Source organism: Bradyrhizobium sp. Mp27 (genome assembly GCF_029953005.1).
Taxonomy (GTDB): Bacteria; Pseudomonadota; Alphaproteobacteria; order Rhizobiales; family Xanthobacteraceae; genus Bradyrhizobium; species Bradyrhizobium barranii.
Window position 1 is genome coordinate 56,246 of record NZ_JASAUS010000011.1, and the last position, 54,018, is coordinate 110,263.

Annotated in this window: 51 protein-coding genes and 1 pseudogene (1 of these 52 running past the window's edge); 21 read left to right on the forward strand and 31 right to left on the reverse strand. The window is 62.9% G+C overall.

Annotation, left to right across the window (positions count from 1 at the left end):
* Window positions 1–760: the 3' portion of an ABC transporter substrate-binding protein gene (locus tag QJT78_RS09785; RefSeq protein ID WP_038942479.1), read on the forward strand. Its footprint begins 446 nt before the window's first position; the window shows 760 of its 1,206 coding nt (coding positions 447–1,206); the start codon falls outside the window, past its left edge; its stop codon occupies window positions 758–760.
* A 45-nt stretch (window positions 761–805) separates the two neighbouring features.
* Here QJT78_RS09785 and QJT78_RS09790 read toward each other — a convergent pair whose 3' ends face one another.
* Window positions 806–1,750, reverse strand: a complete 945-nt coding sequence (locus QJT78_RS09790) for a helix-turn-helix domain-containing protein (RefSeq protein ID WP_028148873.1) — start codon at window positions 1,748–1,750, stop codon at window positions 806–808.
* Between the two features lie 279 nt (window positions 1,751–2,029).
* Here QJT78_RS09790 and QJT78_RS09795 point away from each other — a divergent pair, with 279 nt between their 5' ends.
* The 6 genes from QJT78_RS09795 (at window position 2,030) to QJT78_RS09820 (ending at window position 10,771) form a co-directional block, all read left to right on the forward strand.
* The gene (locus QJT78_RS09795; protein WP_240537516.1) at window positions 2,030–3,913 is read left to right on the forward strand and encodes an AMP-binding protein; all 1,884 of its coding nucleotides are present in this window, start codon (window positions 2,030–2,032) and stop codon (window positions 3,911–3,913) included.
* Between the two features lie 40 nt (window positions 3,914–3,953).
* Window positions 3,954–4,925, forward strand: a complete 972-nt coding sequence (locus tag QJT78_RS09800; protein WP_038942483.1) for an ABC transporter permease — start codon at window positions 3,954–3,956, stop codon at window positions 4,923–4,925.
* A gap of 41 nt (window positions 4,926–4,966) precedes the next feature.
* The gene (locus QJT78_RS09805; RefSeq protein WP_028148874.1) at window positions 4,967–5,983 is read left to right on the forward strand and encodes a sugar ABC transporter substrate-binding protein; all 1,017 of its coding nucleotides are present in this window, start codon (window positions 4,967–4,969) and stop codon (window positions 5,981–5,983) included.
* Window positions 5,984–6,066: 83 nt separating this feature from the next.
* The gene (locus tag QJT78_RS09810; protein WP_038975616.1) at window positions 6,067–8,184 is read left to right on the forward strand and encodes an SMP-30/gluconolactonase/LRE family protein; all 2,118 of its coding nucleotides are present in this window, start codon (window positions 6,067–6,069) and stop codon (window positions 8,182–8,184) included.
* The gene (locus tag QJT78_RS09815; RefSeq protein ID WP_038942485.1) at window positions 8,181–9,278 is read left to right on the forward strand and encodes a hypothetical protein; all 1,098 of its coding nucleotides are present in this window, start codon (window positions 8,181–8,183) and stop codon (window positions 9,276–9,278) included. The genes QJT78_RS09810 and QJT78_RS09815 overlap by 4 nt, the downstream gene beginning before the upstream one ends.
* On the forward strand, window positions 9,275–10,771 hold the full coding sequence (locus tag QJT78_RS09820; RefSeq protein ID WP_038975617.1) for a sugar ABC transporter ATP-binding protein: 1,497 nt from the start codon (window positions 9,275–9,277) through the stop codon (window positions 10,769–10,771). The genes QJT78_RS09815 and QJT78_RS09820 overlap by 4 nt, the downstream gene beginning before the upstream one ends.
* 10 nt (window positions 10,772–10,781) lie before the next feature.
* Here QJT78_RS09820 and QJT78_RS09825 read toward each other — a convergent pair whose 3' ends face one another.
* The 3 genes from QJT78_RS09825 to QJT78_RS09835 all read right to left on the reverse strand — a co-directional run bounded on the left by QJT78_RS09825 (window position 10,782) and on the right by QJT78_RS09835 (window position 15,936).
* Window positions 10,782–11,270 (reverse strand): DUF2059 domain-containing protein, encoded by a 489-nt coding sequence (locus QJT78_RS09825; RefSeq protein WP_028148877.1) that lies wholly within the window; start codon window positions 11,268–11,270, stop codon window positions 10,782–10,784.
* 41 nt (window positions 11,271–11,311) lie between these two features.
* Entirely contained in the window at window positions 11,312–12,532 is a 1,221-nt protein-coding gene (locus QJT78_RS09830) for an OpgC domain-containing protein (protein WP_028148878.1), read from the reverse strand.
* 347 nt (window positions 12,533–12,879) lie between these two features.
* Window positions 12,880–15,936 (reverse strand): AAA family ATPase, encoded by a 3,057-nt coding sequence (locus QJT78_RS09835; RefSeq protein WP_212490796.1) that lies wholly within the window; start codon window positions 15,934–15,936, stop codon window positions 12,880–12,882.
* Window positions 15,937–16,178: 242 nt separating this feature from the next.
* Between QJT78_RS09835 and QJT78_RS09840 the strand changes: the two genes are divergently transcribed.
* The 5 genes from QJT78_RS09840 (at window position 16,179) to QJT78_RS09860 (ending at window position 21,209) form a co-directional block, all read left to right on the forward strand.
* A complete protein-coding gene (locus QJT78_RS09840) occupies window positions 16,179–16,715 on the forward strand; it encodes a hypothetical protein (RefSeq protein WP_085965173.1) in 537 nt (178 codons plus the stop codon).
* Between the two features lie 240 nt (window positions 16,716–16,955).
* Entirely contained in the window at window positions 16,956–17,993 is a 1,038-nt protein-coding gene (locus QJT78_RS09845) for a thermonuclease family protein (protein ID WP_038942488.1), read from the forward strand.
* A 352-nt stretch (window positions 17,994–18,345) separates the two neighbouring features.
* Window positions 18,346–19,878 (forward strand): tyrosinase family protein, encoded by a 1,533-nt coding sequence (locus QJT78_RS09850; RefSeq protein ID WP_028148880.1) that lies wholly within the window; start codon window positions 18,346–18,348, stop codon window positions 19,876–19,878.
* Between the two features lie 9 nt (window positions 19,879–19,887).
* On the forward strand, window positions 19,888–20,667 hold the full coding sequence (locus QJT78_RS09855; protein WP_049807491.1) for a DUF2182 domain-containing protein: 780 nt from the start codon (window positions 19,888–19,890) through the stop codon (window positions 20,665–20,667).
* Window positions 20,668–20,855: 188 nt separating this feature from the next.
* Entirely contained in the window at window positions 20,856–21,209 is a 354-nt protein-coding gene (locus QJT78_RS09860; protein ID WP_028148881.1) for a hypothetical protein, read from the forward strand.
* Window positions 21,210–21,219: 10 nt separating this feature from the next.
* Here QJT78_RS09860 and QJT78_RS09865 read toward each other — a convergent pair whose 3' ends face one another.
* The 14 genes from QJT78_RS09865 to QJT78_RS09930 form a co-directional block, all read right to left on the reverse strand.
* On the reverse strand, window positions 21,220–21,657 hold the full coding sequence (locus tag QJT78_RS09865) for a VirK family protein (protein ID WP_049807492.1): 438 nt from the start codon (window positions 21,655–21,657) through the stop codon (window positions 21,220–21,222).
* Between the two features lie 24 nt (window positions 21,658–21,681).
* Window positions 21,682–21,993 carry a chorismate mutase gene (locus tag QJT78_RS09870; protein ID WP_028148883.1) on the reverse strand — a complete coding sequence of 104 codons (312 nt, stop codon included), beginning with the start codon at window positions 21,991–21,993 and terminating at the stop codon, window positions 21,682–21,684.
* The gene (gene ureG / locus QJT78_RS09875; protein WP_038942490.1) at window positions 21,990–22,679 is read right to left on the reverse strand and encodes an urease accessory protein UreG; all 690 of its coding nucleotides are present in this window, start codon (window positions 22,677–22,679) and stop codon (window positions 21,990–21,992) included. Before ureG ends, QJT78_RS09870 begins: the two co-directional genes overlap by 4 nt.
* Window positions 22,676–23,260, reverse strand: a complete 585-nt coding sequence (locus tag QJT78_RS09880; protein WP_240537517.1) for an urease accessory UreF family protein — start codon at window positions 23,258–23,260, stop codon at window positions 22,676–22,678. The genes ureG and QJT78_RS09880 overlap by 4 nt, the downstream gene beginning before the upstream one ends.
* A 137-nt stretch (window positions 23,261–23,397) precedes the next feature.
* Entirely contained in the window at window positions 23,398–25,101 is a 1,704-nt protein-coding gene (gene ureC / locus QJT78_RS09885; protein ID WP_028148886.1) for an urease subunit alpha, read from the reverse strand.
* Between the two features lie 12 nt (window positions 25,102–25,113).
* Window positions 25,114–25,452 carry an urease subunit beta gene (locus tag QJT78_RS09890; RefSeq protein ID WP_028148887.1) on the reverse strand — a complete coding sequence of 113 codons (339 nt, stop codon included), beginning with the start codon at window positions 25,450–25,452 and terminating at the stop codon, window positions 25,114–25,116.
* Window positions 25,449–26,027 carry a HupE/UreJ family protein gene (locus tag QJT78_RS09895; protein ID WP_028148888.1) on the reverse strand — a complete coding sequence of 193 codons (579 nt, stop codon included), beginning with the start codon at window positions 26,025–26,027 and terminating at the stop codon, window positions 25,449–25,451. The genes QJT78_RS09890 and QJT78_RS09895 overlap by 4 nt, the downstream gene beginning before the upstream one ends.
* A gap of 6 nt (window positions 26,028–26,033) precedes the next feature.
* Complete coding sequence (locus QJT78_RS09900; RefSeq protein WP_028148889.1) at window positions 26,034–26,336, reverse strand: urease subunit gamma; 303 nt, start codon at window positions 26,334–26,336, stop codon at window positions 26,034–26,036.
* 26 nt (window positions 26,337–26,362) lie between these two features.
* Window positions 26,363–27,274: an urease accessory protein UreD gene (locus QJT78_RS09905; RefSeq protein WP_028148890.1), complete on the reverse strand. Its 912-nt coding sequence runs from the start codon at window positions 27,272–27,274 to the stop codon at window positions 26,363–26,365.
* A gap of 111 nt (window positions 27,275–27,385) precedes the next feature.
* The gene (locus tag QJT78_RS09910; protein WP_028148891.1) at window positions 27,386–28,660 is read right to left on the reverse strand and encodes a beta-propeller fold lactonase family protein; all 1,275 of its coding nucleotides are present in this window, start codon (window positions 28,658–28,660) and stop codon (window positions 27,386–27,388) included.
* Between the two features lie 62 nt (window positions 28,661–28,722).
* Window positions 28,723–29,304 carry a cytochrome P460 family protein gene (locus QJT78_RS09915; RefSeq protein ID WP_028148892.1) on the reverse strand — a complete coding sequence of 194 codons (582 nt, stop codon included), beginning with the start codon at window positions 29,302–29,304 and terminating at the stop codon, window positions 28,723–28,725.
* A gap of 24 nt (window positions 29,305–29,328) precedes the next feature.
* Window positions 29,329–29,937: a cytochrome P460 family protein gene (locus QJT78_RS09920; protein WP_028148893.1), complete on the reverse strand. Its 609-nt coding sequence runs from the start codon at window positions 29,935–29,937 to the stop codon at window positions 29,329–29,331.
* 247 nt (window positions 29,938–30,184) lie between these two features.
* The gene (locus QJT78_RS09925) at window positions 30,185–30,952 is read right to left on the reverse strand and encodes an amidase (protein ID WP_281460226.1); all 768 of its coding nucleotides are present in this window, start codon (window positions 30,950–30,952) and stop codon (window positions 30,185–30,187) included.
* Entirely contained in the window at window positions 30,949–31,842 is an 894-nt protein-coding gene (locus tag QJT78_RS09930; RefSeq protein ID WP_281460223.1) for an amidase, read from the reverse strand. Before QJT78_RS09930 ends, QJT78_RS09925 begins: the two co-directional genes overlap by 4 nt.
* Window positions 31,843–31,944: 102 nt before the next feature.
* Between QJT78_RS09930 and QJT78_RS09935 the strand changes: the two genes are divergently transcribed.
* From QJT78_RS09935 to QJT78_RS09950, 4 genes are read left to right on the forward strand one after another with little or no spacing between them, the layout of a single operon-like run.
* The gene (locus tag QJT78_RS09935) at window positions 31,945–32,562 is read left to right on the forward strand and encodes a sulfite oxidase-like oxidoreductase (protein ID WP_281460224.1); all 618 of its coding nucleotides are present in this window, start codon (window positions 31,945–31,947) and stop codon (window positions 32,560–32,562) included.
* Window positions 32,549–33,310: a ferredoxin reductase gene (locus tag QJT78_RS09940; RefSeq protein ID WP_028148896.1), complete on the forward strand. Its 762-nt coding sequence runs from the start codon at window positions 32,549–32,551 to the stop codon at window positions 33,308–33,310. The genes QJT78_RS09935 and QJT78_RS09940 overlap by 14 nt, the downstream gene beginning before the upstream one ends.
* Window positions 33,311–33,315: 5 nt before the next feature.
* Window positions 33,316–33,582 carry a DUF6510 family protein gene (locus QJT78_RS09945; RefSeq protein ID WP_224580600.1) on the forward strand — a complete coding sequence of 89 codons (267 nt, stop codon included), beginning with the start codon at window positions 33,316–33,318 and terminating at the stop codon, window positions 33,580–33,582.
* On the forward strand, window positions 33,548–33,841 hold the full coding sequence (locus tag QJT78_RS09950) for a hypothetical protein (protein ID WP_157790042.1): 294 nt from the start codon (window positions 33,548–33,550) through the stop codon (window positions 33,839–33,841). The genes QJT78_RS09945 and QJT78_RS09950 overlap by 35 nt, the downstream gene beginning before the upstream one ends.
* 29 nt (window positions 33,842–33,870) lie before the next feature.
* Here the strand turns inward: QJT78_RS09950 and QJT78_RS09955 are convergent, their stop codons facing one another.
* From QJT78_RS09955 to QJT78_RS09985, 7 genes are all read right to left on the reverse strand, one after another.
* The gene (locus tag QJT78_RS09955; RefSeq protein ID WP_028148899.1) at window positions 33,871–34,281 is read right to left on the reverse strand and encodes a DUF2000 family protein; all 411 of its coding nucleotides are present in this window, start codon (window positions 34,279–34,281) and stop codon (window positions 33,871–33,873) included.
* A 123-nt stretch (window positions 34,282–34,404) separates the two neighbouring features.
* The gene (locus tag QJT78_RS09960; RefSeq protein WP_028148900.1) at window positions 34,405–35,175 is read right to left on the reverse strand and encodes an SDR family oxidoreductase; all 771 of its coding nucleotides are present in this window, start codon (window positions 35,173–35,175) and stop codon (window positions 34,405–34,407) included.
* Window positions 35,176–35,207: 32 nt separating this feature from the next.
* Window positions 35,208–36,182, reverse strand: a complete 975-nt coding sequence (locus QJT78_RS09965) for a zinc-binding alcohol dehydrogenase family protein (protein WP_028148901.1) — start codon at window positions 36,180–36,182, stop codon at window positions 35,208–35,210.
* A 41-nt stretch (window positions 36,183–36,223) separates the two neighbouring features.
* On the reverse strand, window positions 36,224–37,093 hold the full coding sequence (locus tag QJT78_RS09970) for an alpha/beta hydrolase (protein WP_028148902.1): 870 nt from the start codon (window positions 37,091–37,093) through the stop codon (window positions 36,224–36,226).
* A gap of 185 nt (window positions 37,094–37,278) precedes the next feature.
* Window positions 37,279–38,211, reverse strand: coding sequence for an AraC family transcriptional regulator (locus QJT78_RS09975; protein WP_038942492.1), 933 nt, complete (start codon window positions 38,209–38,211; stop codon window positions 37,279–37,281).
* A gap of 340 nt (window positions 38,212–38,551) precedes the next feature.
* On the reverse strand, window positions 38,552–39,166 hold the full coding sequence (locus QJT78_RS09980; RefSeq protein ID WP_028148903.1) for a response regulator: 615 nt from the start codon (window positions 39,164–39,166) through the stop codon (window positions 38,552–38,554).
* Window positions 39,167–39,168: 2 nt separating this feature from the next.
* Entirely contained in the window at window positions 39,169–40,815 is a 1,647-nt protein-coding gene (locus tag QJT78_RS09985) for an ATP-binding protein (RefSeq protein ID WP_028148904.1), read from the reverse strand.
* A gap of 364 nt (window positions 40,816–41,179) precedes the next feature.
* Between QJT78_RS09985 and QJT78_RS53145 the strand changes: the two genes are divergently transcribed.
* Window positions 41,180–41,884, forward strand: a complete 705-nt coding sequence (locus QJT78_RS53145; RefSeq protein WP_080586506.1) for a TMEM175 family protein — start codon at window positions 41,180–41,182, stop codon at window positions 41,882–41,884.
* On the opposite strand, the pseudogene QJT78_RS09995 reads toward QJT78_RS53145, so the two are convergent.
* The 6 genes and pseudogenes from QJT78_RS09995 to QJT78_RS10020 form a co-directional block, all read right to left on the reverse strand.
* Window positions 41,811–42,248 (reverse strand): annotated as a pseudogene (locus QJT78_RS09995) (DUF417 family protein); the annotation flags it as partial. The gene QJT78_RS53145 and the pseudogene QJT78_RS09995 sit on opposite strands and share 74 nt — an antisense overlap.
* 19 nt (window positions 42,249–42,267) lie before the next feature.
* Window positions 42,268–42,954, reverse strand: coding sequence for a sensor histidine kinase (locus tag QJT78_RS10000; RefSeq protein WP_049807494.1), 687 nt, complete (start codon window positions 42,952–42,954; stop codon window positions 42,268–42,270).
* A gap of 37 nt (window positions 42,955–42,991) precedes the next feature.
* Window positions 42,992–43,246 (reverse strand): hypothetical protein, encoded by a 255-nt coding sequence (locus QJT78_RS10005; RefSeq protein ID WP_028148906.1) that lies wholly within the window; start codon window positions 43,244–43,246, stop codon window positions 42,992–42,994.
* Between the two features lie 133 nt (window positions 43,247–43,379).
* A complete protein-coding gene (egtD, locus tag QJT78_RS10010; protein ID WP_240537518.1) occupies window positions 43,380–44,327 on the reverse strand; it encodes an L-histidine N(alpha)-methyltransferase in 948 nt (315 codons plus the stop codon).
* Window positions 44,328–44,416: 89 nt separating this feature from the next.
* Window positions 44,417–44,860 carry a sigma-70 family RNA polymerase sigma factor gene (locus tag QJT78_RS10015; RefSeq protein ID WP_281460225.1) on the reverse strand — a complete coding sequence of 148 codons (444 nt, stop codon included), beginning with the start codon at window positions 44,858–44,860 and terminating at the stop codon, window positions 44,417–44,419.
* A 212-nt stretch (window positions 44,861–45,072) separates the two neighbouring features.
* Window positions 45,073–45,438, reverse strand: coding sequence for a response regulator (locus QJT78_RS10020; RefSeq protein WP_028148909.1), 366 nt, complete (start codon window positions 45,436–45,438; stop codon window positions 45,073–45,075).
* 476 nt (window positions 45,439–45,914) lie between these two features.
* On the opposite strand from QJT78_RS10020, the gene QJT78_RS10025 reads away from it, so the two are divergent.
* The 4 genes from QJT78_RS10025 to QJT78_RS10040 all read left to right on the forward strand — a co-directional run bounded on the left by QJT78_RS10025 (window position 45,915) and on the right by QJT78_RS10040 (window position 53,878).
* Window positions 45,915–46,442: a DUF417 family protein gene (locus QJT78_RS10025; RefSeq protein ID WP_028148910.1), complete on the forward strand. Its 528-nt coding sequence runs from the start codon at window positions 45,915–45,917 to the stop codon at window positions 46,440–46,442.
* 405 nt (window positions 46,443–46,847) lie between these two features.
* Window positions 46,848–52,367: an AAA family ATPase gene (locus QJT78_RS10030; RefSeq protein ID WP_038942495.1), complete on the forward strand. Its 5,520-nt coding sequence runs from the start codon at window positions 46,848–46,850 to the stop codon at window positions 52,365–52,367.
* A 161-nt stretch (window positions 52,368–52,528) separates the two neighbouring features.
* Window positions 52,529–53,449: a DUF427 domain-containing protein gene (locus QJT78_RS10035; RefSeq protein ID WP_028148912.1), complete on the forward strand. Its 921-nt coding sequence runs from the start codon at window positions 52,529–52,531 to the stop codon at window positions 53,447–53,449.
* Window positions 53,450–53,560: 111 nt separating this feature from the next.
* Window positions 53,561–53,878, forward strand: coding sequence for a hypothetical protein (locus QJT78_RS10040; RefSeq protein WP_240537519.1), 318 nt, complete (start codon window positions 53,561–53,563; stop codon window positions 53,876–53,878).
* Window positions 53,879–54,018 lie beyond the last annotated feature (140 nt).

A 54,018-nucleotide genomic window follows, 5' to 3' on the forward strand; every position in this document is an offset into this window, starting at 1 on the left:
TGCCAACGCGCACACGGTCGGCGGCGCTATCGTCAAGAACGGCGGCGACACCTGGTTCTTCCTCACCGCCGATTACGTGTTCGGCCATTCGGTCGAGCGCGACACCGGCGACGTCGTGAAGGCGGCCGGCGGCAAGGTGCTCGGCAGCGTCAAGCATCCGCTCAACACGGCCGATTTCTCGTCCTTCCTGCTGCAGGCCCAGGCCTCCAAGGCCAAGATCATCGGGCTCGCCAACGGCGGCGGCGACACCATCAACGCGATCAAGCAGGCCGGCGAGTTCGGCATCGTCGCCGGCGGCCAGAACCTGGCTGCGATCGTGATGTTCATCTCCGACGTGCACAGCCTGGGGCTCAAGCTCGCGCAGGGCTTGATCATCACCGAGGCCTATTACTGGGACCTCAATGACAAGACCCGCGCCTTCGGCAAGCGTTTCCAGGAGCGTATCAAGCGCATGCCGACGATGAACCAGGCCGCGACCTACAGCGCCACGCTGCACTACCTCAAGGCAGTGCAGGCCGCCGGCACCAAGGACACCAAGACCGTGATGGCCAAGATGCGCGAGTTGCCGGTGAAGGATGCCTTCACCGACAACGGCATCCTGCGCGAGGACGGCCGCATGGTGCACAGCATGTTCCTGTTCCAGGTGAAGAAGCCCGAGGAATCCAAGGGCCCGTGGGACTATTACAAGCTGCTCGCCGAAGTGCCGGCCGACCAGGCGTTCCGGCCGCTGAAGGACGGCGGCTGCCCGCTGGTGAAGTAACGCCGACAACGACGGACTTGCATCGCCAAGCGCGGTGCAGGTTCTCTAGCGCCGTCGCAAATCCGATGGGCTGTGGCCGAACTTCCTGCGGAACACCGTGCTGAAATAGGACGAGCTGCTGAAGCCCAGCTGATAGGCGACCTCGGTGATCGACAGCGACCGCAGTTCCGGCCGCGTCAGCACGTCGTAGCAGCGCTGCAGCCGGCGATCCAAAATCCATTCGGACACCGAGACATCGGTCAGCCGAAAGAGATAATGCAGATGCCTGAGCGAGACGCCATTGCTCTTCGCAATCTTCTCCAGCGACAGATCCGCATCGGTGAGGTGCGCCTCGATCCAGGCCTTGACCGAGCGCAGGCGGGCCTGCGCAGCGCTCGCATCCTCGGAGAATTCGTCGCGCTCGCCCATGTCGAGCGCGAGCGCCAGCACGTCCATCAGCTCACCGCCCAGTCGCGTTCTCGCGGTCTCGTCCAGCGGCGCGCCCTCCGCGGCGAGCGTCGCACAGAACTCGGCGGCGATCCGGCCAAGTCCGCGGCTCGTCGCCATCGTCGTCACGACCGGCAGCCGTCCCTCGCTGAAGCGCGCCGAGAATTCCGCGCGCGGAATCTCAAGATAGAGCGATCGTACCTTGCCGACGCATTCGAGGTCATAGGCCTCGGAGGCCGAGAAGATCGCGCTCACGCCGGGATTCGACAGCAGGGTCTGGCCGGCCTGAAGCACGTTGACCCGGCCCTGCTGAACGAATTCGACGTAGTAGCAATCCTTGTCGAGCTTCGCGATATGCCGCTCGCGGCGCGAGATGCGCTGCTCCGACAGCAGGACGTCCGTCATCGTCACCGCGCCGAACCGCGCCTCGCGGATGAAGCCGTGATAGTCGGACCGCTCCTCGGCATTCACGTCGACATGGACGTAGACATCGCAGATCGCGCCTTGCCACGCGGCGTAGCGTTTGGACGGCTCCAGATCGTCTGTCGAAAACACCAGGTTCATCGTCCGCCCATCCGTTGCGCCGCCATGATGAACGTCGTTTGTGCATCGCACAAGCTGGCCACGCATCGAGATTCTAGAGGGCCGCCGCCTACACGCAAGACCGTTTGCGCGGAGAAGCAAAAGCTTTGCGCTCCGGAGCAAGCCGCGCTCCGGCATGTGGCCTATGAAGAACAAAAAGCAGTCCACAAAATAGGCGGGAAACGTTCGCTTGCGTCAGGTCCAGTCAACTGCTGCACAGCTTGCCGTGCCGCCCGAATGGCGATGCCCGTGAGCAGGGCCTTGTCATCGCAAATCACAACGCGGTTCACGCAGCCGGTCAAAACCATCGCCGATATCGAGGCGTTGGAGCAGCGGCCTTACGATTCGCTGGTCCCTTCCCGCAATCTGCTCGATCTCTTCGAGGCCACGGCGCACCTGCATCCCGATCGGCCCGCACTGACGGTGCTGACCAAAGGCTCGCGCGAGCCGGGCGACGCGACGCTGACGCACCGGCAATTGCTTGCGGAGATCATCCGCGCGGCCAATCTGTTCCGGTCGCACGGGATCGGCGAGAGCGGCGGGACCGCCGCGTTCCTCTGTCCGATCCTGCCGCCGCTGTTCCCCGCATTGCTCGGCGCCCAGGTCGCGGGCGTCGCCAGCTCGATCAACTATCTCCTGAACGAAGACGCAATCGCCGACTTGCTCGAGGCGCAGAATGCGACTGTGCTGGTGATCCCGGCCGAAGCGGCCGATCGCGCGATCTGGGCCAAGGCGGCCAACGTCGCGAAACGCGTCCCGTCGCTGAAGACCATTTTTGTGATAGGCGCGAACGGTCCGCTGCCTGGAGGATTTCTAAACTTCAATGAGACGGCCGCGAGCGCGCGCGGCACACTGGACTTCGCACCTTCGACCGATCGCAATGCGATCTGCGCCCTCTTCCACACCGGCGGGACCACCGGACGACCTAAGCTGGTTCGGCTGACACATGGCAACCAAATCCATGCGGCCTGGAGCTTTGCGCAGGTCCACGGACTGGATGAGCTGGATGCCGCCGTGAACGGTTTTCCGCTGTTTCACGTCGGCGGCACCATGACGCTCGGCCTGTCGATTCTCGCTGCCGGCGGTCATGTGATCATTCCCTCGCCGTACAGCCTCAGAAGTCCCGAAGCGATTCGCGACTATTGGCACACGGTGGAGCGGTTTCGCGCGACCATCGTGAGCGGAGTGCCGACTTCGATTGCCGCTCTTGCCGAGGTGCCGATCGGGTCCTCCGATGTCCGCACCGTTCGCATGGCGCTCACCGGCGGGGCCGTGGCTCCCAAGGCTGTCAGCGACAGGTTTCAGGCGCGGACCGGGATTACCTTGTTCGAGACCTACGGGATGACAGAAACCGCGGCCGCGATCGCTTTCAATCCCGGCCGTGGCACTCCCGTGCAAGGCAGCGTCGGCTTCAGGGCGCCGTTCGCAAAGACCAAAATCGTCGCTCTGACTGATGCCGAACTGAAGACAGAGTGTCCGCCTCTCACGAGCGGTCTTGTCCTCGTGAGGGGACCGCAGGTGTTTCCCGGATACGTCGATCCCCAGCACAACAAGGGCGTGCTCACCGACGACCACTGGATCGTCACCGGCGACGTCGGCTATCTCACCTCGGATCAACGCCTCGTGCTGACGGGGCGCGAGAAGGACCTCATCGTACGAAGCGGTCACAACATCGACCCTGCCGCAATCGAGGACGTCGCGAACGCCTTCCCCGGTGTCCAGATGAGCTCGGCCGTCGGCATGCCCGACGCCTACGCGGGAGAGGTTCCAGTTCTCTTCGTAGTGCCCTCCCCCGGACAGACAATCGATCTGGCGCAATTGCGCGAGCATCTCGAACACAACGTCAATGAGCCTCCTGCGAGGCCAAAGCGCGTCGTCCTGCTCGAAGCTCTTCCGGTTACCGCCGTCGGGAAGATCTTCAAGCCCACGCTTCGCGATCTCGCCGTCCGGGAAAAGGTCAGGACCGAGATCGATCGCATCTTCGGCCCCGACACCGCGGCGGATATCCTCGTCGAGAAAGACGAGAAGCTCAACACAGTCGTCAGCATCTCGGTCCATTCCGGTGATCTGGATCGAACAAAGATGCTCGTCGAAAGCCTTGCAACGCTTCCACAAACCTATCGCATTGAGAACCGATCGTCCTGACGGTCGCGCAACAGCCGGGTCGAAGAAAGGCAAGACGGGGATGAAGCGCTTTCGTTTCAATCAGCAAGAGATCGTCTTCGCAGTCTTCGCGCTGCTGTTCCTTGTGTTTTCGATCTTCCTGCGCGGCTTTCTGACGCCGGACAACATGCTGACGCTGCTTCAGAACGTGGCAGTGCTCGGCATCCTTGGCCTTGCCATGGCAATCGTCGTGATCGGACGCGGCATCGACATCTCGCTGATCGCAGCCCTTGCGGTGCCGCCGGGACTGGTGCTCCAGATGGTGCAGAACGGTCACTCGCTACCGGCCTCGCTGCTGACCGCCGTCCTGCTCACGATTGCCTTTGGCCTCGTCAACGGCTGGCTGATCGCCTATGCCGAAGTCGCGTCGCTGTTTGCGACGCTGGCAACGGGCCTGTTGCTGGCCGGGCTCGGGCAGACCGCACTGTTCCAGCTCGACGTCGTGCAATGGAGCCCCGGCATGGACGGCTTCGAGCGGCTCGGACAGGGCACCATTCTCGGCATTCCGACGTCGATCTGGATGTTCGCAATCGCCTGCATCGTGGTCGCGTTCCTGCTGCGCCAGACGCGCTGGGGCGCCTATATCTACGCAATCGGCGACAACCCCTACGCCGCGCGTGTCACCGGCATTCCCTCACGCCCGATCATCGTCCTGCAATATGTGATCACCGCCCTGATCGGCTGCTTTGCCGGCCTCGTGATGGCGGCATCCGTCAACTCGATGCCGACCCGCATCTTCAACTCGACGCTGATCTATGACGTCATCCTGGTCGTCGTGCTTGGCGGTATCGGGCTATCAGGCGGCCGGGGCGGCGTGCTCAACGTCGTCATCGGCACGCTCGTGATCGGAACGATGCTCAACGGCATGACCATCATGGACATCTCCTACGCCGGGCAGAATCTCATCAAGGGCGTGGTGCTGCTGCTCGCCGTCATCACGGATTCCTTCCTGAATCCGCGCAACGAGGAAACGGCACAACAGGGCGACATCTAAGCGATCCAACAATAACGACAACCACAACCAAGGAGGAAGCAATGAAGCATTTCGGCAGCCCGACAAAGGCACTTGTGGCCGCACTGGGTCTCGCGGCAATGACCGCGCCGGCCCTCGCCCAGCAGGGTCTGGACGAACCGTTCCAGAAGCCGTTCAAGGAGGCACTGGCCGGCAAGACCGTGGCCTATGTGCCGGTCGCCATGAATTTCGACCTCACCGAGGGCTGGTATGCCGGACTGAAGAAGGAGCTCGAGCCGTTCGGCGTCAAGTTCGTGATCCGCGACGCCAACTGGAACACCAATGCCGGCGCGCAGGCGGTCACCTCGCTGATCTCGGAGAAGCCGGCAGTGATCGTGGTTCATAATCCGGACGTGCAGACCTACGCCAAGCTGCTGCAGCGAGCCGAGAACGAAGGCATCTACGTCATCCAGATCAACATGGGCTCGGCCTATCGCAGCTCGGCCTTCGTCGGTGCCAATTGGGTCGAGATCGGCGAACGCCAGACCGAAGGCGTGGTCAAGGCCTGCGAGGGCAAGTCCAACAAGATCGCGATCATCCAGGGTGCGCTGTCGGCCGCCGCGAGCGCCTATACGCTGAAGGGCGTCGAGAACGTGCTCGCCAAGCATCCTGAAATCAAGGTGGTGTCGAGCCAGGCCGCCGATTGGGACGCCGCCAAGGCCAAGGCGATCACCCAAACGGTGCTGAAGCAGAACCCTGACCTCTGCGGCATCGTCGGCTTCTGGGATGGCATGGACATCGGCACGGCAGCGGCCGTCAAGGAGGCCGGCCTCACCGGCAAGGTGTTCGTGGCAACTTCCGGCGGCGGCGAGCGCAAGGGCGCGTGCGAACTGGTGAAGTCGGGCGCGTTCGATCTCAACATGAGCTACGACGTACCGACCCAGGCCGCGCAGATGGCCGGCACCATCAAGTGGCTGCTGTCGTCGGGTGTCAAGCCTGGCTCCGTCAAGGGCTCGGAATACACCACGCTGATTCCGATCACCAAGGAGAACGCCGACAGCCAGATGGCCTGCTGGAATCTCAGCGACCTCAAGAAATAATCGTCGCGACGCAAGACCCTGGCGTCCCGGACGATCTCACGTCCGGGACGTGGTCTCGAAACTTGCAAGGTCCCGGAATTCCGATGCGCGACACTCTGACAAGCCTGCGTTACCGCTACTGGCCCGATCATCTCCTCGGTGAAATCCTGTCCAAGCGATGGACCGAGACAGCTATCCCGGTCATCCTCCTCCTGATCGTCGGCCTCGCGCTCAGCCGGTCCATCGACAATTTCCTGTCGCCGGCCAGCCTTGCCGACACCGCGCGCCAGGCTGGAGAGATCGGCTTCATCGCGCTCGGGCTGGCGCTGGTCGTTATCGTCGGCGGCATCGATCTCTCAGTCGGTTCGATCTTCGCACTGACCGATTTCTGTGCCCTCTATCTGCTCGACGTGCTGGGCTGGCCGGTCCCGGCGGTGGTGGCCGCCACCCTGCTTTGCGGCGCACTGCTCGGCGCCGTCAACGGCATCCTGATCGGATATTTGCGACTGCGGGCCTTCATCACCACGCTGATCACCCTGATCATCTACCGCTCGGCCTACGATCTCCTGATCCAGCGCTACTCCAACGCGATCGCGTCGGCCTTCCCCGACATCCCGTCCTGGGATTTCATCGGCAGCGGCAGCGTCTTCGGCATTCCGACCGTGGCGCTCGTCTATATCGTCATCGCCATCTTCGGCCATATCTTCATGACCCGGCTGCGCCCGGGCTGGCACATCACCGCGATCGGCGGCTCGCGTCGTTCAGCTTACAATTCCGGCATTCCCGTCCGCCGCACCATCGCGCTTTGCTACGTCGCAAGCGGTGTCCTCACCAGTATCGGCGCGCTGTTCTTCGCGTCGCGGCTCGGCACCGTCGGTGGCGACATCGGCGTCGGCCTTGAGGTGATCGTGCTGACGGCGACAGTGCTCGGCGGCATCACGCTCGGCGGCGGCAAGGGCTCGGTCGCCAAATCGGCGGTCGGGGTGCTGATCGTGCTCCTGATCACCAATGGCCTGACCACCATGAACGCGCGCGGTGGCGTCAACCGGATGGCGCTTGCCGGCATCCTGCTGGTCGCCGCGATGGTCGATATCCGCTGGCAGAAGAATCGGACGCGCATCATCAGCAAGGTCTACGTGGCCCCCACCTATCACGCGCTGCCGCCACCGCCGCCGACCGAGATCGGGCAAGGCGGCCCGTTCGAGCAGAACGACAAGCTGCGCAACGTCGAGGCGATCGGTCTCGGCCGCATCGAGGCACCGGAGGACGTCATCCTCGATCGCCACGACAATCTCTATGCGGGTTCGCGCCATGGCGACATCATGCGCTTTCTCGCACCCGACTATCAGAAGATGGAGGTGTTCGCCCATATCGGCGGCCAACCGCTCGGCATGGCCTTCGACCGCGAGGACAATCTCTACGTCTGCATCGGCGGCATGGGGCTCTATCGCATCAAGCCTGACGGCACGGTGGAAAAGGCGACCGACGAGACCAATCGCAGCATGCGCTCGGTCAACGACGACAGCCGTCTGCGGCTCGCCGACGACCTCGACATCACCGACGACGGGTTGATCTTCTTCTCCGAGGCCACCGTGCGTTACGAGATGGACGAGTGGCCGATCGACGGCCTCGAGGCGCGCGGCAATGGCCGCATCATCTCCTACGACACCAAGACCGGCGTGACGCGCACCGAGCTGCGCGGCCTCAAATTCCCCAACGGCATCTGCGTCGCCAGCGACGGCCAGTCGATCCTGTTCGCCGAAACCTTCGGCTGCTCGATCAAGCGCTACTACTTCGCCGGGCCAAAGAAAGGCAAAGTCGAGGTGGTCATGGACAATCTGCCGGGCTACCCCGACAACATCAATCTCGCCTCCGACGGCAATTACTGGCTGGCGCTGGTCGGCATGCGCAGCCCCTCGCTCGACCTCGCCTGGAAGATGCCCGGCTTCCGCCGCCGCATGGGCAAGCGCGTGCCGGTGGACGAATGGCTGTTCCCCAACATCAACACCGGCTGCGTGGTCAAGTTCAACGAGCAGGGCAAGATCGTCGAATCGTTCTGGGACCTGCGCGGCGAAAACCATCCGATGATCACCTCGATGCGCGAGCATCGCGGCTATCTCTATCTCGGCGGCATCCTCAACAACCGGATCGGCCGCTACAAGCTCGAAAATGCCGATCCGAACTTCGTCCAGTACGACAAGCGATGGGGGAAGCAATCGTGATCGCGGCCGTCAGGGAGTTCGCCAACCGCTTTCTCGGGCGCGGCGACGCCACCATCACCGTACCGTCCTTCGACGGCGCATTGAAGCCCAACCAGAAGCTGGAATCCGCCGAAACCTTGCTGACCTGCGAGGCGCCCGAAGACCTCGCCACCGATGGAAGCAACCTCTTCATCGCGGACGGCCTACGCCTGATGTGCCTCGATGGCGCCTCGGCATCGGAGGTCCGCAGCTTCGAGCGACCGATCTCGGCACTGTGTGCCCTCCCCGGCGGCGGTCTTGCGGTTACGCTCGGGGGACGCGAGGTCCGGCTCTACGCAAGCCCCTCGGCCGGGCAGCCAAGCGTGACGTTTGCAGATAGCGCGTTCAATGCCGTCAACGCGCTGACGCTCGCGGACGACAACACGCTGATTGCGACGGACGGCTCGGCGACATGCGGCGTCGAAGACTGGGCACGCGACCTGATGGAGCTCAACCGGAGCGGCCGGGTGTTCAGGCTCGATCCCGCCAGCAAGACCGTGACACCGCTGGCTCAGGGGCTCGGCCATGCCTTCGGTGCCTGCGCGCATGGCAACGGCGTGCTGGTCAGCGAGAGCTGGCGCCACCGCCTCGTCCTTGTTGCGCCGGGAGCACCGCCGCGGACCTTGCTCGCTCACCTTCCCGTCTACCCCTCGCGGCTGTCAAAGGCGGCGGGCGGCGGCTACTGGCTCACCGCCTTCACGGCGCGCACCCAGCTGATCGAGTTCGTGTTGCGCGAACCTGCTTACCGCAAGCGAATGATGGCCGAGATCGATCCGGCTTACTGGGTTGCCCCGCGCCTGCGCTCGGGCTTCTCGTTCAAGGAGCCGATGCAGGGCGCGCACATCAAGACCATGGGCGTGATCAAGCCGTGGGCGCCGCCGCGCTCCTATGGCCTCGTCATCCGACTCGATGCAGATGGCCAGCCGCTCTATTCGCTGCACAGCCGGGTCGACGGCGCCAATCACGGTATCGTTGCGGCGATCGAGATGGGCGGCGATCTCGTCCTGATCGCCAAGGGACCGGGCCGCGTGTTGCGACTGCCGCTATCCGGTCTTGCCGAGGAGTTCCGCTCATGAGCGACATCACACTCTCGCTGCGCAAGGCTACAAAACTTTACGCCGGCGTGCCCGCCATCGACGGGGTCGACTTCGACCTCCGCCGCGGCGAGATCCACGCGCTGGTCGGCGAGAACGGCGCCGGCAAATCGACACTGACCAAGGTGATGGCCGGCGTGGTGACACTGACGTCAGGGACCATGACGATCGACGGCGCCGACGTCGCGCCACGGACACCGCTGGAGGCGCGCAATCTCGGCATCGCCATGGTGTTCCAGGAAAACAGCCTGGTGCCGACCATGACTGTCGCGCAGAATCTGTTTCTCGGGCAGGAGAAATTCTATAACCGCCTGCGCGGCATCTACATCGCTGCGCAGCAGTTCCTGCAATCGCTCAATTTCGACGTCACGCCGACCGCCACCGTCGGCGGTCTCGGCGCCGCCAAGAAGCAGATGGTGGAGATCGCGCGCGCGGTTTTGCACCGCGCCAAGGTCATCATCTTCGACGAGCCGACGGCGTCGCTGACGCCGGAAGAGAAGAAATACTTCTTTGACCTCGTCCGCGATCTCAAGAAGCGCGGGGTCTCGATCGTCTTCATCTCGCACGCCCTGGAAGAAGCTTTGCTGCTCGCCGATCGCATCACGGTTCTGCGCGACGGCAAGCACGTCGTCACCGACGATGCCACCAACTTCGACCGCGCGGCGATCGTGCAGGCTATGGTCGGGCGCGACCTCTCCAACACGCTCTACGGTGCGCGAAAGAGCAGCGTGCGGCCGCCCGGCGTGCGCGTGCTCACCGTGCAGAACCTGAAGATGGCGCCGATGGTGAAGAACAATTCGCTGTCGGTATTCGCGGGACAGATCACCGGCGTATTCGGCCTCGTCGGGGCCGGCCGCACCGAAACGTTCAAGATCGTCTCCGGCGTGCTGAAGCGCGACTTCTTCCATGGCGGCGAGATCCTGCTGCACGACAAGCCGGTGCGCTACCGGGTACCGGCACCGGCGGTGAAGGCCGGCATCGCCTATGTGACCGAAGACCGCAAGGTCGAAGGCTTCTTCGAGACGTCCTCGATCGCACGCAACATCTATCTCGGCCTTCTGTCGAAATTTCCCAAGGGCCGCATGATGCTGTCGCGGCGGGAGAACGAGGCGATCGGCAGGACCTGGATCGAACGGCTCAAGGTTCGCGCGATCGGCAACGACGGCAAGGTGGTCGAGCTTTCCGGCGGTAATCAGCAGAAGGTCGTGATCGCCAAATCGCTGGTTCAGGAGCCCGACCTGATCATCTTCGACGAACCCACGCGCGGCGTCGACGTCGGCGCCATCGTCGAGATCCACGAGTTGATCAACCAGCTCGCCGACGAGGGCAAGGCGGTCGTGGTCATCTCATCCTACCTGCCCGAGATCATGGCGCTCTCCGACCGCATCCTGGTCTCGCGCCAGGGCAAGGTCGTGGAGGAATTCTCCGCATTGGAGGCAACGGAGGAGAGGATCATGTACGCCGCGATTCACTGAGCATGACGGTCTACGGCTTGTGCGCTTTCTGGCGCAGCGCCTCGATGAGGCGCAGCTTTAGTTCATCTGCGGCCTTCTGGTTGACGTCCTGGCCGATCTGCGCGCTCGCCTGCGCCAGCGCATCGGACTTTTCCATAAACTTCCGGCCAGCAGGCTGGGCATAGAACGCCTCGATCTGGCGCAGCTCTTCGACGGTGAAGTTTTGGGCATAGAGCGCGGCGATCTGGTCGATCATCGAGGCAAAGAACGGCGCGTAGATGTCGGAGCCCGGCGCCGTCATTGCGTCATAATCGCGCTCGATCTCAGGCCGGTCCTGTGCGACCACGGGTCTCAGCTTGAGCAGGAGCTGCGGGAGGGCCGCGCGATACTGATCTGCGATCTTCAGCGTGGCGACGAGTTTTCGCGCAGCATCCATCGCCTCGGGCGACGGCCCTTGCGCCGACGCGTTGCAGACGAGGAGCAGGAGGGCGCCGGCAATCGTCAACAAAAATCTCGACATGCATCTCTCCCGAAAAATCGTCCCGGCGACGCGATGTGTTCTCAGCGGCGAGCCGGAGCCGCGCCGATGACCGTTACCGGCACGCCTTCGGCGGCGGCCTCCGTCTCGTCGTCGACATCCGTCACCTTGACGAAGAGGCTGGGCACCCGCTCGGCGCGGTCGAGCAGCCACGCCGCCCCGAACATGATGACGAAGCCGGCGAACGAGACGGCGAGTTGCTCCCAGACGCCCCTGGTGAATTGCATCAGGATCCAATGCGCCGAGAACGACAGGAACACGCTGAGGCAAAAGATCGGCAGCGAATGCTGGCCGCAGAGGATGACCGGGTGCAGCCATTTCGAATGCAACGCTTTCCAGTGGCGCGGGATGAAATAGGTCACCCAGATCGCCAGCGCCAGAAAGTGCGTGAAGCGCAGCATGTCGAGGTCGGTCTTGTCGATCGGGTAGATCGCCTTGATCATCCATTTCGGGATCAGGGCCTCGAGCGCGGGGATGTGCCAGGTCATCACGATCAGGAACGCGAAGGCGAGCCAGGCCGCCGCCAGTCCCATCACCGCCTTCGACCACACCCATGTTGCGATCTTGTCGATCTGGCCGACGCCACACCAGGCGGCGAACACGAACATCAGCTGCCAGCAGAACGGGTTGAAGTACCAGGTCGTGCCCGGCGGATAGGAGGCGATGTTCCAGTCGAACCGGCGCGCCAACACATACAGCACCACGGACGCAGCCAGCGTCAGGTTCGGCCGGCGCACCAGGCCCCACACGATGAAGGGCGCGGCGAGCACCAGCGTGATGTAGAGCGGCAGCACGTCGAGATTGACCGGCTTGTAGCGCAGCGAAAGCGCCTGACCTATCAGGATGTCCGGATGGTCGAGAAAATTGTGAACGTTGAACTCGTCCGCATACATCGGGTTGTCGAACCTCCTGACCGTGCGCGCGATCTGCGCAGTGAACAGCAGGAACAGCATGATGTGGGCAACGTACATCTCGCCCGCGCGCCGCCACAGCCGCTTCAGCGCGGCGAGAAACCAGCCGCCGGCGACGATCGGCCCGTAGATCCAGCCGACCAGATAGCCGGAGATGAAGACGAAGAACTCGGCGGCGTCGCTGAAGCCGTAGTTGCGCAAGGTCAGCCAGGCCACGACGTCGTGTGGGATGTGATCGAGGAAGATCATCCACAACCCGATGCCGCGGAAGAGATCAAGCCGCAAATCGCGCTCGACCGGCGCCAACAAAGCTGACTGGTCCCGTGTGATCATGGCCCCGCCTCGTCCGGTGGGCGTCGCGCCGTCGCGGCGCCGATAGATCGGATGCTAAAAAGTGCAAATCAAAAGTCACCTGGCCCTGCGGCTAGTGCCGACGGTAGCCGACCTTGGCGTCCGTGCAAGGGGCTTCGTCATCGGGGCGCGCAGACCGCGTCCGGCAAATCATGAGACCTTGAACGGCGCCGGCAGGAGGTGGTGGTCGTCCCTGCAAAATGTCGAAAACAACCCCATGCACAGTAGAGACGGTCTCTTAAGTCCTTGCTTTGCCTGCGAAACTCAAACGGCCCGTCGGGCAAAAAATCAGCCGGGCGGTACGATCGCACGCCAGGGAGGGAGCAGGGTCAGGTCAGCGCGCCGCCCCGGGCGAGCATCTCCGTCAGCATCGCCTCGGCCCTGTGCTGGAGCGGCAGCGCGCCGCTCTCGGAGGCGATCGCGATGGCCGCGCGCAGGGCGGCGATGATCGCGGCCTTGTTCGCCGCATCCGTCGGCGGCGTCACCACGGCCTCGCCGAACAGGGCCTCGGCCTCGAGGCCGGAGAACCCCTGCTGGCGGGCGGTGTTGCGCGCCTCGCGCAGCATGTTCTGCGCGGCCTGGACGTCGCCGAGGCGGAAGGTTGCGAGCGCAAGATAGATCGAGCTGCGCAGCACCGCCGAGGTGTAGCCGACCGCCTTCGCCTCCTCGCGCGCCTCGGCCAGCATGCCGCGCGCCCGGTCGAACAGCCCCTGCTCCAGATAGGCGATGCCGAGATGGCAGGCGAGCACCGGCACGAACAGCCGGATGCCGTGCTTCTGCGCCAGCACAAAACCGTCTTCGAGAATGGCAGCGGCCGCGGCAGGATCGTTGCGGCCGAGTTTCAGCCAGCCGCCGCTATAGGCGGCGGCGACGCGGTCATAGGGGCGGTTGGTCTCTTCCGCGATCGCCGAAGCTTGTTGCTGGAACTGCTCGGCGGCGTCGAGTTCGCCCATGACGGTGTGGGTGAAGCTCTTCATCATGCAGCAGAGGAGGAGTGTGTATTTTGGGGGAGTGGCAAACGGCGCGCTCGCTTCGGGTCCCATGAGATTAGCGCGGCCTTGCGCCAACGTCTGCTCCGCTTCGCGATATCGACCGGCAAGAAAATAGGCCTGTCCCAGATTGTATTGTGCAAGGTTGCGCCAACCCGGGTTGCCTGACTTCTCGGCGAGGCCAACGACCTCCTGGCCGAGCGCAACCGCTTCAGTTGGCGTTCCGTAGAAATTCTGTCCACCCGCCATGACGGTCATGGCGGCGACCTTTCTTCCAATGTCGTCAATTCCACTAGCCCGGCGTTCGGCCTCTTTTCCGAGATCGATCCACTCGGCAACCTGACCGGACCAGATGAATGCCATTCGCGCCTCCATCCGGAGGTCAATTGCATCTGCCTCCCGCGAGAGAGTCATCGGCATCTTGTCGAGCGAACTCATCGCGATCCCGAAATAGTCGACCGCATCGGCATACGCCGAGCGCACAAGACATTTCTGCGCGGCACCTCTCCCGTACCCGAACGCTTTCAGCCAATCCTTCGCGCGCATTGCGTGGTAGCAAAGCGTGTCAGGACCGTCGCTCCATGTCTCGTCGCTTTCGAAGGCCGCAAGTATTCGCCCATGTATATTTACGCGCACCTTTTCGACCATCGACTCGTAGGTCACTTGGCGGACCATCTCGTGCTGGAACTCGATCGAGTCCTCAAGTTCACTATCGATCCTGACGAGGATCTCGGCTCGGTCGAGCGCTCCGAGGCAATCCTGGAGAATGTCTTCGGGCAGCGCGGCGACGTTCCGCAGCATCATCACGCTCGAGCGCGGCCCCAGCGCCGCCGCTATTTGGAGAACCGAGCGCTCCTGCCTTGAGACACGATCGAGCCGCGCCGCAATCACCCCCTGAATGCTGGTAGGGATGCCGAGCTCGTCAATAGGTCGAACGAGCGCAAGGTCACCCCACTGACCGCGAAGCGTGCCACTATCTTTCAGTCCACGGCAGACTTCCTCGAGAAATAGAGGAACGTTGGCAGTATGAGAGATGATCCGGTTCTTCAAATCGGTGTTCATCGCCGACGGTCCGAGCATATCGGCCAACATGGCCAATCCCGAATCGTCATCCAGGGGGCGCATTGCAATCACTTCCGCATGGCAGCGTGCGATCCACTCGGGCATGCCGTTCGGCCTGCTCGTGAGAAAAACTATCAGGTTGGGACTCTGTAACGACGCGATTGCAGCAACAACCGCATCGCTGGCTCGGTCGATCCAGTGCAGGTCCTCGATGAGAAGAACCGTACGCTGATGAAAGGCCAGGCTTTGCACGATAGCGCAACTTGCATCGGAAATGGCACGCGCGCGCGCGTAAGGCTCCAGCTCACTCCAGCGATGATCCGCGACCGGAATATCCAATATGGAATCGATCGCGAACTGATGGATTGCCGGCAACTCCTTTCGGATGTCGACCAGACTATCCGAATCTCTGGCGGCAACTTCGAAGATCGAAAGTATGGCGCGCTTGAGCGCGCTGAACGGCACGCCCTGAAGGTTCGGACTACACTCGGCGTCAATCAGCCGCCAGCCATCGGCCTTGAGCTCCTGGGCGAACTCATGCGCGAGCCGCGATTTTCCGATGCCTGCATCGCCGATCAGCAGGACCGTCTGCCGGCTTGCACTGGACCTCTCCGCGGCACGTGCCAAAAGGGCCCGCTCAGTCGTGCGATCGACAAACCGCGAAACGCTCCGCGCTCGTCGCACCCGCCAGCTTGAAAGGTCGCTCGCTCCGACGACACGGTAGACCGGCAGCGGCTCGTTGAAACCGCGCAGCACCTTGCGACCCAAGGCTTCGAATCGGACATGTCCATCCGCGAGTTTCTGGCAGGCCTCGGACACGTAGATCTGATTGGCCTCGGCCGCGGCCTCCAGCCTCGCGGCAAGATGCTGAGCGGCTCCTCCGATCTCGTAGACCTTGGAAAACTCGCTGGCGACCATATAGGCGACGACGTGCCCCGAATGGAGGCCGACCCGAACCTGAAGTCCGGGATCGCCAAGACTGCCGACCCGCCGGACAAGCTCGATGGCCGCATGGCAGGCCAGCGGAGCATGGTTGTCGTCGGCGATCGGGGCACCAAAGACAGCGGCCAAGCCGTCCCCCAACTCCTTGCTGACGATGCCGCCAAACTGGCGTACCGCGCCCCTCATGGCCGCCAGCGCTGGCTCCAGGCGTGAGACGGCCTCCTCCGGCTCCAATTCGGCAACAAGCCCTGTGGAGTCGATGACGTCGGCTCGGAGAATTGTCACAAACCGCCGCTCGCTGTCGGGATCAGCACGCCGACGTACCGCCGCCCCACACTTGGAGCACCAGCTATCGTCCGAATCAATCGCCGACTGGCACGCGAAGCAATGCATTCCTGCGCCTTCAAGGATCGCGGCGTCGCTGTCGTCCAGCGCCCGCGAGCAACTCGTGGTAAGAATACCTATCAAGAACCGCTTAGCAATCAGACTTGCCCATCGCCGTTAGCGGAGCACGGTGCGGTTGGCGATCTGGACGAAACACAGTCCTGAGTGGTAGCCTATGCAAATCCCAGCAAAGATGGGGCATATATTCGGCGAAGCCGGGTTGGCAAAACTAACCGGCGTCGCGGAGCTGTATGTATTTTCACAAAGCCAAGGACATATTGAGGGAAAAGACGATGGGGTCGAGAACTTACACCGGGGCTTCATTCAAAGATTTGATGAACGACAATTATTTCCCTCTGGAAAACATGCAGAGGAGCGTGGACATCCTCAAGGCGTCGCCGGACATCCACGTGCCGACCCTGGAGTACGGCCAGTACCATCTGATCCTGACGCCGGCGGACAAATGGCCGGACGGGAGCGCGGCGTACTGGCACAAGGAGAAGGGACGGGCTCGCGTCGACCTCACCACGCAGTTGAATACGGTCCCGCTGTCCAAGGACGAGCCCGGCGTGATCCCGCTGACGCGATGCGCGCTGCTCGATGCCTGCGTGCGGAAGTGCTTCAATTCCGAGCCGCCGATCCCGATGAAGACGAACATCATCACCCACGCGGCGAGCGACGCCTATGCCGACCGGCACGAAATCCGGCTGGAGTGGGAATACGACAACGGCGAGGACCAGGCGCCGACGCTGCTCCACCTGACGATGGTCTGTCCGTACCGACCCTGATTCCGAGCGGGAGCAGCGCGGAGGCTTCCGCACCAATCTAGGATGGTCCGTCGTCGCCACAACATGCGTTGCACGACGGACCAATCATGCCCCGCCCGCTCCGCTCGAAGGCCGCGTTGCACTGTCTCGCGGCCGCGCCCCGTCACGGGCCTGTCGCACGAAGATGATCCGCTACCTGCCGGTGCGTACGCGAGTCGCCTCGATGAGGCGGTCGCCGCGTTCGTTTAACAGGAGCGCCCGATGCCCGTTGGACTGCTGGAAGTCGTAGGCACCATCGATGTCGGCCAGTTCTGGCCGGAGGGCCGGTCGGACGCCGACACCACCAAGGTCGTGGTGAATGTCGCCCCTGACGCGATCCGCTTCCGCAAGAACGACCAGGTGCCGTTCCAGCCGACCCACGTTTTCGAGGGCGCCAAGGTCAAGGGCCGGACCGCGACGGCGCCGATCAAGAACGGCAAGCTCACCATTCGCCTTCAGGGCATCGACGCGCCCGAGCTGCATTATCAGCCCTCGCCGCTCTCGGCCGCCGAGAAGAAGGGCCTGAGCGACGCCAAGCGGCAGGCCTATCACGAGGTCACACACCCCTACCGGCAGTTTCTTGGCGCGACGACGAGCAAGGCGCTGCATGACTTCCTCAGCAGCGCCGGCGGGCCGACGCTCGCCTGCCGCGTGTTCACCCATGTCGATGCGCCGAACGAGGTGTTCGACACCTATGGCCGGCTGGTCGGCGACATCGAGATCACGGTCGCCAGCAAGAAAATCGACATCAATCATTGGCTGGTCGAGCAGGGCTTTGCCTATCCGACCTTCTACTCTTCGATGAACGACGACGAGATCAAGGCCTTCCTCGCGCTCGCGAAGCCCGCACGCGCGCAGAAGCTGCCGGTCTGGAAGCATCTCGCCAAGACGATTCCCGCCTTCGACTTCGACCTGCGCGAACCCAGGAAGAACGAGACCGACGTGCTCGCGACCGACAAGGGCCCGGTGATCCTGCCGAAGCTCTATCGTCGCTACACCAACTGGTCGGCGCGCAAGAAGGCGAAGGTGACGAGCCAGACCTTCCAGAAATTCTTGGGCGAAGGCTCCGGCGGCAAGCCCGACACCTGCTACGAGATCGACGACTTCCTGACCAACGGCGTGCACTCGGCCACACCGCGAAATTTCGCCGACTTCGTCGAGGGCGGCAAGACGATCAAGTTTCAGCCGGAGGGGCTGGTGTTCGGCGAGGCGCCGTCGAGCCTCGTGGGGGCGGACGGCAAGCCGATCACGACGTTCTGAGGATGCGCGCGGCCGACCGGGATTGACGGCGTTTTGTCGCAGATTGTTGCCGGCCGTGAGCTCGCATCTTCATGCGCCGCTATTCTCCTGTCGTTGCAGGCATTTCCGCGGCCGACGCAGGCCCATCAAAGACCGCTCGCGCCAGCGGTTAGAATCTGCCACTACACAACCATAGATTTTTCGTCTATTTTCCTGGTCGCGGCGATTGCGGAGCGTCCTCGGTGAAGTCCGAGTGACCCAAGAGGCCGGCTCTCAAAGCGAGCTGGTGGATGAGAGGAAGATCAATCCGGCGGAGCCGCCTGCCCGTTCTCTCGGCGGGCCGGCGCCGCAGTCAGGCGAGAAGGAGAACGGCATGCTTGTTCGACAGAACGTGTGGGAGCTTGGCGGCGACTGGGCAGATCCGATTCTCTGGTACGCGCGCGCGGTTGGCGCATTGAGGCCGAAGCCGCTCAACGATCGAACCAGCTGGCGCTTCTGGGCCGGCATGCACGGCTATCATCAGGGCCTGTGGGAGTTCTACGGCTACAAGGCGCCCGCCGAGCAGGTTCCTGCCCAGGCCGACTTCGATGAGTTCTGGCAGCAATGTCAGCACGGCAGCTGGTATTTTCTGCCATGGCACCGCGGCTATCTGATCGGGTTTGAGAAGCTCATTCGCTCGACCGTCGTGACGCTCGGCGGGCCGTCTGACTGGACCTTGCCTTACTGGAACTACTTCAAACCCGGTCAGGATGGCTTGCCGCCGGCATTCGGCAGCCCGGACTGGCCGGACGGCACAGGCAACAATCCCCTCTTCATTGAACAGCGGTGGGGACCCGGCGATCCCTCGCAGCCCGGCAAGGTCTTCGTCCCGCTCGATGCCGTGAACCTGGATGCGATGGACGTTCACGAGTTCACCGGTGTGGCAAGTGGCGGCGACCGCGGCTTCGGCGGCATCGACACCGGCTTCGAGCATGGCGGCACCATGCATGGCGACATCGAAAGTCAACCGCACGACCAGGTTCACGGCCTTGTCGGCGGCGAGAAGATGTTCCCGGAGGCGAGCACGAGGCCATTGCCGGGACTGATGTCGTCACCGGTGACGGCCGGTCTGGATCCCATCTTCTGGCTGCACCACGCGAATATCGATCGGCTGTGGCAAAGCTGGAGGCAGAGCGATTCCCAAAACACGGATCCCGAAGAAGCCAGTTGGAAGAAGGGACCTGCCAGCCTCGGCCAGCACAAATTTGTCGTTCCGCTCCCCGACGGCTCGCCGTGGGAGTACACGCCGGAACAGATGTCGGACTTTGCCGGGGTGGGCTATACTTACAGCGATTTCTCGCCGGCAGGCGCGCCATTGGTGGCCGTTGCCGGCAGGACAGCGACATCACCCGGAGCGGTCGCGATGGCGAGATCGACTGGAGCAACAGTTGAGGTGCTTGGCGCCAATGCCCAAGCGCTTCCCGTCGCAGGGAAAGGTGCCGAGACCTCCGTCCAGCTTGATGCGCGTACGCATACGAAAGTGGCCGGCAGGCTGGCTGCCGGCCCTGCGCCCGGGGCACGCGCGGAGCAGGTCTTTCTCAATCTGGAGAATGTGCGCGGATATTCCGACGCCACCGTGCTGCAGGTCTATCTGCAGTTTGCGGGGAAGGACGGCGCGCCGTCCTTCGAGCGGCAGGTCGGGAGCATCGGGCTCTTCGGCATCACCAAGGCGACGGAGAGCGATACCGGGCACGCGGGAGACGGCTTGTCGTACGCGCTGAACATTACCAAGCCCTATTCGGAGTTCGCCGGTTCGGGCAATGCCGATCCCGCAAAGGTCGGCGTTCGCCTCCAGGCCGTCGCGCCGGTGCAGCAGTCGGCCGACGTGAGTGTCGGCCGCATCAGCATCGTCCGACAGGGCGATTGACGGCTGCTCATGACGCCCGCGGCCTACGAGCGTCTGCAAACCCGTATACCGCTCACTGTCGCGGCTGCCGCCGCGTGGGCGGCCGTTGTGGCGTTGTCGGATCAACGCAGGCTCGTCGCCTTCTGCAACAGCGATGTCTGGCCGGCACTGTCGCTCGATCAGCTCGCCTTTGCCATGACGTTCTATTCGCCGGCAAGACTCGCCGGCGAATGGATGCTGATGGTCGCGGCGATGATGATGCCGATGCTCGCGGGCGCTATCGGGCACGTGCGTGCGAGAAGCCTGCCGCGTCGACGCATGCGGTCGATGGCGCTCTTCATGATCGGATATTGCGCCATCTGGGCTGCCTGTGGCGTTCCCATCGTGCTGGCCGTGCTGGCGCTGCAACTGATGCAGTCATCATCGATCGTCACGATCGCATTGGCGGGATCGCTCGTCCTGGTCTGGCAATTCTCCCCCGGCAAACAGATCTGCCTGAACCACTGCCACGACCAGCCGCCGCTGGCGGCTTATGGGATCAGGGCCGACCTGGCTGCTCTCGGATATGGCGTCACCCAGGGTATCTGGTGTTGCGGAGCCTGCTGGGCGCTGATGCTCGTTCCGTTGGCGACGCAAGGCCGGCATTTGCCGGCGATGGCCGTGACCAGTGCATTCCTGATTGCCGAGCGCTTGGACAAACCGCGGCGCCCGGCCTGGCAGGTGCGATGGCCATCGACCGCTGCCAGGCTGCTATGGTTCAGGCTCGGCCTTTGGCGACGCTCGGAGAGCGCCGGAGTGAAGGCAACCTGATCGATGCCGACGGCACGCGCGACGACGCAATTCCCGCAGGCGACCGGGCAAACTTTGCCGGCGACACTGCCGAGCCGGCAATTTTTTCAAGCTGCCGATGAGCGCGAGCCCGGAAACATCGGGAAATCCAACGAAAGGATCTGGCACGCACGTTGCTTGCCCTTCGCGATCGTCTCGAGGGGCCGAACATGCAAGTCACGCCAGGAGCTTCAATCTTCGGCTACCAGCCTGCGAAAGCCGGCTCATCGACCGGTGCATCGAAGCCGTCGGTGATCGACAATGGTGGGCCCTCGCAAGCAAGCGAAGATGGCGCATCGGGCGACAGCAGCGTCGTGCAAGAGTTCCTGAAATACGCGAAGATGAATCCCTTCGACCGTATGCGGGCTGCCATTCTGAAGAGCATGAATCTCAGCGAGGCCGACCTCGCCAACATGACCCCGGACCAGAAAGCGGCGGTGGAGCAGAAGATCCGGGACGCCATCGAAAAGGAGCTGGAGAAGAAGGGCCAGCGGCCCGGCAGCCTGGTCGACCAGTCCGCGTAACGACCGCGCATCACCAGTGGAATGTCGCGCCTTTTCCAATCTCGCAATCGAATGCCGTATCCTTGAGAACGGCGTCGCTGACGGCGTCCAGGATCATCGTGCGCGCTTCGATCCTGCCGTTTGCGTGCACCCTGAACGACAGGAATTCCCTGACCGCCTTGTCCGGTCTCACCGTGAAATGTGTCGTTGCAAAAGCGATCGTCCCGTCAGGCTGGATCATGTATCCGTCAAACCGCATGCTCGCCTTGACCGGGGGCCCCGCCGCGCCCGTGCCGTGAACTTGACAGGCCGAAAGGTCGACGAGCATGCGAAATTCCTTGCCATCGACGATCGCCTTGTTCAGCGCCATATAGTCGGCGTTTCCGGCTTCGTCCGCGATCGCCGGGTGCGTCCAGAAGCTTGCTACGATCGCCAGAGCGGCGGCGCAGTTGCGCAGATCATTCGACAAATGTGGCTCCCAGGGATTGAGGCTCTAGCCGACTCCCGACTCGAACTTCACCGCCTCATGATTGGTGATGACCTCTCGAACGACCAGGGCATGCAGCTTCCGGGTAAAATCCGGATCGAGCCCGCTCTGTGCGGCGAGGATGCGAAGCCGCTTCAATTGTGCCGCTTCACGTCTGGGATCCCGAGACTCCAGTCCATGCCTGGCCTTGAGCTCTCCGATCGCATCGGTACAGCGAAAGCGCTCTGCGAGCAGGTGCACCATCGCCGCATCCAGATTGTCGATGCTGCGGCGCAGCCTGGCGAGATCGCCGGTGAACTCCTGGTCATCATCCGTCATCGATCGGCACCTCCAGACAGCGCCGCGGCGGACAACCCGCCCTTCTGCAGAATGAAGCCCGCGATCTCATCGACACCTTGGCCACTCTTCAGATTGGAGAAGATGAACGGTCGCACGCCTCGCATCCGCCGCGCGTCCGCTTCCATGATCTCCAGGTTCGCGCCCACCATGGGAGCCAGGTCGATCTTGTTGATCACCAGCAGATCGGATCGCATGATCCCCGGCCCTCCCTTGCGCGGGATCTTCTCACCTGCGGCGACGTCGATCACGTAGACGGTCAGGTCCGCAAGCTCCGGGCTGAAGGTGGCGGCGAGATTGTCGCCGCCCGACTCGACGAAGCAAAGCTCCGCGCCCGGAAACTTCAGGTTCATGTCGTGGATCGCCGCCAGGTTCATCGAGGCGTCCTCCCGTATGGCCGTATGCGGACAACCGCCCGTTTCCACCCCCATGATGCGCTCTGCCGCCAATGCCTGCGCACGCGTCAGAATGAGCTGATCCTCCTTGGTGTAGATGTCGTTGGTGATGACGTAGATCTCGTAGAAATCGCGCAGGTGCTTGCACAGCGCCTCGACTAGCGCCGTCTTTCCGGAACCGACCGGACCGCCGATGCCGACGCGCAGCGGCCCGTTGGTTGCCGCAATGCCGGGTGTGCGGAGAGACCTGCTCTCGTGTTCAATCGTCTTCATGACCGGAACAACCTCGTATATTGGAGCTCGTGCGCGATGGACGCGAGCTCAACCATCAGGCCCGCCGAACCGAGATCGTCGACCGTCTCGCGGCTTGCGATTTCACTGCGCGACAGGATCGGCAGCTCGAGCGCCGCGATGGCGAGCTGACCATCGGTCTGACCGAGAGGCACCAACCGCACCCCTGCGCTCACCAGATTGGCGACATAGCTGTGCAGGAATGCCGGCAGCGCGATGTCGACGGCAATCTGTTCGCCCGCCGCTCGCGCTCCGAGCAGGACAGCCAGCACCGGCGGGCATTTCGGGTCGGAGAACATGTCCAGAATTCGATCCGGCCAGACACTGCGAAGGGTCGTAAGGCACGCCGACGATTGCTGTGCGGATTCGAGCACGAATTCGGATGTGCCGCGGGACGCGGCTGCGAGCTCGGCCAGCTCCGGGAGCTGGTCCTCGGCGCCCTCGGCCACGCATCGGTAGGCTTCGCTGAAGAAGATGGCTTCGTTTCGGCCGGAGCCATAGCAAAGGTCGGCCTCGAGCCAATCGATCAGGCTGCGCCGATCGGCGACATAGCCGGCCTCCACGGCCCACTCCAGTCCGTGCGAGTAGCTGTAGGCGCCGTTCGGGAACGACGGCGAGAGCCAGCTCTGCAGCCTCAGGAACGCCAGCGCCGTATGTCCATAAGTCTGGTCTGTCATCGCACCACCATGCCGGCAACGCGTCAGTACATGAAATAGCGCTGCGCCATCGGGACCACATTCACCGGCGGACACGTGAGCAGCCGTCCGTCGGCCCGCACCTCGTAGGTTTCGGGATCGACCTCCATGCGAGGCAGCGCGTCGTTGAGGATCATGGAATGCTTGCCGATCGATCGCGTGTTCGAGACCGGCAGGAGTTGCTTGGCCAGACCCAATTGTCTCGTCGTTTCGAGCGAGGCCTGACTGACGAAGGTCACGGAATTTCTGCCGGGAGAACGGCCGAAGGCACCGAACATCGGCCGGTAATATTCCGGCTGAGGCGTCGGTATCGATGCATTGGGATCACCCATGATCGCGGCGACGATCATGCCTGATTTCAAGACCATGTCGGGCTTGATCCCGAAGAACGCAGGATCCCAGACGACGATGTCCGCGAGCTTTCCAACCTCGACCGAACCGACATGGCGTGACATGCCCTGCACGATGGCCGGATTGATCGTGTATTTCGCGACGTAGCGCCGCGCCCTGAAATTGTCGTTCTGCCCGGTCTCCTCCGGCAACCGCCCGAACTGCTTTTTCATCTTGTCGGCAGTCTGCCACGTCCGGGTGATCACCTCGCCGACGCGCCCCATCGCCTGGCTATCCGACGACACGATCGAGAACGCTCCGAGATCGTGCAGGATGTCCTCGGCGGCGATCGTCTCCTTTCGTATGCGGCTCTCCGCGAAGGCGACATCCTCCGGAATGCGGCGGTCCAGATGGTGGGTCACCATCAGCATGTCGAGTGCTTCGTCGAGCGTGTTCGCGGTGTAGGGACGCGTGGGATTTGTCGAGGCCGGAATGACGTTGCTCTCGCCGCAGACCTTGATGATATCAGGCGCATGCCCGCCGCCGGCTCCTTCCGTATGAGCCGCATGGATCGTCCTGCCCTTGAACGCGGCGATCGAGCGCTCGACGAACCCGCCTTCATTCAGGGAATCGGTGTGGATCATCACCTGCACGTCCATGTCGTCGGCGACGGAGAGACAGCAGTCGATCGATGCGGGCGTTGCGCCCCAGTCTTCGTGCAGCTTCAGGCCACACGCGCCGGCTTCGATCTGCTCGACCAGGCCCGCAGGGACGCTCGCATTGCCCTTGCCGAAAATGCCGAAGTTCATCGGGAAGCCATCCAGCGCCTCGAGCATCCGATGGATGTGCCATGGCCCCGGCGTACAGGTCGTCGCCGTCGTCCCTGCGGTAGGTCCGGTGCCGCCACCCATCATGGTCGTGACGCCCGAGAAAAGCGCCTCATCGATCTGCTGGGGGCAGATGAAATGAATGTGCGTATCCATTCCGCCGGCGGTGATGATCTTGCCCTCGCCCGCGATGATTTCCGTCCCCGGCCCGATGATGATGGAGACACCCGGCTGAATGTCGGGGTTGCCCGCCTTGCCGATGGCGGCAATGAGCCCGTCCCTGATCGCGATGTCGGCCTTGACGATTCCCCAGTGATCGAGGATCAGCGCGTTGGTGATGACCGTATCGACCGCGCCCTGCGCGCGCGTGAGCTGCGATTGTCCCATGCCGTCGCGAATGACCTTGCCGCCGCCGAACTTGACCTCCTCGCCATAGGTCGTGAGGTCCCTCTCGGGCTCGATGAACAGATCGGTGTCCGCCAGGCGCACCCTGTCGCCGACCGTGGGGCCGAACATCTGCGCATAGGCCGCGCGGCTCATCGTGTGGGACATGTCTTCCTCACCTTATTCGTTGGCGCCGGACGCATCGGCTCCTGATTCCAGAGGTCCCATCACGCCGCCGCCGAAGCCGTAGATGCGCCGCGCTCCGGCAAACGGGATCAATGAGACCTCGCGCGACTGACCCGGCTCGAACCGCACGGCCGTCCCGGCCGGGATATCGAGGCGGCACCCACGGGCAAGGGATCGATCGAACGCGAGTGCGGCGTTCACTTCGGCGAAATGATAATGGCTGCCCACCTGGACCGGCCGGTCGCCGGTGTTGGCTACGGTAATCGATGATCCCGTTCTGTCCCCGTTCAGGACGATGTCGCCGTCAGCCGGAATGACCTCCCCGGGAATCATGCCACGCCTCCGAGCAGCAGCAGCCCGACAAGCCCGGCGCAGACGCCCGCCGCGCGAAGCAAGCTTCGTCTGGCCGCGTGTCCTCCCCAGAGCCCGATGACCATGCCGGTCAGGAGAAGAGCGGCGGTCGCCGTCGTGAAGCCGATCACGTAGGGAACAAGCATCGAGGCGGCGTCAGGTCCGTGGGCGTGACCATGGAAGAATGCGAACAGGCCGACGGCCGCTGCGCCGAGCATGACGGGCATCCTGAATTCGAATGCAACGAACGCTCCCAGCGCCACCACCGAGAGGCTGATCGCCGCCTCCACAAAGCCCATCTGAAGTCCGGCGCTTGCCGCGGCGAAGCCGCCCAGCATCGCGATCAGGAAGGTCAGCGGCCACACCGCTCTCGCGGATCCGTCCACGAGCGCGCTCCACGTTCCCACCAAGGTGATCGCAATCAGATGATCCGCGCCGCTGAACGGATGGACGAGACCGGCGTCGAACGAGCTGCCCGCGCCCGGAATGGGATGAGCGAAGGCCGGCGCGGCAAGCAGGCTCAACGCGGCGACGCAAATCGGGACGATACGCATCATCAGCTCCTATCGGATCGGGTTGTGCACCGGGACAAGCTTGGTCCCGTCCGGAAACGTTGCCTCCACCTGGATCTCGCGGATCATTTCCGGGATGCCCTCCATGACCTGGTCGCGGCGCAGCAGCCGGCCGCCTTCGGACATCAGATCCGCGACCGATCGTCCGTCGCGGGCGCCTTCCATGATGGCATCCGAAATCAATGCGATGCTTTCGGGATAATTCAGCTTGACGCCGCGCGCGAGCCGGCCGCGCGCGACGATCGCGGCGAGGGCGATCATCAGCTTGTCTCGTTCCCGTGGCGTCAGATTCAAGATGCTCCTCCCACTTGGCCGCGCTGCTAACAGGACCACATCTTCGGCACTCCGAAGGGACCGGATCCGAGCTCATGGTCGAGTTGATCAAGGAAGCGGCGCAGACCTCGTCTGAGATCCACGCTTGCGATCGCGGCGACCCGGACCACGATGATCGCGCCCACGATCGTGACGCCGCACGCGCATTCCAGCGAAGCACCGATCTCGCGCAATCTCTCGAGCCGGGACTCAAGACCCGGACCGAAATAGATCATGGTCGCGATCGCCTTCCAGTTCGAGAGCAGCGCCGTCTTCCGAAGCTGCAGGAGCGCCTGGTCGGAGGCGAGGAAGCCATCTGCCCATACCAGACGGCCGTCGACCCTGACGCGCCAACTGTCCAGGATGTGTCCGGCAAGAACCTCCTCGCCGCTTTCGATGCGGCCAAGAACCAGCCACTCGAGGGCAATCAATTCGGTGCCGGAGCTCACATCGATCTCGGTCTGTCGCGCGATGCGCGCCTGGTTGAAGACGATCGTCTCTTGTGGAAGCCACGCAAGCTGGGCATTTCCCTCAGCCGTTAACCGCGTCCGGATTCGGGCAGGCCGATCCAGCGCCCGATAGACCTTCTCCGCGGCCTGCGTGGTCACCGCGACCGACGCATTGCCTTGAGCGACCACCTCGATCCTGATCTCGTCGCCGCCTGCGACACCGCCCGAGGTATTGATGAGGACCGCCTCCTTGCGCCGATGATCGTCGACATTCGGGAAGGCAACGGCCATCGGAAACTTCTGATAGACGTCGATGATCTCCGTGCCGTTTGCGGCGCCGGAGAACACCACGCGAGCTTCCCCGACAGCGCGCTGCAGATCGAATTTTTCCGTGGCGCCCTGCCCTTCGCCCGGATGGCCGGGATGAGCCGCGGATGTCCCGCGAGAGCGCTCGTGAATTGCTTCAAGCATCAGTTTCGGGGCTCATGATTGACCGTGTGTGTCTCGCATATCGGCGAGGGAGAGGCCGGGCGCGGAACGGCAATGCCGACCACGCCCGGACCTCGTGTCGCGAAACCGGGATCAGAAACCCGCAAGACCCTGGGAGCCGTTGTACGGGATCTTGACGCTGCCGATCTCCTTCAGCGAACCGTCCGGCTGGGTGCTGTAGCTGACCAGCTTAGAGGCGTTGCCGTAGATCTGATAGAGATAGGCGCCGTCGGGCGATATCCAGCTATCGCTGGGACCGCTCGTCACGGTTCCGTTCAATCCCCTCGCGGTGCCGTCGCCGAGGACCTTCGGACACGCCGGATCGCACGCAATCTCCAGGCCGCTACCGTTGATGCGGTAGCTGCTGATGTTGCTGTAGCCGAAATTCGTCGCGTAGATCGTGCGATCATCGGGCGCGATGGCCAGCCAGCACAGCTCGGACGGCAGGCCCGCGCTGGTGTCGATCTTGACGAGCGGGCCGATCTTGATCGAGCCGTTCTTCTCGATGGTGCAGATGGAGCATCCGTCACCGACGGCATAGCCGATCACGAACGTATTCGGACGCTGATTCAGGAACGCGATGTAGAACGGAGAACCGCCCTTCGCATCGTAGAACCTGGCCGTGCCGAGCGAGCCGTCCTTTTGCAGGGCGAACACCGCGAGGCCGTCCGGATCCGGTGCGTTCGACGCGATCGAGTGCAACGCGCCGCCGGCGCGCTGAACCCAGAGAATCGGCGAGCCGTCGGGATACAGGCCGGTGAGCGCGATCGGCTCATCGAAAGTGGTGCCGACAAGCACAAGCTCCTCGTTGGGCGAGACCACGACCATGGTGGAGACACGGTTCCGCTTGCTGTACGTGTTCACCGTATATCGCTCGGGCCGCGTCTTGAGCATGCCTTCGGCATCGACCGACATCAGCCGAAGATGATCCGGTCCGAACGCGTGCAGCACGAAGAGCGTGCGCGTCGACGGAGCGAAAGCCAGCGATTTTGCCGTGCCGCTCCTGCCTTCGACCGGGTTGCCGGTCGACTTCACGTCGAGCAGCGTGAGACGACCGTCGCTCTCCAGGCGGAAGCTCGAAACGGAATTGTCTCCGCCATTGGTCGCAAACAAAAAGCGCCGATCGGATGTAATGATGACGCTTCCCGCACCCTCGTAAGAGTTGGGCGCGCTGTCCTGGCCGCTGATCGGCTTGAATTCCCCGGAGCCGGCGCCGCCCGTCTTGATACGCGCGACCTCGGCCAGCTTGCCGTCCGCCTGCCGCGTGTAGTGAATAATGGCGTTGTCGATCTCGTTGGTCTGAATATAGAGATGACCAGTCTGCCCCTTCGACATTCCCATCTCGCTCGTCGTCGCCTCTTTAGCCATCTCTCGCTCCTTTGATGATTGGCTTTGGTAAATCGAATGCCTTTCGGTGACCTGCACCATTGCTATGGCTTCAGCGGAGGGTATCCATCGACGTAAACCCAGTCGGACGCCCGCACGGGCACATGGCACGCCTGGCATTGGGCCCTGCAGTTCGTCGTCGTCGTTTTTGAGCGATCGCCCGCATCGAACCAGGACCATCCCCAGCCGTCGCCCCACAGCGCGCTCTCCGGGTGACGGTTCGCAGTGTCCTTCACCATGACGAACCATCCCATCAAAGCATCGGCGCGGCTGACGGTGCCGGTCGTCATTTCAGAGGTTGCCGCCTTGAACACTTCCTTGACCAGCACCGCACCGTCCGGGAAGCGCTTGTCCTTCCGATAGGCGTCGATCACTCCCGGCGAGGCGTACACGACGTGAAGTTCCTTCGAGCCGTGACTGTCGTCCGCCGCAATCGCCCAGCTTCCGAGGATTTGATAGGTCGTACGATAGTCATCGGGCACGTGCAGATGCCCGTCGCGGTCGGCGACACTCGCACCGGTCGAAACGCCCTCCGCCGCGTTCGCCCGCAGCTGTGACTGCCTGACCGCGGCCGCGACCCCAAGGATCACGACGGCGGCGACACAGGCGGCTTTGAGGATTTTCATGCCGATCTTCCGCCGATTACGCGATCACCGCGCGTCCTTGTTGTCCAGCAGCGGATAGAACTGGGTCCAGACCTCATCCTTCTTGGCGTTGGCGATGTGGCAATAGGCGCACTCATCCTTCGACTTCACCTTGGCCGTCGGCGCCTTCGGTTCGTGATGATTGAAGTTGAAATAGCCCCACCCGTTGGTGTCGGCGAAGCGCTTCGAGTCCTTGACGGTCACGTCGGCGCCGTTCCATTGGCCCGGGAAGTAGCCACGTCCCGACGCTTCCGTTCGCGAGCCGTCGGCATTCTCCTGCGGCAGCGTCAGCTGCAGCTCCTTGAACAGGATCGTCCCCTCGGGGAATTCGCCGGTCTTCTTGTAGATCGCGTACGAGCCCGGCTCGATATAGACGTTGTGGAATTCCGGGAAGTTCGCCTGCCCGCCGTTGAGGGCATTCGGCGTCAGCGGCGAGCCGACATAGACCCACTCGTGGAAATTCTTCGGCAGGAGCAACTGCCCGTCCGCGGTGTATTCCGGCAGATAGCGCGTATTGCTCTGGGCGTTGCTATCCTTGAGCGATCCGAAGAACAGGATCGTTGCGACCGCACTGCCTACGATGACCGCCGCTGCTGCCTGGACTCTCACGCGCATTGTCTTCTCCCGCGACTGCGGCCGAACGCGCGAGGCGCCGGCACGATTGACCTGTCGAGAGATGGCTTAGCCAGTCGCGGAGGATCCTGCGCGCTGGGGATTGCTTCCGCTTTGGCCATCTTGATGCATTCCGTGCCGAACCTGCGATCGGTGAAGAGGCTGACGCTGCGAAAGCAAGGCGCGCGGCCCCAATCGGCGCCGCGATCGCGGCGCCGACGGCCATGGAAACGACCGAGAGGGTGCAAGGTCAGCGGATGAGGTCCGAAAGCGGGGCTGCTCTCAGGGGGCGCTCGCGGCAGATCCGGTAATTGTCCTGCCAGGGACGAAGCCGCTCGAAAGCCGCGCTCGCGGCCAGCACGTCGAAGTCGGCGTTTCGCCGACCTATGATCTGCATCCCGACCGGAAGCCCGTCGGACAGACCTGCTGGAATTGAGGCTGCCGGATGGCCCGTAAAGTTGACGAAGTAGGTCAGGGCCCATCCGATCAGAGGATCTATCTCGACACCATTGATCGACTTCGGCCCAGCCGTGTTGCCGTCGCTGGCGTTGTCGACCGGCGGGCACGCGACGGTCGGCGTGACCAATAGATCGAATCTTTCGAGGACGTTCTGGAAGGCATCGTAGATCTCCGACCGGACGGCTTGGTCGCGGAAGAAATCGAGCCCCGACATGCGATTGGTCTTCTCGACCCAATCCATGTATTCAGGCGGAAAGTCGTCGCGATGCTCGCCGAACAGATCGATGCCGTCACGCTTCATGTTCTCGATCGCCTGCAGGTTCAGAAGCATGTAGAGACGCGACCAGACGTCGCTCAGCTCCCGTTGCGAGCGGACGATGCCGAGCTTCACTTCCTCTACATGAGCGCCGGCTTCCTCAAACGCCTGTACCGCGCGGCGGACCGTCGCCGCGACTTTTCCGTCGACCGGAAAGACGTCCAGATCCGGACTATAGGCAATCTTGAGGCCACGGATCGAACGACGTGTCGCCGCGGTGAAGTCGACGGGCGGCTCGATCAGGCTGAAGGGATCTCGCGGATCAGGGCCGGCGAGACGTTCAGCGCGATGGCGGCATCTTCGACCGTCCGCGTGATGGGCCCTTCGAACAGGAACGGAGAGTCGGCCACGCCGAACGCGTTGGGACGCACGAGGAACGGCACGCGTCCGAACGACGCCTTGTAGCCATACACTCCACACCAGGCGGAGGGGATTCGTATCGAGCCGCCGGCGTCCGTACCTTCTGCAATGGGTAGCAGTCCATCGGCGACCGCCGCGGCGCTTCCTCCGGATGAGCCGCCCGTGTTCTTGGCAAGATTGAACGGGTTGCGCGTGGGACCAAAGAGGTAGTTGTCGCAGGTGCCTCGGAATCCCATGAGGGGGCTGTTGGTCTTGCCGAGGAACACGGCGCCGCCACGCTTCTCCATGCGTTCGCAGAACACGCAGTAACCGTTCACGACGTGGTGCTTGAGCGCGCGGATGCCGCCCAGGCTCGCAGGCCAGCCCGGCTTGAAGTCGAACAGATCCTTGAGCGCCGACGGGATGCCGTGCAACGGCCCCCACGACTCGCCGGCGACCAATGCGCGCTCGGCCTCCTTCGCTCTCGCGCGGGCGCCGTCGAAATCGAGATAGACCAGCGCATTCAGGCTCGGGTTGCGCGCTTCGATGCGCCGGATGAACGCATCGACCACGTCAACCGGCGACAGATCACGCCGTCGGATGCGAGCTGCCAGTTCGTGTGCGGTGAGGTAAGCGAGTTCGTCGGAATGCAAGGACCGGCTCACGCTCGACATCGTCTCCTCCTTCTGAACCACTTCAGGACGAAGCCGCATTTGACATTGAAACAGTTCTTGCCTGCGCAGCCGTGATTGCTTCGTCTTTCGCAATCTTGATGCATTCGCCGCGACGGCCATCGACAAGGCATCGCTAAGGGTTCATGTGCGCTGACGTGGGCTGCAGGTTACGCCGACGCGCGTTGGGACATCCTGCGCGTCACCGCACAAGGGCACGCTTCCATGGACCGACCTCCCGCTTCTCGCGGCTTCAAATCCAAGCGACAGACACCCGAAGCGGCCCGGCTGCCGCCGGGCCAGTATCTGACGACCGACTTCCCGGTGCTGTCCGCCGGACCCACGCCGGAGATCCGTGTCGCCGACTGGAAGATTGCGCTTCAACTCGGCGGGTCGTTGCTGGGGAAATGGACCTGGGACGAATTCGAGGCACTGCCCCAGACCACGATCACGGTCGACATTCACTGCGTCACCAAATGGACGAAGCTCAGCACGGTCTGGCAGGGCGTCAGCTTCGACGACCTTCTCAACGTGGTCGGGCTGAGCGAGCCGCCGGACGCCTATGTCATGGCGCATTGCGACGGCGGATACACGACGAACCTTCCGGTGACCGACCTGGTCGCGGGAAGGGCGATGATCGCGACCCGCTATGAGGGTCTGGCGCTTGCCCCGGCGCACGGTGGCCCCGCGCGACTTCTGGTCCCGCATCTTTACTTCTGGAAGAGCGCAAAGTGGCTGCGAAGGCTCCGCTTCATGCCCAAGGACGAACCCGGGTACTGGGAATCGCGTGGTTATCACAACTATGGCGATTCCTGGCGGGAGCAACGTTATGACGGCGATTGATGCGCCTCTGCAGCAGCCCAGGATCGCGTGGCAGACCGGTTGCGTACAGGCCATCGTGGTTGAGACAAGCCGGGTGAAGAGCATCATCCTGCAGCCGGCCAACTGGTCCGGGCACTGGCCCGGCCAGCACGTCGACATCCGTCTCACCGCCGATGACGGCTATCAGGCCGAACGAAGCTACTCGATCGCATCGCCCCCGGAAGAAAAGCTGCTCACTCTCACCGTGGAGCGGGTCGAGGACGGTGAGGTGTCGTCCTATCTCCTCGACGAATTGCGGGTTGGCGACGCTCTCGAATTTCGGGGACCCATTGGGCAGCATTTCATCTGGAGCCAAACGCACGGTGGACCGATTTGCCTGGTCGCGGGCGGCACCGGGATTACGCCGCTGATGGCCATGTTGCGCCACCGCAGGAGGTCGCTCGCACCCATTCCGGCATCATTGATCTATTCGGCACGCAGCCTTGCCGACGTCGTGTACCGGGATGAGCTCGATACGATGGCGCGTGGCGATCGCGACCTGCGCCTGGTCTATGCGCTCACCCGCGAGCATCCGAGCGACTGGAACGGACATCGGGGGCGGGTCAACGAGGCGCTGCTCGCAGAGAGCAGCTTTACACGCGAGCAGAATCCCACGTTCTTCATTTGCGGTCCCACCGGATTTGTCGAAGGCATCTCGAGCGTGCTCGTGAAGCTCGGCTTCGACCCTCTCGCCATAAGAACCGAGCGTTTCGGGCCAACAGGAGCATGATCGCCATGGCAGACAATATCGCCGACCTCATTCTCGGCGGTGATCCCGGCACGCATTTGCTTCAGGAAGCCTTTGCCTTTGACATCACCCTGACGAAGATCCGGTGCGCGGCATGCAACACCGTGTCCTGCCTCGGCGCTCTCGCCGTCGACGGCGGGCCCGTGGAAGCGCTCGTCAAGTGCGCCGATTGCGGAAGCGATCTGATGAGGGCGACGCGCACTCAGAGGGGATGTGTCCTTGAAATGCACGGTGCCCGGCACCTGTACTTCTGAAGGCCGCGCCCGATCGCCCGCCACACTCCGAAATCAAAGACCCGCCATGCACGGTGAAGACGTCCACCTCGCTGAAATCGAGCGCCAGATTGCCGCCACGGCGGCGAAGCTTCGCGAGCTGATTGAACAGTCCGCCTCACAGGTCGCCGCGATGAGCGAAGAGCTCGTCGGCCAGCGAATTGACGATCAGGCCGCACGGCTCGAGATCCTGATCAGGCGCCGCGAAGAGCTCCTCCGAGCCAGATCCGGCGACGACTGAAAAGGCCGGCCGGAGCAGATCGGAAAGCGTCAGCCGTGAAATTTCAACCCGTCGACGATCTTGTCGATCACCTTGCGCTCGGCACGCATGGAAATCCCGACCAGATTCAGCTCTGTGCGGGAAACTGCCTTCACGACTTCGCGGTTGGCTGCGTCGTGAGCGGTCCTGAACATGTCCTCGGTATAGAGCCCCGGCGTCACTCCGCGCGTCAGTGCGCGATCGAGCGCGCGTGATAGCGCCGCGCGGTCGGCGCCATAGATCAGGATGGGCTGGCCGATCAACGGCAGATATTTCGTCCCGGAGCCGTCTTCGTAGGGGTCGCCGATGCAGGCCGGGAAAGCCGCCGCGATCCCGCTGGCGAGGAAGGAGGCCACGTTCAGCTTCTGCCACGGCTCAAGGTCGGTGCGGACCACGACCGCGATCTTGGTGTCAAACTGCATGACGGTTTTGTCGCTATTCCTCAGCGCTCGCGAGGAGCGAAAGAGCCCTTACTCCATGCTTGCGCGCATCGAACGCTTTTGCAAGTGGCCCGCTTCCGCGGACGCCCTTCGGGTGCAAACCGATTAGATCGATTTCACCTCGCCGCCGTCCATCCGCAACGCCGAGCCGGTCATCCAGCGCGCGCCGGGCGATACGAGGAACGCCATCAGCTCGGCGATCTCTTCCGGCTCGCCGTAACGCGCGATCCCGGCGTCCTTGGGAAACTTCGCCGTAGCTTCCTCGACGGTCATGTTGTGCAGCGGCGCCCAGTGCTCGAGGTAGGAGCGGCGGCGGCCCGTCATCACCGGCCCCGGCAGGACGCTGTTGACCTGGACGCCATCGCTGATTCCCTTGTCGGAGAACGCCTTTGCCAAAGCGACGATTGCAGCGTTGATGGTGCCGACCGCGGCATAGGGTGCCTTGGGGAAAGAGGCCGAGTTTCCCGACATCAACACCACCGCCCCCTTCGCGGCCATGAGCGACGGCCAGGCGGCGATCGTGAGCCGCCGGGCGCCATGCAGCTTCAACGCCAGTCCGGCGTCCCACTGTGCCTCCGTCGTCTCGAACAGATCGACCTGAGGTACCGCGCCTGCGATATTGAGCAGGGCATCGATCCGGCCGAACGCCGCCAAGGTCTGGTCGACGACAGATTGAGCAGCACGAGGTTCGGCCAGATCGGCGTCGATCACCAGCACCTCGGCGCCGGCGACCCTGGCCGCCCTTGCGGTGTCCTCGAGATTGGCGCGGTTTCGCGCCACCAGGGCAAGCGCCGAGAAATCGCGCGCCAGGCGCACCGCGGTCGCCCGGCCGATTCCCTGGCTCGCCCCCGTCACGATGGCAACTGATTTCGACATATGAACCCTCCCGAATACCAAGCTTGCAAATATCAGTCGCGAACGACGACCATCTTTCCGACCGCCTCGTTCGCCTCCATGACGCGATGCGCCTCGCGAATCTCGTCGAAGCGAAAGATCCGCGCCGGCTTGACGTCCAGCCGGCCGGCCGCGGCGTCGGCGGCGATTTCCCGCAGCGGCACGTCGGAGAGCGGAAACCCTGGCGTGCCGAACACGAAGCTGCCGAAGAAGGTCAGATAGACGCCGCTCGGCATCTGCAGCAGCGGATTGAAATCCGGAATCGGATCAAGCCCGCCGAGCCAGCCGGCGAGACAGGAGCGGCCGCCGCGGTGAAGCATGGCGAGGGAGTCGAGCACGACGCTGTTGCCGACGAGGTCCAGGACTGCGTCGACCTGCTTCGCCTCGGGCAGATGCTTTGAGAGATCGCGCCGTTCAATTTCGCAGCGCGCGGCTCCGAGCTTCTCCAGCACGGCAAAGCGTTCCCGGCTGCGCGTCGTCGCGATGACCCGCGCGCCGGCATTGACCGCGAGCTTCAGCGCGGCCTGACCGAACGACGAGGTCGCTCCGCGAATGACGAGAAGCTGACCTTTCTCGAGATCGAGATTTCGGAAGAGACAGGTCCATGCCGTCGCGAAGGTCTCGGGGATCGCTGCGAGCTCGGCCCAGGGCAAATCCGCATCGATCGATGCGACGTTCGAGACGGGCGCACGCGTGTATTCGGCATAGCTGCCGTTGATGGTCCGGCCGAGACCGCCCATCAATGCGGCCACCTTGGCGCCCACCGGAAATTCTCCGCCCGGGCACGACTTGACGAGACCGACGCATTCGATGCCGCTGATCGGCGCCGCTTCGGCCCATTCGCCCCGGCGCATGTGCATTTCCGCATGGTTGATGCCGAATCCCTTGACCTCGATGACGGCATGACCAGGCTGCGGCTCGGGCTCCGGAACGTCCCGATAGACGAGGCTGTCCAGGCCACCGAATTTTTCAAGAACGATAGCGCGCATGACGGCTCTCCTGACGTTTTTCGCGGCGAGGGAAGTGACCGTTACCCATTCGAATTCAGCTGGCCAAGGAAATCGCCGATCGCCGCTGCGATCTCCCGCGCATGAGTCTCGAGCGCAAAGTGCCCTGTGTCGAAGAAGCGCACTTCCGCACCCGGCATGTCGCGCTGAAACGCCTTCGCGCCCGCCGGCAGAAAAAAGGGATCGTTCTCGCCCCAGGCCGCCAGGAATGGCGGCTTGTGCTTGCGGAAGTAGGCCTGGAATTCCGGATACATGGCGACGTTGGTCCTGTAGTCGCCGAACAGATCGAGCTGGATCTCGTCCGCGCCAGGGCGCTCGAGATAATGGTTGTCCAGCGTGTATCCGTCAGGGGAGACCAGGGAGACGTCAGGCACCCCGTGGGTGTATTGCCAGGCCGTCGTCTCCGGCGAAAGGAACGATCGCAGCACCGCTCGATTCGCTTGCGATGCATCTTGCCAGTAAGCTCGGATCGGGCTCCAGCCTTCGCTCAATCCCTCCTCATAGGCATTGCCATTCTGCGAGATGATGGAAACGATGCGCTCGGGATGTCGAAGGGCCATCCGAAAGCCCGTCGGCGCGCCATAGTCGAAGACGTAGAGCGAGAAACGAGGAAGTCCGATGACTTCCGTGAATCGTTCGATCACCTGCGCCAACGCGGCGAACGTATAGGCAAAGCTCTCGCGAGCCGGCATGTCGGACTGGCCGAACCCGGGCAAATCCGGCGCCACCAGTCGGAAGCGATCCGAGAGCGCTGGGATCAAATCGCGGAACATGTGGCCAGCGGTCGGAAATCCGTGCAGCAGCAGCAAAGCGGGCGCGTCAGCCCGACCAGCCTCCCGGTAAAATACGTTCAGCCCGTCCACGTCGGCCTTGCGATACCGAATGCTCGTCATCTGTGGTCCCTCCCTCGACACCTGTTACGCCCGGTGAAATCGATGATCCGATGGCAGCCGATCCGAGGCGGTCTCACCTGGACATTTCGTGGCTCGGGGCGATCCGGTTACAGGTTCCCCGGGGATTTCTGCCCCTACGAGACTGCCTGTCGCCTGCTCTGCCCGATATCGCCCCTCGGATCTATTCATTCGAACTCCCTGCGATAGTCCGTAGGAGTCCAACCCGTCGCTTTGCGAAAGGCGGAGCTGAAGGAGCTCGTTTGGGCATAGCCCAGGCTGAGTGCGATGTCCGTAATCGATGCCGCGCGATCCGCCAGCCGCAGCTTGGCGAACTCCATGCGCCGCTGCACCTGATACTGGTAGGCCGGGATCCCGAACGACTTCTTGAATGCACGGCAGAAGTGGTGAACGCTGAGCCTGGCGAGCTCGGCGAGCTTGAGGAGGCAGACCTGCTCTCCCAGATGCCCCTCGACATACTCGACCACGACACGCTTCTGCCAACCTGCGAGACCTCCACGACTGACCGCTGCCGGCTCGCGAACAAGATCGTGATCGGACCTGGAAAGCTCGTGGGCGAGCACACCGCAAAGCGCCTCGAGGTAGGGCGTGCAATTCGTCTCCGCGCTCTCGATCGCCTTCTTCAATTTGGAGGCGGTCTCCCAGACCAGCGGATCCTCGAAGTATATTCTTGGCGCGAGCCCGGCCGCGCCGTCGTCGGACTTGTGAAGCGCGGCGGGATCGAAATAGAGGAAGGTCACCTGCGCCGACGAGGCGGCCTCATGCCATTCCCGATAGGCGCGTCCCGCCGGGACAAAGGTCAGCCTGTGCTCGGAGCCTCGCAGCTTCGACGAGCAGAGGCCATCGATGGAGGTCTCACCGCTTTTCCGTCCTCCCTCGTTGTACAACGCCAGGAGATGTCTCGATCCCTGAAAACGAAATTCAATCCTGTTGCCGACCGGGAGGTGAACGCTCTCCGAAAACCACCAGCGCCAGCCTATCCCAAGGCGCTTCACCGGCTCGGAAGGCGTTATGTTGACCGTCGGATGAAGCGCCGCGTCGGACGGCCTGGACGACAGCGTCTCGTCCACCGCCCGGACTGGCGAAGCGGAGACCGCCATCCTTGGCGTGCTCTCGCTCGAATTTGATACATACATCCCCATCGTCGTCGCCCTGTTCTGTGCTCCGGATGGCCGCGTCCAATCGTCAACGAATTTCTGCACGGAGGAGATGCCCTGATCGCCTGGATACGGGCGTTGAAGCCGCAAGCTGCACGTGGCGTTACCTCTCCGGTCAAGGCGCGCTGCCAACGCCGGCTGGCAGCACCGCACAGGGGCAACATGCTTTTCATCGCGCTGGTGGGCAATCTCACGCTTGTGCTGTTCCGGCCCATACTTAGGTATGGGTCGCGTGCAGGGACGGCGCCGAGATGATTTAGCACGAGATACCAGTCCCGAAGCTTCAGCCCTGGAGTTGGAGCGTTTCGGCCATTCGAACGAGCATTGCCGCGGTTTTTGCCCCGAGCTTCCGCATCACGCTGCCACGATGCATCTTGACTGTCGCTTCGCTGATCGAGAGCTCGCTGGCGACCTGCTTGTTCATCAGACCGGATGCCACCAGCGTCATCACTTGCCGCTCGCGCGTGGTCAGGGATGCAAACTTCTCCTGCAACTGCGCCAGGTGCGCGCTGTCGTCGCGCCGATCGATGTCCTTTCGGATCGCGGCCGTGATCGCATCGAGAAGATCCTGGTCCCGTATCGGCTTGGTGAGAAAATCGACCGCCCCCAGCTTCATGCCTCTGACCGACATGGGAATGTCGCCAAAGGCGGTCATCAGGATCACCGGGATTCCGACATTGATTTTCGTCAGGTACTCCTGCAGCTCCAGGCCACTCGTGCCGGGCAATCTGACATCGAGCACCAGACACGCAGGGGCATCCGACAGCTCGACCTTCAGGAAATCCGAGGCTGATCCGTACAGGGCGACCTTGTAGTGCAGGGACTCGAGCAGGTCGCCAAGGGACTCGCGAACCGCGCGGTCATCGTCGACGATATGCACAACGCCGGAAGGGGGCATGTCTACCGGCTTTCCGACGTCTGAACCGCCTGGCGAAGCGGGAGAGCGAAGGTGAACTTCGCTCCGCACCTCCCGTTTTCTTCCACCCATAGCTCTCCTCCGTGGAGTTTCACTATCTTGCGGCAGATCGACAGTCCCAGACCGAGTCCCGCTCCCTTCGTCGTATAGAGCGTCTCGAAGACCCGCTCTCTATCAGCCGGGCTGATGCCGCCCCCCGTATCCGCGACTGCCACGGAAATCATACCATCGGCGACCCCCGAAGAGAGGGCCAAAATGCGGTTCCCGTCCTCGACCGCGGCCATGGCCTCGATCGCGTTGCGCACGAGATTGAGGGCGACCTGCTGGACCTGAACACGGTCTGCTTCGACACGCGGCGATGATCGATCGAAGTCGGTACGGACGACGACCCCGGCGCGCTCGATTTCCCTCTTCGACAGAAGCAGAACCTCCGCAACAGCATCGTTGATATCGAACTCGGCAAAATGGACCTGCGTGCCCCGCAACAAAGAGCGGACCCCGGTCACAACCTCCGCGGCTCGATGTGCCTGCCTGATAATGCGCGCGACCGATTTCCGGGCCTCCGCGGCTTGAACGGGATCCCGGGCGAGCCACCGGAGGCAAGCTTCCGCGCTCATGATCATGCCCGTCAGCGGCTGATCGATCTCGTGAATGATCGAGCCGGCGAGCTCGCCAAGGGACGTCAGGCCCGTCGCGCGTGCAAGCTCGTTTCGCGCGTCGGCGAGAGCCTGCTCCGCCGCCTTCCGTTGCGAGACGTCCGTGATGATGCCTTCCAGCTCGAGGTCTCCCGTGGGCCCCTCATCGAATTGCCCGACGGCCACGACATGCAACGTCTTGCCGTCCCGGTGGACCACGCGGTACTCGTGCGTGAATGGCGACTTCGTGCTGATCGCCTCGGTGAGGTCTTGCTCCAGCGCGGGATAATCCTCGGGATGGACCCGGCTCCTGAACACCTCGAAGGGCACGGGGTTCACGTCCAGGTCGACATCCAGAATGCGGTAACATTCGCGCGATCCGCGCGAGAGCAGGGTCCGGGTGTTCCAGCGATAGCTGCCCATCCCGCCGATCTGCTGACCTCTGACCATCCACATGTTGGTCTCGCGCAGCGCCTCGAACAGGCGGACGGATTCGAATGAGACGGCGGCCTGATTGGCCAGCATGGATGTCACCCAGACGCATCGCGGCGTGAAGATCTCCGCATCTCCATCCGCTTCGAGATAGAGAACGCCGATCGCCCAGTGCTGGTGAATCAACGGCAGGCACAGCTGCGCTATCTTTCCAAACGACGGGCTCGCGGGGTCGATCAGTGCCGAGCTCTCCGCGCCGGCTTGCCTCACGACCGTTTGCTTTCGATCGAGCACCTGTTCGGCAAGGTCGCTCGGCAAGCGGAATTCGGCGTGCGGGGGGAAGGAGGCAAGGAAGTTCGCCCTCTCGCGCGGGAAGCTCGCATCGGCCTTGGCAAGCAACTCTCTTTGTCCGCTGAGCAGGATCGCCCCCCGACTGGCCCCGGAATAACTCAGCGCCTCCACGAGGAGAGCCTTGGCCAATCCCTGATAGCTGATTTCTCTCGAGATAATCTGAAACGCCTTTGCGACCAGATCGAGTTCGTGCGTCTCGTTATCAAGCCTCATACCGAGATGTCTCGTCGTGAAAATCATTTCCAGACGTCTCGACGCATCACCCCGCCGCTTGCGTATCGAGGGGTGGGACGAGAACGCGTCAGTACGCCGCAACATGTAACGGGACTTGCGAACGTTGCCAAGTTTGGTTGCGGAGAGCCATGGTTCAAGAGCCCGCGCCATGCACGTCGTTGCGCATTCGCCCGATTTTTTTCCAAGCAGGTGTAACCGATGCGACAGCTGCTCCGAATGTCTACGAAAGTGCGGAGCAGCGGCAGTGCGCCCCGCTGGCCGCCGGCATGACTCGCTTGCTGTTCAGGCCCAATCGGGGCGTCGAGACATTGCCGCGCCGGCCTGCATCGGCAAGGAAACAGGAATGATGACCGCGGAATCTCCAAAGACAGAACGCCTGAACGCCCTCTCGGATGCGGTTTTTGCAGTCGTTATTACAATTCTCGCCCTGGACCTGCGCCCGCCGCACGCTCCGAGCCTCGATGCTCTGTTCGAACTCTGGCCGACCGTCATCGGCTACGCAGTCAGCTATCTCTTCATCGCCATCGTCTGGGTGAACCATCACCATCTTCTGCACTATGCCAGCGCGGCAACGCCCCGATTGATCTGGGGAAACTTCGCTCATCTGTTTTCCGTATCGCTGCTGCCATTCTCGACAGCCTGGATCGCGAGCTCAAAGCTGGCGCCGCTGCCCGTCACCGTCTACGCCGGCGTATTCGCGCTGGTGAACGCGACCTATCTGTTGCTGTGCTGGGAAGCCGTCGACCGGCCGGCGATCGAGCAGATCCCGGGCCAGGCGCGCATGATGATGCGCATGCGATCCTTGACCACCCTGTTCGGCTTCCTCGCCGCGGCGGCCGTCTCGTTGCACTATCCCATGCTCGCGCTGGCCATAATCTGCATCTGCCTTGCAGTGTACCTCAAGCCTCAGGTCGCAGGACACGCGCCGCGTCCTGCTTCAGAAGATACAACGATACCGCAAGCAGCACGACATCCTTCATCAGGAACGGAACGTTGCCAGTCATCGCCGGAAAGCCGCCTGCAGCAGCGTCCCAACCGTCCGGCATGAACGGAATGATCGTGACTGTTGCGATGAAGGTACCGGTAGATCCAAGGGCGCCCAGAATGCCGCGGCGCTTGCTCCAGAAGCCCGCGAATATCAAGGCACCAAAGGTCCATTCGGCGACGCCGAGGAACCAGCTGGCACCTTGATGGCCGAAAGCGGGATAGAGCCACCAGATCAGCGGACCGTTGCTGATGAAGGGATCCAGGCGATCCGCCTCGTACGCCCACCATTTCTGGTAGCCGAAGAAGAAGAACAGGATCACCATCGATGCCCGGACGATGTGGTAGTCTAGGTCTCCCGCAAGCAGCCTCGATATCGGCAGCCTGCTTGCGAATGATTTGCGCCGCGCACTCGCCAAAGTACTCATGGTGTCGATCCTCCTGATCCTAACTGACAGGCCCTTGCGTGGTCGGCGTCTGACCGAGATCGATCAGAAGCCGGCAGACAATACCGTCGGGTGCGAAGTCGAGATCGACCTGCGCGCCCGGCAGGGCCCTTGCGATCAGTTGCGTGCCAAAGCCTCTGCGTTGGGGCTTGGTCACAATCGGTCCGCCGCGCTCGCGCCACTGGATCGCAAGACCTTGTCCGCCGAGATAGGGCGGGCTCTCCCAGATCACCTCGACGGCTCCCGCGGTCGAAGTCAGCGCGCCGTACTTGCTCGCGTTGGTAGCCAGCTCGTGAATGATGACGTGCAGCGCCAAGGCGATGTGCGGCTCCAGCGTGAGGTCCGGCCCCGCGAGCAGAATGCGGCCCCTGTGAAACATCGCGTGCGGCTTGAGCGTTCGCTCCAGCATCCCCGCGAGGGACACGCGCTGCTCTCCCGCCGATTCGATCATCCTGTAGGCGTCGGACAGGGTCGCGATCCGTGCCGAGAGCGCCTCGCGAAACTCGGCGGTCGTATTCGCATCGGTGTTGTTCACGAAGCACAGAACGATGCTGAGGATATTGCGCATGCGATGCTGCAATTCGCTCACGACATTCTCGAGCGCGTCATCCCGGATCGGGGCGATCCGCTCAAAGTGCGCGCACCCGCTTCCGCCGTCGTGGAACGAACCGGTGACAGTGTGCCTCATGTGCAGACCTATCGTTGTTTGCTGAACCGGATATCGATCAACACCCGCGGCAGATTTTCAGCTTCTTGTCGAGATCCGCGTCCAGACCTTCCTGTTTCCGGTTGAAGTCGGTAATGCGCTTCTGCAACGCATCCTCGGCGACTGAATTCGGCATGAATTCATTGCCGCGCGGCTGCACCTGGACGGTTTCAGCCGGGCTCGGCGCTTTCGGCGACGGCGCCGGGAGCGGATCTGCCAGGGCGGTTAGAGGAATGGCGGCGAAGCTCAGGATGAGGGATGAACGGAGTTGCATGGTCGCGCCTCAACGCAGTTGATTGCCATGATGACGCGCACATTATGCAGCATATGTACGGGCCTCGCTGTTCGTGGATTGCGCCGATTGAGGCGATATTGTTGGAATGATTCCGTCTGCGCCCCGATTCATTCTAGGGTGCCGCCGGCGCGGGCCTTTGCTCCGCGAGAATGACCGAGAAGAACCCGCTGTCGTCAGTCCAATCGGCGACGGGATTCCATCCGCCGGCCTGCAGCAGAACGAAGGCATCCCTGCGCCCGTATTTGAGGCTGTTCTCCGTGTGGATGGTCTCGCCCTTCGACAACGAGAAGACACGACCGTCGACCTCGAAGCTGACGTCGCGCGTGGCTTCCAGATGCATCTCGATACGCGCCTCCGCATCATTCCAGCGCGCCAAATGGCGAAAGGCGCCCAGGGGAATCGAGCCGCCCAGCTCGCGGTTGATCCGATGCAAGAGGTTGAGATTGAATGCGGCCGTCAGCCCTTGCGTGTCGTCATATGCCGGCAGGAGAACATCCTGATCCTTGATGCGGTCGATGCCGATCAGCAGCATCGATCCGGCACCCAGCGTCTCCGCCATGGCCCGCAACAGGTCGACCGCCGCGGGCACGGTCAGGTTTCCGATCGTCGACCCCGGAAAGAAGCCGAGGCGCGCAGTCGACGCAATCTCGTCCGGCAGCGCAAAGGGGAAGGTGAAATCGGCCTCGGTTGGATAGATCGGCAGTCCCGGGAATGCATGCGACAAGCCTGCCGCAACCTCCCGGAGGAACTCGCCCGAGATGTCGATCGGCACATAGGCGGAGGGCTTCGTCTCCGCCAGCAACAGTCGCGTCTTTTCCGACGAGCCTGAGCCGAACTCTATGACTGTGCGGCCCAGCCCCGCGAGCGCGGCGATTTCCGATACTGCGGACGCAAGGATCGATCGCTCGGTTCGTGTCGGGTAGTATTCGGGCAGCAGCGTGATGGCTTCAAACAGAGCCGATCCACGGCGGTCATAAAGCCATCTCGCTGGAATTGCCTTTGGCGCGAGGCTCAGCCCTTCCATGATGTCATAGCGGAACGCCGCCGTCAGGTCGGCCACCGTAGATCGCATTTCGTTCTGGAGTTGAAGCAATTTCAGCTTTCCGTCGCACGACGTCTCGGTCGACCCGGCCGGCGGCCGCAATGACGTCAGGAGACCAATGTCGACAATTTCTTCAGGCCGCGATGAATATTGATCTTGACCAGGGCCGCCGACTGTCCGGTCGCACCGGCCGCTCGCGCGATGCTCAGACCATTGAGCTTCACGAGGCGGATCACGCTCTCCTGCGCAGGCTTCAACCGGCCAAGCAGCTGGTCCAGCGCAGCAGCGCTGATCGCGGCACCTTCGTGATCCTCGATTGCGATGTCTTCGTCGGGTGCGAGCGCGCTGTAGCGAGACGCATCGCGCACGCGATCGACCCATTTGTAGCGCGCAATCGCCGTGACCCAGGCGCCGAAGGGCTTCGAAGCCGCAAACGTGTGGCGTTTCGCGTGAATGGCCAGCAGCACCTCCTGCCTCGCATCGTCGGCGGCGGGATAGGGAAGCCGGCGCGCGTAGTAGGCCCGAAGCCACAGATCCAGCTCCCGCAGCAATCGCTCATATGCGTTTCCATCCCCTGCTCGCGCCGCAAGCAGAAGCCGGCCCCATCTCTCCGAACAATCGTTCCATCTCTCCCAACGGGCCGACTTCCGGCGATCATGTCGCGGCGAATCCATATCCCCTCGGGGTCGTGCACGCGCGGGCTCGTCGCCGCCGGACGATTGCGTCGCCATAGAGGACGTGATGTCGTCATCCGAGAGCGCTTTCATCTTCGAAGGCTCCTGTCGAGACACTCGAGCAGCGCGCTGGTTTCGAACGGCTTTCGGAGAAGGCAGAATGCGCCGATCGAGGCCGCTTCGGCGTCCAGCTGCTTGTGAGGAAGCGCGGTAATGAGAATCACCGGCGCTCCGACCTTCTGCTGCTGGAGCTCGCGAACGAGGTTGAGCCCACCCATTCCAGGCATGTGAACGTCGGCAATGATGCAGTCGAAGCTGAACCGGTCGATGTAGCTCAGCAGCGCTTCGGCCCTGTCAAACGGCTCGGAGCGGTAGCCGATCGATCGCATCAGATCCACCAAAGACAGGCACAGGGCCTCGTCGTCATCGACGACTCCTACGTAAGGGACCTTCACCTGACTTACCCTCGCAAGACGCGATCATCATCGAAACGCGATCGCAACAGGGTCGATTGAAGCGCAAGCCACTCTCCAGTTGACCAGGCGGCTGCTGTCGTGACGTTCGATGCTTGTTCGCGAGAGGCACATGTTCGGTCTCCCCAACTGAGGAAAATCCAGTAGCTGCGCCATGATCGATTGCGCATGTCGGCCCCGAGCATGCGTTCGGTGGGTGACTCCTACAATCTCGCGATTGTGATGCACAGACCCATACTTTGGTATGGGTTTGCGGCGCCAAGGGCGAGCCACCAAGGGCGACGCGATGTCAGGCCACGCCGATCCCGGTCGCCTGCGGCCGAACAGCGCAAGTTTGAAAAACGCACGATAATCCGCGCACAGCGCGCCCTTCGAAGCTTGGCTACCGTTCAGATCACGACAGACGTCGACGCCGCCCTTGCCGCCAATCCGCGACCTCGAGGATGAGACGACATCAGATGGACCATCTCATAAAGAAGCTGTCCGAGCTCGATCTGGTCAGAGGCGATTTTGACTACCATGCCACGCGTGTGGCGATGATCATCGTCTTCTTCGTGTTCAGCTGCCAGAAATGGTTCGACTACGAAGCGCACGCGTTGATTCCATTCATCAGCAATGGTCCGCTGATCTTCTGGCTGTATCCGGTGTTTGGCGTGCGCGGCGCGGCCTACTTCCTGGGTTCAGCGGAGTTGCTGTTTGGATTGCTTCTTCTGCTCGGATTCTGGAGCAGAAGACTGGCGGTCCTGGGATCGCTGGGTTCATGCGCGACCTATGTCGCCACCGTGACGATCATTCCGTTTTTCCCCGATGCCTGGGCCGCGCCGGCCGGCGGCTTTCCTGCGGCCACGTTGCCGTTCCTCTTCCTCATGAAGGATGTCGTACTGCTTGCGGCTTCCGTCTATCTGCTCAAGCGGGACCTCCTCCGGGCAGCCGCCGACGTGTCACCGGCTCAGAACGGGATTGTTCGACAGGAAGCGATGCAATAGCGCCGGTTGGCACTGGAACAGCAGGATCAGGGTCGTCCCCCGTGACGGGCGATGAACTGCTCGGCTACATCGGCGAGGTCGTTGCCGATGATCTGCGTGAGCGTAGGTTTGCGACGACGGCTTATAGACCTTGACGCTGTCCACGCTGAGCGACCTTTCGAAGGCTCCCGCTTTTCTCCCGCGCTCAAGCTGGATGCTTCATCCACGGTTGAGCGGAATTGCCGATCAGAGCGCATCGGAACAACTCTTGTCGGTGACGCTGGGTCCGAACGGAATGCGGCTCATGCCATTGCTCCGATCCCGGCTATTGTTGGGGATTGGCGTTGGGAGTACGTTCCCGAACGGGACAGGTGAACCTTTCCCTCCTTTTCAATCGACTGGCCGGCTAGTTCCGGAGTCCGGCAGATGCACGTATCCTCGCGGGTATCCACGAATGGCAATGCCGGTCTCAAGGCGTCATGGGACGACGGCGAGCGCGTCTTTTGCCGCGAATGGCGCCGGGGCGCCGATGGCGATCTCAACAGTGTCCTGACCGTAAGGGCGGCGACGGAACATCCGCCGGCCGCGGTCCTCGACCGGCTCGCCCATGAATACGCCTTGCGCGACGAGCTCGATGGGACCTGGGCCGTACGGCCGCTGGAGCTGATCCGCGACGGTGGTCGAATCTTGCTGATATTGGAAGATCCCGGCAGCGAGCCGCTCGAACAACTGCTCGGCGCGCCGATGAAGCTGGACCATTTCTTGCGATTGGCTCTCGGCATCACCACCGCCGTCGACCAGCTGCATCGGCAGGGCCTGGTCCACAAGGATTTGAAGCCGGCCAATCTTCTGGTGACCGAGGCTGACGAGGTCAGGATCACCGGATTTGGCCTCGCATCTCGCTTGCCGCGCGAGCGACAGCAGCTCGAACCACCGGAGACCATGGCGGGCACGCTGGCCTATATGGCACCCGAGCAGACCGGCCGCATGAACCGGTCCGTCGATTCCCGCAGCGATCTGTACGCAATCGGCGTGACGTTCTACCGGATGCTGACGGGCGCACTGCCGTTCACCGCGTCCAGTCCGATGGAATGGGTGCACAGCCACATCGCCAGACGAGCCGTTCCACCCGCCGAACGGGTCAATGGCGTTCCTCGCGCCGTGTCGGCGATCATCATGAAGCTCCTCGCCAAGACGGCCGAGGACCGCTACCAGACCGCCGCCGGCCTCAAGAGCGACCTCGAACGGTCACTCGCCGAATGGGAAGCGCAGGGACGGATCGATGATTTCGTCCTGGCCCAAACCGATATACCGGACCGCCTGCTGATTCCCGAACGGCTCTACGGCAGGGAGCACGAGATCGAGGCGTTGCTCACCTCGTTCGATCGCGTCACCCGGAGCGGCACGCCCGAGTTGATCCTGGTGTCCGGCCCCTCCGGTATCGGCAAGTCCGCTTTCGTCGACGAAATGCAGAAGGCCTTGGTCCCGTTGGGAGGATTCTTCGCCTCCGGCAAGTTCGATCAGCACAAGCGCGATATGCCTTACGCGACGCTCGCGCATGCGCTTCAAGGCCTTGTCCGAGGCCTCCTCGCCAAGAGCGATGCCGATCTGGCACCCTGGCGTAGCGCACTGCACGACGCGCTGGGCCAGCTCGGTCAACTGATGGTGGATCTCGTACCGGAGCTGCGGCTGGTGATCGGGGATCAACCACCGGTCCCGGAGGCTCCCCCGCAAGACGCACAGCGACGCTTCCAACTCGTCGTTCGACGCTTCATCGGCGTCTTCGCCAAGGCGCACCATCCCCTCGTGCTGTTCCTCGACGACCTGCAGTGGCTTGACCTCGCCACACTGGATCTGATCGCGTTTCTTCTGAACAGATCCGATCTGCAAAATCTGCTTCTCATCGTCGCCTATCGACGCAGCGATGTCGACGTCAAGCATCTGCTGGCCCAACGGCTCGTCGAAATTCGGACCTCCCGCAAACGGGTGCGGGAAATCGACCTGGCCCCCCTCACCCGCGATGCCGTCCTGGAATTCACCGCGGATGCACTTCACTGCGAGCCGGCATACGCCATGCCGATGGCGCAGCTGATATACGAGAAGACGAACGGGAACCCGTTCTTTCTCACGCAGTTTCTGCGGGCGCTGGCCGAAGAAGAACTGCTGACCTTCGATCATGACAAGCGACAGTGGCGCTGGGATCTCGAACGCATCAAGGAAAAAAGCTACGCCGAAAACGTCGCCGATCTCATGGTCGGCAAGCTGAGCGGTTTGCGTAACGAGACACGTCAAGCCCTGCTGGAGCTGGCCTGCCTGGGCAACAGCGCCGAGATTGCAACGCTCTGCCTCGTGCACGGAACATCGGAGCAGACGCTGCACGCGGATTTGAAAGACGCGATGCATCTCGAACTGGTCCGACGCCTCAAGAGCGCTTACGCGTTCGTCCACGATCGCGTGCAAGAGGCCGCTTATGCGCTTCAACTGGACCAGGACAGGCGAACGGCCCTGCACCTTCGGATCGGTCTAGTCCTTGCAGCGCAGCTGACGCCCGACGAAACCAACGAGCGCGTCTATATCGTTGCCAACCAGCTGAACCGCGGCATCGCCGCTTTGACGAACGGCGCTGAACGCGAACAGGTCATTGCCGTCAATATCGCCGCGGGCCGGCGCGCGCGAAATGCAACGGCCTACCACGCGGCAGCAACCTACCTTGAAATCGCCCGCGAACTGCTCGGGGAGGAAGGGCATCCGCGGTGCAGCCGGGACGCCTTCGCGATCGGCCTGCTCCACGCCGAGTGCAAATTCCTGCTCGGTGAGCTGAACACGGCAGAAGCGGAATTGACGGTCCTGTCGCAGAGCTGTTCGGACGTCCAGGCGAGCGCCGAGGTCGCCAGGCTCCAGGCGCAGCTATACACCACCGCGGGACAGCTCGAGCGGGCGGTCGAGGTTTGCCTCGCATTCTTGCGCAGGACCGGGATTGACTGGTCTCCTCATCCCAGCCGCAGCGAGGTGGACGAGGATCGGCGGCGCCTGCGGAGTTTAACCGAAAAGCTGTCCGACGAGCAGCTTCATGCGCTACCGCCGATGACCGATCCGGATCATCGTGCGACCATGGGCGTCCTGGCCGACCTCCTCACGCCTGCGTTTCTGACTGATCGCAACCTCTCCGACACCATGCTCATGGAGGCCACTCGGCTGACGCTCGCGCACGGGACCAGCCCTGAAGCATGCTACCCGCTGACCGCGATTTTCGGCGTGCTCGCGAGCAGTTCAACCGATGCGGAACTTGGATTCCGGCTATCACAATTTGGCGCAGCCCTTGCTGACAGGCAGCCGCAGACGGGGCTGAGCGGCCGGGCGCTTCTGGTATTCGGCCTCCACGTGACCCCATGGATTCTCCCGATCCGATCGGGACGGCCGTTCATTCGGCGCGCTCTTGCGATCTGTTTGACGACCGGAGATCTGGCATTCGCGGCGTATTCGCATCGCGGACTGATATCGGTGGATCTCTTCTGCGGCGATCCGCTCATGGATGTCTGCTCGCGCGCCGAGCGGTCCCTGGCATTCGCCGAGGGTCTGGGCGTCCGATTGGCTGCGGAGGGCCTCATCAGGCAACGAGATCTGGCGCAGAGCCTTATGGGGCGCGATGGCCGGAATGACTTCGAGAGCCCCGCGGCGCTTCAGCCCTCGGATGCGAGCGAACCGATAAGCGCCTTCTTCTACTACGCGACGCAAATTCAGATCGAAGTCATTGCCGGACGTGACGATGTCGCGATTGCCCTCGCCTCACGCGCAGAAGCGCTCTCATGGTGCGTCCGCTCTTATTCGGATTTCACCGAATACCGGTTCTACACGGCGCTCGCTCATGCCGGGGCTTATCACGCATCACGACCCGAGGATCGCGAACGGCGCCTCGGCGACCTCCGGGAACACCACCGCAAGCTCACAGTCTGGTCCAACCGCTGCCCCGCGAATTACGCTGCGCGGCAGAAGCTCGTCGCGGCGGAGCTTGCGCGCATCGAAGGCCGCGAGCTCGAGGCGGAACAGCTGTACGAGGAATCGATCCGATTGGCGCAAGAATCCGGCTTCGCGCAGATCGAGGCGATCGCTGCGGAACGTGCGGCTGGGTTCTACGAGGCGCGCGGCATTCGAACGGTCGTCCTGTCCTACCTGACAAAAGCGCGCGATTGCTACGCGCGCTGGGGCGCCGAGGCGAAGGTGAGCCAGCTCGAGAAACTGCATCCGAATCTGCGGGAGCGAGGATCCGCGCTCAGCGCCGCAGGGACGATCGGAGCGCCGGTCGAACAGTTGGACCTTGCGACGGTTCTCAAGGTGTCGGAGGCTGTTTCAGGCGAAATCGTGCTGGAGAAGCTCACGGAGACCTTGCTTCGTTCGGCCATCGAGCATGCGGGTGCGGAACGTGGCGTGCTGATTTTACCGAGGGGTTCCGAGCTGAGAATTCGGGCGGACGCGGTGACTGGCGGCGGTTCGGTCAGTCTCGATCTCGCGGATTCACCGATCTCCGCCGCTGAAGTCCCGATGTCGATCGTGCTTTACACGGCTCGCACCCAGGAAAGCGTCGTGCTCGACGATGCCTCGACGAGCAGCGCGTTCGGCGGTGACGAGTACATCCAGAAGAAGCACGTCCGATCAGCCTTGTGCGTGCCGCTCGTCAAGCAGGGCAGCGCGGTGGCATTTCTGTATCTGGAGAACAATCTCGCCTCGCGCGTCTTCACACCCGCCCGCATCGCGATCCTCAAATTTCTCGCATCCGAGGCTGCGACCTCGCTCGACAATGCCCGTCTGTACCGGGAGCTTCAGGAGCGGGAATCGCGGATCCGCCGGTTGGTCGAGGCCAACATCATCGGCATCTTCATCTTCGATCACACCCCCGACATTCTCGATGCCAATGACGCGTTCCTGACGACCATGGGATATGATCGCGAGGATCTCGCCGCCGGCCGGTTGCGCTGGGCAGATCTGACGCCGCCCGAATGGCAGGAGCGCACCGACCGTGCCCGGGCCGAATTGAAGGCGACGCGGGTTGTCCACCCGTTCGAAAAGGCGTTCTTCCGCAAGGACGGCAGCCGGGTGCCGGTGCTGACCGGCGGAGCCTTGTTCGACGACGAGCAGGAGCAAGGCGTTGCCTTCGTGCTGGATCTCAGCGAGCGCAAGCGCGCCGAAACCGAGGCACGCGAGAACGAACAGCGTTACCGCGAGGCTCAGATGGAGCTGGCCCACGCCAACCGCGTGGCGGTGATGGGACAGCTGACGGCGTCGATCGCCCACGAGGTCAATCAGCCGAACACCGCCGTCATCGCCAGCGCGCAAGCGGCCCTGAGCTGGCTCGATCACCAACCACCGGCACTGGAGCAGACGCGCAGGGCGCTGACACGCGCGATCGAGAACGGCATCCGCTCCAGCGAGGTCATCGAGCGAATCCGGGATCTCGTCAAGAAATCACCGCCCAAACGGGATTCTCTGGCGATCAACAACGTCATCGGCCAAGTCATCGAACTCACGCAGGCTGAAGCGGCGCGGCACGATGTGTCGATCCAGACGATATTCGCCGATCGTCTGCCCAAGGTCATCGGCGATCGCGTCGAGCTGCAGCAGGTCACGCTCAACCTGATCCTGAACGCGATCGAGGCCATGAGCGAGACAACGGGGGGCAAGCGCGAGCTGTTGATCCAGACCGCGAGAGCGGATGCCGAGAGCATACGCGTATCGATCACGGATTCGGGACCAGGCTTGTCGGCGGAGGGCCTCGCGCGGCTGTTCGAACCCTTCTACACGACCAAGTCGGGCGGCCTCGGTGTCGGACTGTCGATATGCCGTTCGATCATCGTCGCGCATGGCGGCAGGCTCTGGGCGACTGCAAACGAACCGCGCGGCGCCGTCTTCCAGTTCACCGTGCCGATCGATGACGGCTTTACGGTTGGTTGAATCATCTCGGCTGGCGTCATCACACCGCAAAATTGGTGCGATGACCTGTAACCAAGGCCGGGCCGCGGACGAAATATAGCCATCGGATCGCGCCGGCGAAGCCAAGCACGGGCCGGAACAGGTCCGCCATCATCAGACGGTGTGCTGCAGGGAGAGATCAGTTGGGACTGTCCTGGCAACAAGGCCCGCTTTCAACGGGAGCAATCGGCCGCTTTCTCGTCCCCGAGCCGCTGCCCAAGCGACTCTTGTACGTCGAACCGTTACGCCGCCGCCTCCGCGTGCGCTTTGGGGGAAGCTGGATCACCGACAGCGAACGGGTGCTCCTGCTTTTCGAACCGGGCCGTTATCCTGTCGCCTATTTCCCGGAGGCCGATGTTTCCCCACATGTGCTGGAACCTACCGAGCACATCACGCAACACGCCGATCTTGGGCCGACGTCCTGGTACAGCGTTCGGGTCGACGAGCAACACATCGCGGCGCGAGGAGCATGGCGGCACACCGACCTGCCCGCCCATGCAGGCGATTTGCAGGGTCTGATCGCTTTTGCCTGGCGGGCCATGGATGCCTTCTACGAGGAAGACGAACGCATCGTGGGCCATGCTGCCGATCCCTATCACCGCATCGACATCCGCCAGACCTCTCGTAACCTCGTGGTCAACCACCAGGGCCGGGTCATCGCCGATACAAAGCGGCCGCTGGTCCTTTACGAGTCCGGCTTTGCACCGCGTTGGTACGTTCCACGTTCCGACATCGATGAGTCTGCCCTCACTCCGGTGAAGCTCCAGACCTTCTGCCCGTACAAGGGCCTCTGCAGCTACTACTCCATCGGAGACGCGCGCCAGGCGGCATGGTCGTATCCCGACGCCTATCCCGAAGTCCGCCGCATCTCCAATTTTGTATCGTTCGAGCCCGACATCGTGACGGTCCGTCTCGATGGCACGCAGCTGCGTCTCGAACCAGGCCAGTCGGTGGTTCCGCACGGCCCCGATCGTAATCTTGACATCGCCGAGGTGGTCCCCGAGCCAACGCCTGGTGGCCGGCCCGCTGAAGCCGCAACCAGTCCCCTCCATCGACGCTCGTGAGACGAACGAGCATATCTTCGAGATCGCGCAGCATTCAGCCTTTCGCGTCCACGACTATTGTGGCCCTCAACGGAGCCGCTCATCCCGAGCCTCCAGTACGGGAGCGCCACAATGTCCCATCGTTCGAACCAGACACGCTCGATCCGCTCCGCATTTGCGGGCCTTCTCCTGATCGGCTTGCTGTCGCCCGCACATGCCTCCGACCGGAACAGCTCTGTCGACGCCCTCCCCGATCTGCCGTCGCGGGCCGCCGCGCGTTTCGCCTCGGCCGAGCCGACGTCGCGCCTGCCCTGGCTCGCTCCGGTCGGCCACCGTCAGCCGAGCCGGGCCGATGCGCCTCAATCGGATGCTCTGTCGGCCTGGGAGCGTGCGCAGCAGCAGCGCGATCAGATGCTGGATCGCAAGCTCATCATCTGCCGCGGATGCTGAGCTAGCCCGGCCACCTCACGCTTGTCGGCCTAGTACCCGGAATCAGAGCTGAGTGATACGGCGGCCTTTGAAACGGCGTTGACGGACCTTTTTCTTGGTCCAGACGAAGGGCTCGGCTCTGTCGTTGTATGCGTTGACGT

Excerpts from the sequence above, each read along its gene's own strand:
- QJT78_RS09790 (WP_028148873.1), bottom strand. The coding sequence starts at position 1,750 with ATGAACCTGGTGTTTTCGACAGACGATCTGGAGCCGTCCAAACGCTAC.
- QJT78_RS09800 (WP_038942483.1), top strand. The coding sequence starts at position 3,954 with ATGAAGCGCTTTCGTTTCAATCAGCAAGAGATCGTCTTCGCAGTCTTC.
- QJT78_RS09805 (WP_028148874.1), top strand. The coding sequence starts at position 4,967 with ATGAAGCATTTCGGCAGCCCGACAAAGGCACTTGTGGCCGCACTGGGT.
- QJT78_RS09810 (WP_038975616.1), top strand. The coding sequence starts at position 6,067 with ATGCGCGACACTCTGACAAGCCTGCGTTACCGCTACTGGCCCGATCAT.
- QJT78_RS09820 (WP_038975617.1), top strand. The coding sequence starts at position 9,275 with ATGAGCGACATCACACTCTCGCTGCGCAAGGCTACAAAACTTTACGCC.
- QJT78_RS09825 (WP_028148877.1), bottom strand. The coding sequence starts at position 11,270 with ATGTCGAGATTTTTGTTGACGATTGCCGGCGCCCTCCTGCTCCTCGTC.
- QJT78_RS09830 (WP_028148878.1), bottom strand. The coding sequence starts at position 12,532 with ATGATCACACGGGACCAGTCAGCTTTGTTGGCGCCGGTCGAGCGCGAT.
- QJT78_RS09835 (WP_212490796.1), bottom strand. The coding sequence starts at position 15,936 with ATGCATTGCTTCGCGTGCCAGTCGGCGATTGATTCGGACGATAGCTGG.
- QJT78_RS09840 (WP_085965173.1), top strand. The coding sequence starts at position 16,179 with ATGTATTTTCACAAAGCCAAGGACATATTGAGGGAAAAGACGATGGGG.
- QJT78_RS09845 (WP_038942488.1), top strand. The coding sequence starts at position 16,956 with ATGCCCGTTGGACTGCTGGAAGTCGTAGGCACCATCGATGTCGGCCAG.
- QJT78_RS09850 (WP_028148880.1), top strand. The coding sequence starts at position 18,346 with ATGCTTGTTCGACAGAACGTGTGGGAGCTTGGCGGCGACTGGGCAGAT.
- QJT78_RS09855 (WP_049807491.1), top strand. The coding sequence starts at position 19,888 with ATGACGCCCGCGGCCTACGAGCGTCTGCAAACCCGTATACCGCTCACT.
- QJT78_RS09860 (WP_028148881.1), top strand. The coding sequence starts at position 20,856 with ATGCAAGTCACGCCAGGAGCTTCAATCTTCGGCTACCAGCCTGCGAAA.
- QJT78_RS09870 (WP_028148883.1), bottom strand. The coding sequence starts at position 21,993 with ATGACGGATGATGACCAGGAGTTCACCGGCGATCTCGCCAGGCTGCGC.
- ureG (WP_038942490.1), bottom strand. The coding sequence starts at position 22,679 with ATGAAGACGATTGAACACGAGAGCAGGTCTCTCCGCACACCCGGCATT.
- ureC (WP_028148886.1), bottom strand. The coding sequence starts at position 25,101 with ATGTCCCACACGATGAGCCGCGCGGCCTATGCGCAGATGTTCGGCCCC.
- QJT78_RS09890 (WP_028148887.1), bottom strand. The coding sequence starts at position 25,452 with ATGATTCCCGGGGAGGTCATTCCGGCTGACGGCGACATCGTCCTGAAC.
- QJT78_RS09895 (WP_028148888.1), bottom strand. The coding sequence starts at position 26,027 with ATGATGCGTATCGTCCCGATTTGCGTCGCCGCGTTGAGCCTGCTTGCC.
- QJT78_RS09905 (WP_028148890.1), bottom strand. The coding sequence starts at position 27,274 with ATGCTTGAAGCAATTCACGAGCGCTCTCGCGGGACATCCGCGGCTCAT.
- QJT78_RS09910 (WP_028148891.1), bottom strand. The coding sequence starts at position 28,660 with ATGGCTAAAGAGGCGACGACGAGCGAGATGGGAATGTCGAAGGGGCAG.
- QJT78_RS09915 (WP_028148892.1), bottom strand. The coding sequence starts at position 29,304 with ATGAAAATCCTCAAAGCCGCCTGTGTCGCCGCCGTCGTGATCCTTGGG.
- QJT78_RS09920 (WP_028148893.1), bottom strand. The coding sequence starts at position 29,937 with ATGCGCGTGAGAGTCCAGGCAGCAGCGGCGGTCATCGTAGGCAGTGCG.
- QJT78_RS09930 (WP_281460223.1), bottom strand. The coding sequence starts at position 31,842 with ATGGCCGTCGCGGCGAATGCATCAAGATTGCGAAAGACGAAGCAATCA.
- QJT78_RS09935 (WP_281460224.1), top strand. The coding sequence starts at position 31,945 with ATGGACCGACCTCCCGCTTCTCGCGGCTTCAAATCCAAGCGACAGACA.
- QJT78_RS09940 (WP_028148896.1), top strand. The coding sequence starts at position 32,549 with ATGACGGCGATTGATGCGCCTCTGCAGCAGCCCAGGATCGCGTGGCAG.
- QJT78_RS09945 (WP_224580600.1), top strand. The coding sequence starts at position 33,316 with ATGGCAGACAATATCGCCGACCTCATTCTCGGCGGTGATCCCGGCACG.
- QJT78_RS09955 (WP_028148899.1), bottom strand. The coding sequence starts at position 34,281 with ATGCAGTTTGACACCAAGATCGCGGTCGTGGTCCGCACCGACCTTGAG.
- QJT78_RS09960 (WP_028148900.1), bottom strand. The coding sequence starts at position 35,175 with ATGTCGAAATCAGTTGCCATCGTGACGGGGGCGAGCCAGGGAATCGGC.
- QJT78_RS09965 (WP_028148901.1), bottom strand. The coding sequence starts at position 36,182 with ATGCGCGCTATCGTTCTTGAAAAATTCGGTGGCCTGGACAGCCTCGTC.
- QJT78_RS09970 (WP_028148902.1), bottom strand. The coding sequence starts at position 37,093 with ATGACGAGCATTCGGTATCGCAAGGCCGACGTGGACGGGCTGAACGTA.
- QJT78_RS09975 (WP_038942492.1), bottom strand. The coding sequence starts at position 38,211 with ATGGCGGTCTCCGCTTCGCCAGTCCGGGCGGTGGACGAGACGCTGTCG.
- QJT78_RS09980 (WP_028148903.1), bottom strand. The coding sequence starts at position 39,166 with ATGCCCCCTTCCGGCGTTGTGCATATCGTCGACGATGACCGCGCGGTT.
- QJT78_RS09985 (WP_028148904.1), bottom strand. The coding sequence starts at position 40,815 with ATGAGGCTTGATAACGAGACGCACGAACTCGATCTGGTCGCAAAGGCG.
- QJT78_RS53145 (WP_080586506.1), top strand. The coding sequence starts at position 41,180 with ATGATGACCGCGGAATCTCCAAAGACAGAACGCCTGAACGCCCTCTCG.
- QJT78_RS10000 (WP_049807494.1), bottom strand. The coding sequence starts at position 42,954 with ATGAGGCACACTGTCACCGGTTCGTTCCACGACGGCGGAAGCGGGTGC.
- QJT78_RS10005 (WP_028148906.1), bottom strand. The coding sequence starts at position 43,246 with ATGCAACTCCGTTCATCCCTCATCCTGAGCTTCGCCGCCATTCCTCTA.
- QJT78_RS10025 (WP_028148910.1), top strand. The coding sequence starts at position 45,915 with ATGGACCATCTCATAAAGAAGCTGTCCGAGCTCGATCTGGTCAGAGGC.
- QJT78_RS10030 (WP_038942495.1), top strand. The coding sequence starts at position 46,848 with ATGCACGTATCCTCGCGGGTATCCACGAATGGCAATGCCGGTCTCAAG.
- QJT78_RS10040 (WP_240537519.1), top strand. The coding sequence starts at position 53,561 with ATGTCCCATCGTTCGAACCAGACACGCTCGATCCGCTCCGCATTTGCG.